Here is a 57,671-nt window from a genome sequence, read left to right as displayed (position 1 = left end):
ATGCCGATGGTCAGCACGCCGAGCAGCGTGCCTGGCAGACCGCCCTTGCCTTTCTCGAACGACGTGCCGCCGACGATCACCGCCGCGATCGCGTCGAACTCGAGTCCGAGTGAAGCCGTCGGATGCGCCGTGCTCATACGGGCCGTGAGCAGCACCGCGGCAATGCCGAACATCGCGCCAGCAAACGTGTAGATACCGATCTGCCACGCACGGGCGGAAACACCGGCAAAACGCAACGCCTCCGGATTGCCGCCAATCGCACGTGCATAGATACCGACCCGGCAGCGATACATCAACACGTGATTCAACGCATAGGCGAGCACGGCGACGATCAGCGGAGCGGGCACGCCGAGTACGGCGCCGTTGTAAAGGACAGGTATTGCCGTTCCAATCCCGGTGATGCTCTGACCGCCGCTCAGCAGCAGCGCGATGCCCTGCGCCATCCCCATCGTGCCAAGCGTCACGACGAACGGCGGCAGCCTGAGCCACGCAATCAGCGAACCATTGACGAGACCAAACAGCGCGCCGGTTCCGATGGCCACTACGATGCCAAGCCACGTATGGGCCCCTGCCTGCATCACGCAACCGAGCGCGACGCTCGAAGCCGCGGCCACCGCACCGGCCGACACATCGATCCCTTCAGTCAGGATGACGAAGGTCATCGGCAGCGCAATCAGCAACAGAATCGACGACTGCGAGCCGATGTTGACGAGATTCGCAACATCGACGAACTGCCGATTCAGTGCCGTGAACCCCACGAGCATCGCCACCATCATCCACGCGACGCCCGGCACGTTGGCAGGTACCGCCATCCAGCGGTGCGGCGCGTCCATCACCTGTACGTTACGCATCATGCATCCCCAAGGCGAGAAGGTTTTCTTCCGATAACTGATCGCGGTTCAGGTGACCGGCCACCGTGCCCTCGCGCATCACATACGCGCGGTCGCACACATGCACGATCTCCGGCAGCTCGGAGCTGATCAGCAGCACCGCCGCGCCCTCTTCGACCAGCTTGCCGATTAGCGCAAAGATTTCCGCCTTTGCGCCGACGTCGATGCCACGCGTCGGTTCGTCGAAGATGAACAGACGAGCGCCAGTTGCCAGCCATTTGCCGATCACGATCTTCTGTTGATTGCCGCCGCTGAGAAATGCCGTGCGGCGTCCGACGGTTGGCGTGGCAATGCGCAATTCGGTGATCATGTCGCGAGCAAGTTGGCGTGCCTCACGCGGACGGAACCAGCCGCCGGGAAACAGCTTGCCCAGCCCCGACAGCATCAGGTTGTCGCCAACCGAGCGCGTCACGGCGAGCCCTTCGTGCTTGCGGCTCTCCGGAATCAGCGCCATGCCGAGCTTGACCGAGTGGTGCGGCTCGCCACGGCGCCGCTGGCCGTATACTTCGACGTCGCCGGCGCTGACCGGGTCGATGCCGAATGCCGCGCGCGCCACCTCCGAGCGTCCCGAGCCCACCAAACCCGCCAGTCCGACGATTTCACCCGCGCGCACTTCCAGGTTCACGTCATGGATGCCGTTCGGCGAATGAACGCCGCGCATCACCAGCGCAGGTACCCCAGGCGTTTCGCAGAAGCGTCGCGCATAGGTTAGGTCGACATCGCGGCCCACCATCATGCGCACGAGTTCAGCGGGCGTCGTGTCAGCTGGGCGCGTCGCGCCGACCATGCGGCCGTCGCGCAGCACCGTGATGCGCTCGCCGAGTGCAAACACTTCGCTCATGCGGTGCGAGATATAGACGATCGCGACGCCGTCCTGCTTCAGCATGCGGATGACGCGGAACAGGTTCTCCGTTTCGCGCTCCGAGAGAGGCGCGGTGGGCTCGTCCATCACGAGAATGCGTGCGCGTTGCGACAGGGCCTTGGCGATTTCGACCATCTGCTGCTGCGCGACGCCCAGCCGGTCGACCGGCGTGTGCGTGTCGCAATCGAAACCCAGCAGGTCGAGCACCTTCTTCGCTTCGACGTGGGCACGTGCGTTGTCGATGGTTCCGGGCAGCCGCCCCGGATACTCGCGGCCAATGAAGATGTTCTGCGCGATGTCGAGGTGCGGCACCAGTGAGAACTCCTGATAGATCACCGCCACGCCGAGCGCCTGCGCGTCTTTCGGGGACTGGATCTGCACCGGCTGGCCGAGATGCAGGAATTCGCCCTCGTCCGCGCGGTAGACGCCGCTCATGACTTTCATCAGCGTCGACTTGCCGGCGCCGTTTTCGCCGAGCAGCATATGCACTTCGCCCGCATGGACGGCGAAGCTCACACCGTCGAGCGCGCGCACGCCGGGAAACTGCTTGGCGATACCGCGTAGTTCGAGCAGCGGCTTGTCTTCGTGACGCGGGAGGACGCTACCGGCATCAGCGCCCGCGGACGTATTCACTGGCGCGTCGTCAGGGTGCGTGCCGCCGCTGCCGAACGGCAGCGCGCTGCGCATCGACGCTAGAGGACCTGTGTGCGCGTTCATGATGCCTCCCGCTGGGCCGCCCCGAGGGAGGCATCCGCCCCCTCGGGGGGCAGCGAACGATAGTGAGCGTGGGGGCTGTTCATACCACCCCCGACAGCGCTTCGACATGCCGCACGAGCGCAATGTAGTCATCCTCACCACCGCCCGTCGAGATCAACCCCTGGAACAACCCACGCACCGCCGACGTAAGATGCAGCGGTACATGGCTTGCCGCCGCGCAGTCGAGAATCAGGTCGACGTCCTTGGTCTGCGTGATCGCCGACATCGTCGAACTGAAGTCGCGCTCTTTGAGCGGCGGCACCTTATACAGCACCATCGGCGAGGCGACGTGGCTCGACGCCAGGACTTCGAGCATCTGCGACCAGTCGAGTCCGCTCTTGCGCCCGAGCGTCAGCGCCTCACCGATCATGCCCGACGACACCGAGATCATCAGATTGACCGCTAGCTTCATCAGCCGTGCTTCTTCGGCCTCGCCGAGATAGAACGCTCGGCGTCCGATCGCATGGATCAACGGCAGCACCGCGTCGTACGCTTCGCGTGGCCCGGATGCCATCACCGTAAGTGCGGCCGCGGCTGCGACGACGCCGTTTCCGGACACAGTTGTACGCAGATAGCGCACACCGTGTTCGCGGGCGCCCTCCGCCACCTCGGCAGAGACGGTGGGCGACACGGTACTCGTGTCCATGAAGATCGTGCCTGGGCCGGCATTCGCGACGACGCCGTCATCGCCGAGCGCGACGCTGCGGAAGATTGCATCGTTCGGCAAGGACGTGAACACCACGTCCGCCTCGCGCGCCACCTGCGCGACCGACTCCGCGCGCCTCGCGCCGCGCGACACGATGGTGCCGAGCCGATCCTCGGAGCGATCAAATGCGATGACCGGATAGCCCGCTTTGAGCAGATTCGTTCCCATCGGCAATCCCATGTTGCCGATTCCGATGAATCCGACCCGCATGGCCGGCTTCGCTTCATTCATGATGTGACTCCTGAAATGACAAAAGACGAAAGCGCCGGCACATCAATGCGCGGCAAGCAGGTCGTTCAGCCCGGCCGCGATGCGCTGCCCCGAAGCGTCGAGCTCGTCGAGACGGCGCGCGAGCGACGTATACAGCAGCTTGCCGTGCCGCTTTCTGAACTCGCCGTTCACGAGTACCGTGTCGACGTTCGCGGGGGCGCCCTGCATGATTACGGCGGCTACAGGGTCGTGCAGCGGACGCATGTTGAGAGTATCCGCGCGGAGCAGCACCACATCGGCCTGCTTGCCCGGCGTGAGCGAGCCGATCCGGTCGGCAAGCCCAAGCGCCTCGGCGCCGCGCAGCGTGATCCAGTTAAGCGCGTCGTTGCAGGACAGCGTCGAAGTGGCCGGCAACTGGCCTTGCGTCTGACGCGATGCCGCATTGTCGAGAGCACGCTGCGAGGCCAGCGCGACACGCGCGACCGTGAACATGTCGCCGGCAATCGACGATTCCAGATCGACGCCAAGCGAAGGCGCATGACCCGCATCGCGCAGGCGTCCGGTGATGGGATGCCCATGGCCTTGCTGCATTTCGGTTTCCGGCGCGAGCGAGAACGTGACGCCGCAGTCGAGCATACGGTGCAGTTGCGCGTCGGTGAGGTTGTTGCCGTGCACGACATTGGTATGCGCGTCGAGCAAGCCTTCATCCGCGAGACGCTCCCAGCCGTCGGGCGTTTTGGCTTCGAGACCGGCGCAATGCATGCTGGCGATGAGGCCATATTCACGCGCCAGCTGGAAGTCGTGCTCGGAGACGTCATAGGTCGAGTAATGCGGACCGAGAATCGCCATGCCCAGCGTGACCAGCGCATCGCGGCTTGCGAAGCGCTGCTTCAGCAGCCGTTCGATCTCGGCGCGCGGATGCGGAATTTCGCTGAAATGCTTCTGACCAGGCTTCGGATCGGGTTTCGGCGAACCATGCAGGAATACGCTGCGAATCCCCGCTTCGGTGAGTCCGTCGATCGCGCGATCGGTATGGGCCGGTGTGGGATTGTTGTGGCACCAGTCGCCGAGCGTCGTGGTGCCGCAGTCGAGCTGGTTCAGTGCGCCTGCCAGCGTGCCGATATACAGATCGTCCGGCGTGAACAGCGCGGCGAGCCCCGCATGCACGCTACGGAAGTATTGCGGCAGCGTCCAGTTCGCGGCGAGCCCGCGTAACGCAGTCTGCCAGGTATGCATATGGGCGTTGACGAGGCCCGGCAGCACGATGCAACCGCGCGCGTCGACAGGCTCCGCATCGTCCACAGCGAGGTCGTGCGCGACGTCGGCAATGCGGCTGCCGTCGATCAGCACGTCCAGCTCGCCCGAGCCGATACGCGCGTCCATCGAGACGACGTAACCGCCCTTGATCAGCTTGCGTGTCATCAAATGTCTCCTCCAGCAGGCGGCCGGTTATTCCGGCTCGCGTTCAGGCCAGTTCAGGCCACGGCGCGCATCGATACCGGCGCGCTCTGGTAATCCACCTGGTAGCGGCCGATCCGCAGGTCACCGAGTTCCGCCTTCACCCGCAAATGTTCGGCATGCACCGCATACGCCGCCAGCGATTCGTGCGAGTCGAATTCCGAGTACAGCACGACGTCGCACGCGTAATCGACGCCGCTCGTGTCCACGCCGATTTCCATATGCAAAAGGCCGGGTATCTTGCCCACCAGTCCTTCGAATGCCGCCTTGAGGCGGCTGATGGACGTTGCCTTTTCGTCGGGTGTGTCGCCCTTCAGGTTCCACATCACGATGTGCTTGATCATGAGTTCACTCTGCTTCTGTCTATGGGCGTGTTGCCGGTCCGTGCGCGGCTTCGGCAACTAGGCGCGACGGTTGCCTGCGCCGTCCACGCGGTTGAGAACGAAAGTAAAGTCGAGCGTGCTGAACGGCGTGTCGATCCGGGTGCCGTCCGGCGCATTGCCCGGCTCGTGACGCTGCCAGTTCGCAATCAGCGACGAACGCACGCCGAAGACCGCATCGGAGTCGAGGTACTCGTCTCCCGAGCGAAACACGTGGGTAATCAGGCGCTCGTAGCCAGGCGCCTCGATCATGAAGTGCAGATGCGCCGGTCGCCACGGATGGCGGCCGAGGGCTTTCAGCATCCGGCCCACCGGGCCGTCGTGCGGAATCGGATAGGACTCCGCGGTAATCGAGCGGAAGTGGAATGAACCGTCCGCGAGGCTCTTCAGCGCGCCGCGGCCCTGGCTTTCCGTTGCGCCCTCGATCTGCACGTCGTAAAAGCCATCGGAGTCGGCCTGCCACACCTCGATGTGTGCGTTCGGCACCGGTTCGCCCGCCAGTCCCGTGATGCGTCCCGTGACAAAACAGGGCTCGCCCTTGGCGCCATTGGCGACGTCGTCGCCGTTCTCGTACTCGGGTGCGTTCTCGACGAAGAACGGCCCGAATACGGTCGATTCGGTGCAGCCAACCGGCTTGCGGTTGTTGAGCGCGGTGACGAGCATCGACAGGCCTAGGGTGTCCGACAGCAGAATGAACTCTTGCCGTTTGTCGTCGGTGATATGGCCGACGTCGGTCAGAAACTGGATGCCCTGGAACCACTCTTCCTCGGTCAGTTCGACGTCACGGGCAAAGGCGTGCAGATGCTGGACGACGCTCGTCATGATCTGCTTCAGACGCGGATTGCGGGCCTCCGCGTGGCGCGCCAGGACGATCTGCGTGATCGTGTCTTCATCGACGTTTCGCATGCTGTCTCCAATTTGTGTGTCCTTTGAGTGAGAATATAGTCTGCCGCCGGCCGGTGAAAAAGCATGGCTACGGGAAACACAATCCCGCTCATCGGGAAACACGAGACCGCGTTGGATAAGAGGAGACAACCTTGGACAAGTGGGTGGAGGTACAGCTTTTCATCGAAACGGCGGAGCGCGGCAGCATTTCGCGCGCGGCTGAAGCGCTCGGCCTGTCGACGTCCGCCGCGGGCCGGCACCTCGCCAATCTCGAGCAACGGCTCGGCGCACGGCTGGTTGAGCGCAACACCCGGCGTCTGTTCCTGACCGAGGTCGGTGACGAGTTCTACCGGCGCTGCCGCAATATCGCGTCCGAAATGCAGGAAGCCGAAGCGCTGGTGAGTTCGGCCCTGTTAAGTCCGGCCGGCACGCTGCGGGTCACGGGGTCGGTTTCGTTCTGCACCCAGATCATTGCGCCGCTGCTGCCCGAATTCACCGCGCGGCATCCAAAACTCGATGTCGCGATCACGGCCGCCAATCGCTACTTCGACCTGATCGAGAGCGGCATCGATCTCGCGATCCGCACCCGCGAACACGAAAGCGATTCGGGGCTGGTGATCCGGCGCCTGGCCGAAACACGGCGCATCCTCGCCGCCTCGCCCGAATATCTGGAGCGCCACGGTGTGCCTAAAACGCTGGAGGACCTCGCGGGACACCGGTTCCTGATCTATACGCTGGCGAATAACCCGCATGAGCTGACGTTCTCGAAAGGTAGCGAGATGCATACGGTCAAGATCACGGGGCTGCTTGAGTCGAACGAAGGACAGGTGATCTGCAGTGCGGGCCTGAACGGCCTCGGGATCGTCATCCAGCCGGTGTACATCATCCACGACGACGTGGTGGCCGGGCGGCTTGTGCCGGTCATCGACGACTGGGATCTGCCGAGACTGAAGGTGAATGTTGCCTATCCGAACCGCAAATATGTGCCGTCGAAAGTGCGCGCGTTTATCGACTTTCTCGTCGAGCACTTCGATGCAATGGAATATGAGCGTCGGTGGACGCAGAGGTGGCCGTAAGAGACGGCTTTAGCCTCGTGTGCGCTGCCGCAACCTAAAGCGCAACCGTGCTCCGGCTGACCACGGCCCTGTTGATCTGGTTGTAGACCGCCCCGCCAGCCATCAATACACAGGTCCCAAGAAACACTGCCCGCATGCCGAAGTGCCCCCCAACGAAGCCGCCCAACAAAGGCCCGAGCACCTGTCCGGCGTACTGGGCCGAGGTGGAATAGCCGAGCATCTTCCCGGCGATGGTTTGCGGCACGCTGTGCCTGATGACACTGGCCACGCACGGCAAGAGACCGCCCAATGCCATGCCCATCAGAAACCTCAGCGCGACGAGTTGCCAACCTGCCGTCACGAACGCCTGTGGAATCAGGAGCACTGCCGAAACCGCCAGACAGCCGACGATGACATTCCAATGGCCGATGCGGTCGGCCAGCCTTCCGAGACGCGACGCCGACAGGATGCTGCCGAGCGCCGCGGCGGACATGACCAGCCCCGCGACGAACGTCACCTGGCGCACCTCGACGATCTGCGCGACGAACACGGTGATGATGGGTTCAATGGACATGTTCGCCACCATCAGCAACGTCCCCGTGATGAGCATGGCGACCACCGGGCGTCTGTCCGGAATAGCTTGCCAATTGACGTGCTGCGTTTCGCTTTTCTTCATGGCGCGGCGCGGATCTTCCTTGAGGAGGAACGCCGTGGCGAGAAAGGCGATGAAAATAAACGCGCCGGCCGCAAAAAAAGTAGCCCGCACGCCAATGAGGGGCGGTAGCGAGCCGCCGATCAAGGGCCCCGCGAGATTGCCGGCCATGATCCCCGACGACAGGATGCCGAGCGCCCAGCCGCAGCGCGCTTTCGGCGTCTGGGTGGCAACCAGCACGGTGGAACCCGATGCGTAGCCGCCGAGCAGCCCTGCAAGCAGGCGCAACGCGACCAGTTGCCAGACGTTGTGCGCCATACCGATCAGCGACATGGCAATCGCCATGCCCAGACTGGCACGGATCAGCATCAGCTTGCGGCCGTAGCGGTCACCCAGCTTGCCCCACAACGGGGCCGTGAATGCCGCGGACAGAAAGGTCGCGCCGTATGCGACACCGGACCACTGCACGATTGCCGCATGGCTCTTGACGCCCAGTTCTTCCACGTAGAGCGGCAGAAACGGCAGCAGCAAGGTCATCGCCACGATGGTGGTAAATGAACCGAAGACGCAGACGAACAGGTTTCGCCGCCAATGGGTAGCACCGTCTTGCGCCGGCGGCGCGGAGGCTTGCGTGACGCTTTCTTGCTGGTTCGCCATGTTTCGATCCGGAGTAGACGTGGCCGTGGATCAATGGACCACGCCGACATTCACGTGGAGATTGCCGCTGCATTGCCCGGCGCAACGGCTTCTGTTGCGCCAGGACGGCCATTGGCAATCCTACGGGGTACCGGGATCGACATCCAGTCCAGCAGTCATACTAGTATTGGCAATACTGGTCTGCTCGGGACTGGGTTAAAGCGAGCCGCTCGAGACTTCACGGCTGCGGGCGCATTACTGCTGGGCGTGCTTCGCTGCGTCTTCGATCACCGCCGCTACTTCCTTAGGACGCGATTCGTAGACTGAGTGACTCGCGCCGGCCAGCACCGTCGTGTGGCTATGCGCGCGCTGATAGTAGAAGCGTTCGAGATCCGGATTGATGATCTTGTCGTCAGCGGCCACAATGCCCCAGCTCGGCTTGGTGGTCCATGCGGCCACCGTCATCGGCTGCGAGAAAACCTTCGCGGCCGTCAGGATCTGCGACTGCGCTTCGAACTGGGCTTGCTTCAGCGGCAGGTCAGCGGCGAAATCCTTCGGGAAATCCGCCGGATTCAGGTACGTATAGCCGTCGTCGGTCTTCTTGATGGCGCCCGGCTGCTTCGACGTGTAGCTTGGGTATTGCTTGCCCAGATCAGACTCATCTTCGCCGACAGCCGGCGCATGCGCGGCCACATACACCAGGCCGGCCACCTTCGGATCGACACCGGCTTCGGTGATGATCGAGCCACCGTAGCTGTGCGCGACGAGAATGGTCGGGCCATCCTGCAGGTCGAGCACGCGTTTGGTGGCGGCAACGTCGTCGTCCAGCGAGGTCAGCGGTTCCTGCACCATGGTGACGTGGTAGCCGTCTTTGGTGAGGATGTCATAGACCGGCTTCCAACCTGAACCATCCACCCACGCGCCGTGGACCAGAACAATGTTCTTGATTGGCGCGGTAGCGGGTTGCGTGTCCTGCGCCATGGCACCGGTCGATGCAAACAGGCAAGCGGACAAGGAAAGAACCGATGCGGCGAGAGGCAAAATCTTCACGGCGAAACTCCATCAATATAAGGGTGATTTTTGAAATTTTGAAAAATAGTTGGCTTGACTGATCACTACGCATGACTGCGCGACACACTCGTCTATCAAGCCACCTATCTCTGCAACTGGAACGGCTGGGGATCCTGCACCGGACAACGCACGGTGCAGGATCCGCACTGCATCACTTAGCTACCGAAAAACACGTTGCAGAAGCTGACCGGACCGACGCAACTGGCACTGGTATGCATCGCCGTATGGGATTTCGTACCCGATGCCGAGCTGCCGTTCTGGGTGACACCGCCGACAGCCTGGTTGGTCAATTGCTGATCGTTCTGCGCGGCGATCTTCGCTTCGGCGGCCTGGATGTCAGCCGGGTAGTTGATGTCGTTTGAAGACGGCGTATAACCAGCCTGCTCGACACGAACCAGATCGGCGCGAACTTCTGCACGCGTGAGCGGCGCAGTCGACTGGGCGAAGCTAAGAACCGGAGCGCCAAGCGTGGCAGCAGCGAGAACAAGACCTGCGAGCAACTTCTACATGATTAAGATTCCTTAATAAATTAAAATTAATTTGGCAGTGGAAACTGCCTTCTGGCTTGGGATAAACAGTCCGGTTCCGGCCTATCGGCTCGTACTGCGTGGCTCGTACTGCCCGGGTCGTACTGCGTCTACATAAGGGCGAACACGGGGCCCCAGGGTTTATTCCAGGTTTTTTTCGAAATCGATCGAAATCTGCTGGTGCCCCCGCCGGCAAGCCCTTGCTGGCTGGGGCCGGGCGTCAATTCCTTGCGACAGACGAATATTCGCGCCTACGCGCCCCGCCCTCCAGCAATTTGCGACCAGGCGGCGATATGCGTCGTGAAATGCCGCTGACAAGGCGCGAAACTTTATGCGGCCGATGAATGCCGTTGTTTGAGATGCCGGAGCGGGACCGCGTGGACCTCAGTCGGATTTCACCATGACGAGCGCAAAGAGATGTGAGTGTCCCCAGGCCCGATCGCCGATGTAGCCCACCACCTGGAGGGTCGCGCCAGCGCGCATGGCATTGCCCAGCGCTTCGTCGATCTTGTACTGGTATAGCGAAGCGGCTTTCCCTGGCGCGTCGTAGTCATAAGGCCATCGAGCGATCTCTTTGAAAACCGATGGATCACTGATCGCCTTGTATGGCAGCAGAACCGCAGAATTATTCAGCGTGACAACAGATCCCACAGCCGGGAGACCATATTCGCGCAGCAGCTTGCCCGATGCGTCCAGTTTGTAGCGAACCGCGTTGACCGTCACAAAGCTGGTGTCTTGCTGCAGCGCTATTTGACTGTCGGGGATATAGATGTAGCCGATGTTACCGGCACACCCTACCATCCAGCATCGCTCTGCATAGGCGGAACCCGGCAGAAGAAAGATGAGGACGCTGATCAGGACCACGCGCGGCCAGTTGGGCAAAACGGCTCTCCAGGGAAACAGGGCAAGGAGAAGCATAAACGACGCAGAGGTCCTTGAGTGAACGCCGACGCGTCAACCTGCCGGCACAGCGTTGTCATCGCGGATCGGTTGGCGGGCCATGAACCAGTAGAACAGCGCCGCACATCCGGCGATGACGCCGCCCGAGATGAACGCGAGCGCATAGGAGCCTGTGCGATCGACGACAAAGCCGGCGACAACAGGCGAGAATGCCCCGCCGAAGTAGCCGCCGAAATTCTGGATCGCGCTAACCGATGCCACCATCGATGAGGGTGCAATATCCGCCGCGAGCGCCCACGCCGAGCCGACCACGGCGGCAATAAACGCAAGGCCGACAGTGAACAGCACGAGCGTCACGCTGAGCGCATGGGTGAACGGCAGTGCAATCGCGCACACCGCGGCGCCTGCCGCGCAGCACGCGATCAACAGCCGCTTGGCGTCGATCGGCGACGCCAGATGGCGATCGACCATCTTCTTCGCCAGATAACCGACCGCGATTTCACCAATCGCGCCGCCGGCCCAAGGAATGCCCGCAACCACGCCAAGTTGCGCGAACGAAATGTGAAAGCGGTCAAGCAGATAGAGCGGCAAAAACACGAGGAAAATATTCCACAGCCAGATCGTGCAGAAGTAGCCGAGAATCATGCCCCACACACTGCGTCGCGTGAACAGTGAGCGCCATCTGAGCGAAGAGGTTGCGAGCGAGCGTTCGTGACCGCCGCCGCCCGCTTCGATGTAGGCGAGTTCGTCTTTAGACAGGCGTTTGCTGTCGACCGGATTGCGATAAAGCATCAGGAACAGCAGCGCAAACGCGATGCCGAACGCGCCCGTCACATGAAAGAGCGAGCGCCAGCCGAACGCGATCATCAGGGCGACGAGCATGGCTGGTGCAAGCGCCGGTCCCCACTTCGACGACGAGTCCCACACACCTGTCGCAAAGCCGCGCTCCTTGGCGGGAAACCATGCCGCGGTGATCTTCGCCGAGGTCGGCCAGCACGGTGCCTCCCCCACTGCGAGCAACGCCCGCATCACCAGCAAACCGGAGATCGACCCGACCACACCGGTCAGCCATGTCGCGACGCTCCACCAGATCATGCCAAGCGCATACGCGCGCTTCGCGCCGAAACGGTCGATCACCCAGCCGGCCGGCAATTGCATCACGGCGTAGGTCCATGCGAAGACGCTGCCGAGCAGTCCGATCTGCGTGCGGGTCAGGCCGAGTTCGTGAATCATGCCGGGCGCGGCGATCGACAGGCTGGCCCGGTCCATATAGTTGATGATCCCGCCGACCAGTAGCCAGATCAGCACATGCCAGCGGTAATTGAAGCGAGCGGGCTGCGCCGCCGCAGCCGATACGGGAAGGGTGTGTTTGTCCAACTCGCGTCTCCGTCCAGATGGCCTTAGGCGGCCATTCATCGTTGTCGTGGGTGTCGTGGTGCCTTGCATAGTTGCACTAGTTGCATTGCGCGACACGATGCTTATCTGCAAGCACTGGACCACAAGTGTACGGACGGGGGCGTTGCGGCTCCAATGTCGAAACCGCATGGGCCGATAGCGTTTGCGTTATCGGAGCGCTTGATCGGAGGGCATGCCCGGGGCACAACGGCTCAACGAAAAACGGCCGGTCTTGCGACCGGCCGTTGTACTCGTTCGGCATCAGACCTTCAAAGTCTATTGTCCGTGATCGGGAAGATCGAAGCGATCGAGGTTCATCACCTTGACCCAGGCCGCGACGAAGTCACGGACAAACTTCTCCTGCGCGTCCGAGCTTCCGTAGACTTCGGCAAGTGCCCGCAACTGGGAGTGCGAACCGAAGATCAGATCGACACGCGTGCCGGTCCACTTCACTTCACCCGTGGCGCGATCACGGCCTTCAAACACGTCGTTGGCGTCCGATACCGGCTTCCATTCCGTACCCATGTCCAGCAGGGTGACGAAGAAGTCGTTGGTCAGCGCTTCCGGACGTTTGGTAAAGACACCGTGCTGGGTCTGCCCATAGTTAGCGTTTAGAACCCGCAGGCCGCCGACGAGCGCCGTCATCTCCGGTGCTGTCAGCGTCAGCAGTTGCGCCTTATCCACCAGCAGGGCCTCGGCCGTGACGGGGTATTTGTCCTTCAGGTAGTTGCGGAAGCCGTCTGCGTTCGGTTCGAGCACGGCGAAGGCGTCCATATCAGTTTGCGCCTGCGACGCATCCATGCGTCCCGGCGCGAAAGGAACCGTGACGTCATGACCGGCATTTTTCGCGGCCTTTTCGACACCTGCGCTGCCGGCCAGCACGATCAGGTCGGCCAGCGAGATCTTCTTGCCGCCGGACTGGGCGCTGTTGAACTCACGCTGGATCCCCTCGAGCGTCTCCAGTACCTGCCCTAGCTGGGCCGGCTGGTTGACCTCCCAATCCTTCTGGGGCGCGAGGCGAATGCGCGCACCGTCTGCGCCGCCACGCTTGTCCGAGCCACGGAAGGTGGAGGCTGATGCCCAAGCGGTCGAAACCAGCTGCGAGATCGACAGCCCCGAAGCCAGGATCTTCGCCTTGAGGGAGGCAATGTCCTGCGCATCAACCAGTGGATGATCGAGCGCGGGAATCGGGTCTTGCCAGATCAGTTCTTCGGCCGGCACTTCCGGGCCGAGATAGCGTGCGCGCGGACCCATGTCGCGGTGCGTCAACTTGAACCACGCCCGGGCGAACGCGTCGGCGAACTGGTCCGGATTCTCGAAGAAGCGCCTTGAAATTTTCTCGTAAGCGGGATCGAAGCGTAACGAGAGATCGGTTGTCAGCATGGTCGGCGCACGGCGCTTCGAGGGGTCGTGCGCATCCGGGATGGTCCCTGCCCCTGCGTCGCCCTTCGGCTTCCATTGATGCGCGCCGGCCGGGCTCTTCGTCAGTTCCCATTCGTAGCTGAACAGGTGTTCGAAGAAATCATTGCCCCACTTCGTCGGCGTGGTGGTCCACGTGACTTCCAGGCCGCTGGAGATCGCGTCGCCGCCCGAGCCGCTGCCAAAGCTGCTCTTCCAGCCGAGGCCCTGCTGCTCTATGGGGGCCGCTTCCGGCTCGGGCCCCACGCTGGTCGCAGGACCGGCGCCATGGGTCTTGCCGAAGGTATGACCGCCCGCAATCAGCGCCACGGTCTCTTCGTCGTTCATGGCCATGCGAGCAAAGGTCTCGCGAATGTCCACGGCTGCGGCGAGCGGATCCGGATTGCCGTTCGGGCCCTCCGGATTGACGTAAATCAGGCCCATCTGCACCGCAGCGAGGGGGTTTTCGAGGTCGCGCACGCCGGAGTAGCGTTTGTCACCCTCCAGCCATATTTTTTCCGTCCCCCAGTAGACGTCCTCTTCCGGTTCCCAGACGTCCGGGCGGCCGCCGGCGAAACCGAAGGTCTTGAAGCCCATCGACTCCAGCGCAACGTTACCCGTGAGAACGATGAGGTCGGCCCATGAGATTTTCCGGCCGTATTTCTGCTTGACCGGCCAGATCAGCCGGCGAGCCTTGTCGAGGCTGACGTTGTCAGGCCAGCTGTTGAGCGGCGCGAAGCGCTGCTGGCCGGAGCCGGCACCGCCACGGCCGTCGCCAGTGCGGTACGTGCCCGCGCTGTGCCATGCCATACGGATAAAAAACGGCCCGTAGTGACCGAAGTCCGCCGGCCACCAGGACTGCGAGTCGGTCATCACCGCCAGCAGATCCTTCTTCACAGCCGCGAGATCGAGACTCTTGAATTCTTCGGCGTAGTTGAAGCCCTCGCCCATCGGGTCCGACAGGGATGAATGCTGATGCAGGGTTTTCAGGCTCAGTTGTTTCGGCCACCAATCCCGGTTCGACGTACCGTCGCCAGACGTGTGGTTGAAGGGACATTTCGCTTCAGTCGACATGCGCTTCCTCCGATGATCGTTATCACTCAGCTAGCTGGCTGCGTTTAGAGTTCGTGCAATAGGCTTTAATGGTAGTTTCTGGAAACTCAGGGCGGAAATAGGTTTATTTCATTGCAAGGCAAGAGAAAAGCTAAAGCCGGCGCCGGCGCTGGGTCCCGGCTTTCTCCGGTCTGTCCGGTTTCTCCGGTTGACGGCGCGAGTGACAGCATATACCAATGGACTTTTCGCCGGGTTGACGCTGCACAGGGCTGGAAGACCCGCAACCGGCCTGCGTCCGGGCGCCTGGCGAGTGCTGTCAACCCTGCTCCGATCAGACCGGATCGACATCCAATAGTTAAGGGTCCTGATCACAATGAGAATACACTCGGGGTACGACAAGCAAGGAGCAGTACCATGGTCGACGCTACCCCCCAAAACACCTTTCGTGGTCTTCCCCTGACTCCTGAACAGGACGCCGAAATCAGGCACTACATCAAGCAGAAAAAACAGCATGGCGCGCCGTGGGATACACCGGAGTTAGCTGCCATGATTGGAGACATGCTTGAGCCCCCGGACAACGACGACGAGGGAACGGGCTCCGACGACGAAACTGAGGCGGCCACCGAACGCGCTGCAGCGTCTATCGACGAAGCGATGGAACCGATTGAGGCGAGCGAAGAACGTACCGCTGCAATGGAAGCTGAGGCGATGAAAGGCCCCAGGCGTTGACTTTCCCGCTCGCCGCGCGGAGCGCGGCTGAGCAACTTGTACGATGAATGAAACGACCAGGGTGCCGGTTCAGTCCTGTACCGGTGTCGGGGCTAAACCAGCACGTCCGCGAACACGCGGTTCGCAAAGCGCGTCGAATCTGTGCCGCTGTTCAACACGCCCACGGTTTTCAGGTCATCCGCATAGAGCGAAATTTCCTTCTTGAACGCGTCGCCCACCGGATGATCGTGATCGGTGTGGCTCTTCAGCATTGCCGTCAGTTGGCCAACATCCGCCTGCGGCGCGTGCTCGGAGAAAATCGCCGCCGCCTCGGCCGGATGATTCGCAGTCCACTCGGTGGCATCGAGCAACGCCTGGGTCAGTGCCTGGGCCGTCGCGCGATCCTTGCGGATCAGCGTCCCCCGCACACCTAGTACGCAGCACACGCGGTTCTGGTATTCGCCGCACAGGTTGTTCGACACTTCGACCAGGTGATCCGTTTCCCGGATGCTCCAGATGGTCGGATCACCGTCTGCGATCGCCTGCACTTCGCCCTTTTTGAGCGCTTCGCCCAACAGATTCGCCGGATACTGACGCCATTGCACCTGGCTGTCCGGATCGACGCCGATTTTCTTGAGCGTGATGGCGAAGAAATTTTTCGCTGGACTGGCCATATCGCTGACGCCGATTGTGTGTCCCTTGAGACCCTGCAAATCGACGATCTGCGACGAGCGTGTGGCCAGCAAACGCATGCAGCCGCCGTGGATGCCCGCGGTCAGCTTCACGTCGAAGCCCTGCTCCAGCGGCTTGATCCAGCGCAGCGCCATGCCGACGCCCGCGTCCGATTTGCCGGTCGCGATGGCCTCGAGCAACTGGTCGGTCGAGCCGGCGAAGTTGACCAGCTCCACCTCCAGGCCGCGCTGCTTGAAAAACCCCTGCTTGACCGCAACCGGCACCGGCGCCGTGCAGATCGCGCCCGCGTTCCACGAGAGCTTGAGCGGCGTAAGCGGCCCTTCCGCAAAGGCGAGCGAGCTGGACAGGCTCAGCGAGGCGCCGCCGAGCGCCGTCGCGCCCGCGGCCCACGCGGTCTTGCGCAACCAGGCGCGGCGCGACAGGCTGGCGGGAGAAGTGTCGTCGAAGGATGTCATGGTGTGCGGTTCCTCAAGTCGTTATTGGTTTTGTGCTGCGGGTCTCAAGCATCCCACCTCAAGCTTCGAGCCCGAGTTGCGCGAGCACTTCGCGACGTAACGAGACCAGCTTCGGATTGTCGCGATGCCGCGGATACGGCGCGTCGTTGTCCACAACGGCCACGATCCGCGCCGGACGCTCGCTAAAGACAACGACGCGATTGGCGAGAAACAGGGCTTCTTCCACGTCGTGAGTGACGAGCAGGACCGAGAACCTCGCGTCTTGCCACAAACGCACGAGTTCGCCCTGCATGCGGATGCGCGTGAGCGAATCCAGCTTGCCGAACGGTTCATCCAGCACCAGCAAGGCAGGATCGTTGACGAGAGCCCGCGCGAGTGCCACGCGCTGTGCCATGCCGCCGGACAGTTGATGCGGGAAGGCATCGGCAAACTCGCTCAGCCCGACCAGTTGCAGGGCTGCATCGATACGTTGTTCGGCACTGTCGGTTTCGGGTCTCGCCCACCAGTGTTGCTTGCGACGCTGCGCCTGCGGGCCGAGTCCGACATTGGCCCGCACCGTGCGCCAGGGAAACAGCGTCGGATCCTGGAACACCACCACGCGCGATGGATCCGGCCCTGCGATTGCGGTGCCATCTGCGTGAACGCTCCCCTGTACGGGCGTATCGAGTCCCGCGACCAGCCGCAGCAAGGTCGACTTGCCGCAGCCGCTGGGTCCCAGCAGCGCGACGAATTCGCCCGGCTCGACGGCAAAGTCGACGTCCTGCAGCACCTGCAACGCGGCACCCTGGAAGGTGAAGCGATGACTGACGTTGCGCACGTCGATGCGGGCGCCGCCGCGGCGGATGGGCGTTGACGCGGCGTTTACTGCGGGTACGGCTACCATTTGAGCAATCCTTTCTGCCACGCGAGCAAGCGGTCACGAAAGCGGAACAGCAGCGTAATCAGGCCCGAGCACATCAACGCCATGACCAGCAACGCCGCATACATGTTCGAATAGGCGGCCCAGCCCTGCGCCCATTGCAGATACCAGCCGAGCCCTGCCTTGACGCCCATCATTTCCGCCACGATCAGCACCGAGAACGACACGCCCAGTCCCATGAACAGGCCGACGAACACCGACGGCAGCGCAGCCGGTATCGCGACCCTCAGGATCAGAAAGCTCGGCCGCGCGCCGAGCGTCCGGGCAATGTCGTAGTACGCGGCATTCACGCCCGCGACGCCGGACCAGGTCAGCACCGCCACCGGGAACGCCGTGGCCAGCGCGATCAGGAACACGCTCGCGCTAAAGCTGGAGGGAGAGAAAAAGAACGCGAGCGGCAGCCACGCCGTAGGCGGTAGCGGCCCGATCAGGCGCAGCATCGGATGCAACCAGTAGCTCACCGCACGCGACCAGCCGATGCTCACGCCGATCGCGAACCCCGTCACGGCGCCCAGCACGTAACCGTACGCCAGCAAACCAAGCGAATGAACGACGCTCGAACCGAGGCGCGGAAAATCCTCTACGTATACGGCAATCAGCGCCTGGGGCGGCGCGAAGAACGGCCGCGGCAACCATTCGAGCTTCGCCGTCAGCACTTCCCACGCCGTGACGACGAGCGCTAACGCGAGCAGCCACGGCATCGCGCCGAGCCAGGTGTCGATGCGCGACGGCCTGTCTGAGTCGCTGACGTCGCCAGTGTCGCCTGTGTCACTCGCGCGCTTGCGCCAGCCGGCGATGCCGAGCAATGCGGCAACGACCGCCAACGCGAGCTTGAGCACAATGAACTCGTTCGTATACGGCCAATCGTCGAGATTGGGCCACCATTGCGTGAGCACTGCTCCGCCTAGCCATGCCAATGCAGCGAGACCGGCGATCACAACCCGTGGCGACACGTGGCGCGGCGTTGCGGACCGGTTCACTCGCGCACCGCTCGAGGGAATCGTTTCAGATTGGGTAGACACGGTGATAGCGAGCTCCGTCAGGCCGGCAGACGTCCTCTCGGACAGATTCAGCGCACAGCGTAACGGTCCGAAACCCCGTTGAGAATTATTCGATTTGTATATGTTTATTCGAATTCGACATTTAAGGTTTGCATGTTCTCGCGACTGCACCGCGCGGGTGCGCCATGGCGTTCTGCTGCATGCCGGCGCGCTTATCAGCAAAACAGACAATGGATATCGCAAATGCTTCGTTTGATCCGCTCGAACCGTTAACTACACTGCGTTTCCATCTTGTCATAACAAGTTGCTCATGCCCAAAACCAATCTCGTGCCGCTCTCGCCGCAGCCGCTTTACGCGCAGATCAAGGACACGTTGCGCGGCCGGATCCTCGATGGCACCTATGCACCGCACAGCCAGATGCCCTCCGAGCACGAACTGTGCGCGCTGTTTGGCGTCAGCCGTATCACCGTGCGTCAGGCGCTCGGCGACCTTCAGAAAGAGGGGCTGCTGTTCAAGCTGCATGGCAAGGGCACCTTCGTCTCCAAACCGAAGGCGTTCCAGAACGTGACCTCGCTGCAGGGGTTCGGCGAGGCCATGTCGTCGATGGGCTACGAAATCGTCAACCAGTTGCGCAGTTTTCGTATCGTCGAGGCGAGCCGCCATGTCGCTACCAAGCTCAACCTTCCAGAGGGCGCACCCGTGGCCGAGATCCATCGCGTGCGGTTGCTCAATCGCGAAGCGGTCTCGCTCGAAATCACCTGGCTACCCGAAATTTTCGGCAAACGTCTCTCTAACGCAGACCTCGTCACGCGCGACATTTTCCTGATTCTGGAGAACGACTGCGGCGTACCGCTCGGCCATGCGGATGTTGCCATCGACGCCATTCTGGCCGACGACGAGATCGCCGCTGCGCTGCCGGTCGAGGAAGGCAGCCCGGTGCTGCGCATCGAGCGCCTCACGCACGATGCTACAGGGGCCCCCATTGACTACGAATATCTCTACTTCCGCGGCGACGCATTCCAATACCGGCTGCGCACCGATCGTCGCAAGCCGAGCCGCAACGCGAGGAAAGCACAATGAATACGCATGTTCTGGAGTACGACGTTGTTGTGGTGGGCGGTGGCACAGCCGGACCAATGGCGGCTGTCAAGGCCAAGGAGCGGGATCCCAACCTGAAAGTACTGGTGCTGGAAAAGGCCAACGTCAAACGCAGCGGCGCGATTTCGATGGGCATGGACGGACTGAACAACGCGGTAATCCCGGGCCACGCGACGCCCGAACAGTACACGCGGGAAATCACCATCGCCAACGACGGCATTGTCGATCAGGAAGCCGTCTATGCGTACGCGAAGCACAGTTTCACGACCATCGAGCAGCTCCACCGCTGGGGCGTGAAGTTCGAAAAGGACGGCACCGGCGACTATGCGGTCAAGAAAGTCCATCACATGGGCTCGTATGTGCTGCCGATGCCCGAGGGTCACGACATCAAGAAAGTGCTGTACCGCCAGTTGAAGCGCGCGCGGATTGCCCTCACCAACCGCATTGTCGCCACGCGGCTCCTGACCGATGCACAAGGGCGCGTCTGCGGGGTGCTCGGTTTCGACTGCCGCACGGCGGATTTCTACGTAGTACGAGCAAAAGCGGTGATTCTCTGCTGTGGTGCGGCGGGGCGCCTGGGGCTGCCCGCATCGGGCTATCTGATGGGCACCTACGAGAATCCCACCAATGCCGGCGATGGCTACGCGATGGCCTATCACGCCGGGGCTGCGCTCGCGAACCTCGAGTGCTTCCAGATCAATCCGCTGATCAAGGATTACAACGGCCCGGCCTGCGCCTACGTCACCGGACCGCTAGGCGGCTTCACGGCCAACGGCAAGGGCGAACGCTTCATTGAATGCGATTACTGGAGCGGCCAGATGATGTGGGAGTTCTATCAGGAGCTGCAAAGCGGCAATGGTCCGGTGTTCCTCAAGCTCGACCATCTTGCCGAGGAAACGATCCAGACCATCGAGCAGATCCTGCACACCAACGAACGCCCGAGCCGCGGACGTTTTCACGCGGGGCGCGGCACCGACTACCGGCAGCAGATGGTCGAAATGCACATCTCGGAGATCGGCTTTTGCAGCGGTCACAGCGCCTCCGGTGTCTATGTCAACGCGCGTGCCGAAACTACGGTGCCGGGACTCTACGCGGCGGGCGACATGGCGGCGGTGCCGCATAACTACATGCTCGGCGCCTTCACCTATGGGTGGTTCGCCGGTCAGAACGCAGCGGACTACGTGGCCGGCCGCGAGCATGCAGCGGTAGACGAACAGCAGGTCGCCGCCGAACGTGCACGCGTCTATGCGCCGCTCGAACGCGAGCACGGCCACACGCCGTCGCAGGTCGAATACAAGCTGCGGCGCATGGTGAACGACTATCTGCAACCGCCGAAAGTCACGCGCAAGATGGAGATCGGCTTGCAGCGCTTTGCGGAAATCGGCGAGGACATCGACTCGATCCGTGCGCTCAATCCGCACGAACTGATGCGGGCGGCCGAAGTCCGCGCGATCCGCGACTGCGCGGAAATGGCGGCGCGCGCCTCGCTGTTTCGCACTGAAAGCCGCTGGGGTCTCTACCACCATCGCGTCGACTATCCGCAACGCGACGACGCACAGTGGTTCTGCCACACGCATCTGCGCAAGGACGAGCATGGCCGCATGACGAGCGAAAAGCGTGCGGTAGAGCCTTACGTTGTGCCGCTTGCCGACGACGAGCGAAGCGCTTACCAGAAACTCCGCATCCGCGAGTCTGCGCTCGCCGCAGAGATTTGAGCGCAATTACATTGCATGGGACCAGAGTAAGCGCTAAAGCGCCAACTCTGGTCGACAGGAACCCCAAATGCCCTATACCCCGCACGACATTCTTCAGCGCAGCAGCGCCCCGGTGACGATCGACGAAGACCTCTGCATTGCCGACAAGGGCTGCACGGTCTGCGTGGACGTGTGCCCGCTCGACCTGCTCGCCATCGATTTGAGCAAAGGCAAAGCCTATATGCAGTTCGACGAATGCTGGTACTGCATGCCCTGCGAGCGCGATTGCCCGACCGGGGCAGTCAAGGTAGAGATTCCTTATCTGCTGCGCTAGGCCGTTTTTGTACGGCAACGTGGCCGACTGCCTTGGAGTCCTGATCGCCGCTCGCGTTGCAAGCGCGCCCGCGAACGGCTCCAAAGCCTCGACGTTCAGATCAATCATCCTGTTCGAATCTCATACCCATGACCGTGCCGCCCATCACCGCTCCTCACCTTGACGCCCTTGACCCGGAGAGCGCCGCGCTGCTCGCGCGTCTTACCGATGAAGACGCCGCCGTGCGTCGCATCGCGCTGCTCGATATCGCGGATCTCGAAGAGGTTGAATTGCTCCCGGCGCTCGTTGCCGCCTTGCGCAACGATCCCGCCCCAGAGGTCCGGCTTGAAGCGGCGCGCGTGCTCGCGTCGTGGGAACAGCGGGAGATTGTCGAAGCCCTGTGCGGCGCGCTGCTCGATACAGACGAAGCGGTCCGCACCGCAGCTGCACAAAGTCTCACCGAGTTGAAGGATCCTGCATCGGGCGCGGTGCTTGGTGGCTGGGTCGAGCGTCCGGAGCCTTTCGTGCGAGCCGCGGTACTTCGAGGGTTGCGCGAACTGCGCTTTGGCGAGGCCTTCGACCCCGCCCTGCATGCGCTGGCGGATACCGAGTCTAGCGTCAGGCTGGAAGCGGTCGGCGTGCTTGGGTGGCTGAGGGACGCGCGTGCGTTGCCGCCGCTCGCCGCGCTGGCCACGGAAGATGCAGAAACTGACGTGCGGCGCGCAGCCGTTGGCGCGTTGGGCTTTGCGCCTGCTACCGACTCCGTAGCAACGGCTGCCCTCCTCGGCGCCTTGCGCGACGGTGCCTGGCAGGTACGCGAGGAAGCCGCCACCACGCTCGGCAAATTGCGCGCCCCCACGGCACGCGACCCGCTGATCGCAGCCCTCGCCGACGACTACTGGCAAGTCCGCCTCCGTGCGGTGCGCGCGCTCGGCCAGACCGGCGACGCCAGCGCCGCGCCCCCGGTCGCTGCCCTCCTCACCCACACCGTCAGCAACCTGCGCAAGGAAGCCGCGCTTGCGCTCGGCGAACTGCGCGACCCACAGACCTTGCCCGCGCTGCGCGAGGCCCTGCAGGATCGCGACCCGGATGTGCGCAAAGCGGTCCGGATCGCCTTGCAACAGATCGAAGGCGCAGGCGCGTGAGTACACCACAGCAGATCGCCAGCGACGCCGCTACGCGCACCCTGACGCTGCAGTGGCCCGATGGGCGCGAACAGCAGATCGCTCATGCGGAGCTGCGCCGCGCGTGTGCGTGTGCCGAATGCCGCCGCATCCGGCTTGACGACAGCACGGTACACGCATCGCCCGATGTGACACTGACCGATGTGCAGCCGATGGGCTACGGCGTGCAGCTCGTCTTCAGCGACGACCACGCGCGCGGTATCTATCCATGGCGGTATCTCGAGGAGCTTGCCGAAGCGGCATCGCGCAGCGCTGAACAAAAACTTTGACGGAGTTCACAGCGAACAGTCGCTATGGGCCACGTTTAATGTTACTTTCAAGCAGGTGCCAGCGTCGTTCGTTGGCCTGATTGCTCACCACCGGAGCCCAACCTGGTGAGCGTCGTCGAATACTTCCTCATAGCGCGTACACGGCTACGCCCGTCGACGAGATGTCCATTCTTCTGGTGGCAACTCAATCGCAGTCTCATCCCAACCGAAGGCGGCCACTTCGATCCTGCTCAGCACGAGTGGGCCTACCCAGGAGAGTCATGATGAGCAAGAAACCGTACGCCAGTGATGCCGGCGACTCGAATGAAACCACCGAAGCGACGTTGCTGGCATTGACCACACAAATCCACCAGTTCGTCGTCGCAAGGACGCTCGATAGCCGGTGCGCCACGAAACTCGTGAAGCGCCTGAAAAAGGAAGCTGACGCCGTGTCGGAAAGCGGCAATGCCACGAAATCCGACCGGAAGGCGCTGGAGAAGGCGTTCGAAGCAGTCGATGCCGCATTGCGCGAGCACGATGCGGGCTTACTGGTCACGGCCAACGCGGCGCTTCGGGCGACTGACGCCACCGCCAGGGAATCAAAAGGTCACCGCAGCACGCAATAGCCGGCGATTGCGAACGCATACGGCCACGGGTCGCCAGCGTACAGACACCGTGGCACGATTGATGCAAGGATCTGAGGCATACGGTGCTGCGATGCGCCGTCGCCAGCCGGCCGAACCCACGCTACAGCCGGTCCCTCCAATGTTTCGACAGGAGGACCATCATGATCCGACTTCTCAGTATTTTTGCGCTCGTTGCTGTCCTTTCAGGCTGCGTCGTGGCCCCGCCGTACAGTTCGGGTTACGGCTACGATCCTGGGCCCACCTACCAGTCCGGGCCGGCCTACTACGGATATCCCCCAGGTTATTACGCAGCTCCCGCCGTCAATGTCGGCATCGGCTTTGGCGGATACTACGGTGGTGGGCATGGCGGACACGGACGGTAAAAGTGCGCTCCGCTCACTCATCAGGAATGATCAGACAAGCGCACAGGAGCAACCATGAACAGTAAACACGGCAAAAAGGAACATCTCGAGGCCGCCGCGTCGCATCACGAGCAGGCAGCGCGATTGCACCGCGAAGCGTCCCGGCATTTCGAGGAAGGCAAAGACTTCGCCCATGCCGCGCATCAGGCGATGTTGGCGCACGGTCACGCGTTGCATGCCATCGACCGGGCCAACGAGGCGCTCAAACATCACGGTGCACCGCTGGTCGTGCCGCCAGCCACCGCACCTGCCGACAGCCACGCCGGAGCAGCGCAGCATCATGCCATCGCAACCGAACTTCATCAGCAGGCTGCCCGGCATATGCGCACCGCGGCCAGTCAGTTCGATCAGGACCGTGGCGCGGTCGCTCACGAGACGCAACTGGCGTTTGCGCTGGCGCTACGCGGGCTGTCCCACAGCAACGAGGCAGCGAAGCTGCATGTCTCGGCGATGCGCGATAAAGATCCTGCGAAGAACACGCAGTAAGTCGCGCGGTAAATCGCGCAGTAAATCGCGCAGTAAATCGTTGCGTGGCACGTCAGGCCGCCGTCTTGAGCGGTCTTACCGGCGTGCCGGTGGTGACATCGCTCCCCGCAATGGCGAGCGCCAACGCAGGGTTAAGGCTATCAACCATCGACGTAGGCATGAGAATCGTGGCCCCACGTTCCTTGGTTGTCTCGTAGATGATATTCATCGCCCGCAGTTGCAGGGCTCCCGGCTGTTGCTCGTAGACCCGTGCTGCTTCGACGAAGTTGTATGCAATCGCCGCTTCCGCCGAGCCGAGAATCACACGCGCCTGCTTTTCGCGTTCCGCCTGTGCCTGACGCGACATCGCATCCTGCAACGCCACCGGTATCGCCACGTCGCGGATTTCTACGGAGCCTACCGCGATACCCCATTCAACCGTCTTGCTGGCGATTTCGTCCCGCAGGTGCGTGTCTGCCGCCACCCGATCGGAGAGGAGCGTAGCCAGCAACGACGAACCGATCAGTTCGCGTAAAGTGGTCTGCGCGACGCGGTCGATCGCCTGACGATAGTCGGTGATCGCGAGTGCAGCCTTTTGTGCGTCAAATACATGCCAGAAAATGATAGCGTCGACATTGACGGGTACCGTATCTTTGGTGAGCGCCTGTTCTGCGTTGAACGCTGTTGTCTGAATACGTTCATCGATGATGGCAACCACATTGTCGAAGACCGGGATAATCATAAAGAAGCCCGCGCCTTTGACACTTTGCAGTTTCCCCACTCTCAGGATGACGAACTTCTCCCACACATTGGCCACCCTGACCGACATAGCGACGATAATCGCAATGATGAAAAACGGCACGCCCAGATAGACGTTCAGCAGGCCTCCGGCCGCCACGCCGGCCAATAGAAATACGGCGGAAAGAACTACTGTGATTGGATTCATGGTAAGTCACCTCGCGAAGCATTCAATCATCTGCAATAGAAATTCTGTGTCTAGCCCTCCACCAGCCCCATCTGATCGCGTTTGATGGAAGTGCCGGCAGTTCCGGCGATCATCTGCTCGATATCGTCTAAGGCGCCGATGACGGCGCGGTGTCCTGTGCGTTTGACAAAATCGCACGCAGCCTCGATCTTCGGCGCCATTGAATCAGCCGCGAAATCCAGCCGGTCCAGCGCGTCCGGACTCACGAGCCTGATGAGACGCGCAGACGGTGCGCCCCAATCGAGGTAAACGCCCGCGACGTCGGTCACGATCACGAGCAGGTCGGCTTCGAGTTCGCGGGCCAGCAACGCCGCGCTGCGATCCTTGTCCACGACCGCCTCCACGCCGAGCCGGCGCCGCTCGCCTTCGACGACGAACGGAATGCCGCCGCCACCCGCACAGATCACGATCGTGCTGTGAGCGAGCAACCAGCGCACCGGCTGCATTTCCAGAATACGGACCGGCTTGGGACTCGCGACTACACGCCGGTACGCCGCGCCATCCTGCGTCACGGTCCAACCCTGGTCACGGGTTGCAAGCGCCGCTTCGGCCTCGGTGAAGACCGCGCCGATGGGCTTGTCAGGAGACTTGAAAGCGGGATCGGCGGGATTGACTTCGACCATCGTCAGCAAGGTTGCGCAGGAACGCCCGCTGGGCAGCAGGTTGCCGAGCTCCAGCTCGATCGCGTAGCCGGTCATGTCCTGCGTTTGCGCGTCCGGTGCATCGAGCGGAAGCTGCTCCGCCGCCGGGGCGTTCTTCCCTTGCGAGGCCGGCACACCGACCTGCGGTCCGTTTCCATGCACGATCACCAGACTGTTGCCGTCAGCAACCTTCGCCAGTTGCACGGCGGCAAGGCGGATGTTGTCCTGCTGCGCCTGCGCGCTCGCTGCTTCACCGCGCTTGAGTAGCGCGTTTGCGCCAAGCGCAACGACAATTCGCATCAGGAAACTCCGTTATTCATTCAGGGGTGGCGACGAGAGCACCGATCGCTACCAATGCTTCGGTCTGCGAAATCTGTGCAATATCCGTGAGTTCGCGCATGCTCTCGAAGGCTTTATGCAGCGTCTGCGCCACAAACTCGCGCGGCTGAGAAATGGCCTCCGTCGGCTTGCCGGCGACGTCCGTTTTCTGCATGGTGGTCTGGATCTCGCGCATCGTAGTGATCAAAAACTCCATCTGCTTGCGGACCAGAATCTGCATGCCGTCATGCGCCTGCTTGCTGGCTGTCGCGAGCGCGTCGATATCGTTATGCTGTGCTGCGATCACCGACGGCATATCGACGCCTGGGATATTGATTCTGGCGAACAGTTTGGCGAGATCGGTAAACGGATTGGACGTTACAACCATGGTGAGGCTCCCTCCTGTGCGGCGTTAAGCATTGAACCGCGGCATTGAACCCGCGCCTCGCTCCACGATGAAAGGGGATGCGGCGCACAGTCCATGGTGGCACGCCTAACGCGACGTGTCTGTACGGTATCCGTAAACGGCCTCCATACCGGTACGCGACCGTACCGACTTCAATTCCCACTGCGAGCACGATAGGGATAGACGCTCCGGGCCATGGCAATCCCGGGCGCCGCTTACAGGTAATAAAAGGGAGAACACATATGAAAAACCACCCACGGGTATGGATCATGATCGTGCTATCGCTGATCGTCAGCTTGAGCGCGTGCATTGTGGTCCCGGACGGCGATCATCACGGCGACTATCACGGCGGTGATTATCACGGCGGCGACTATCACGGCGATCACGGTTAATACTATTCACGCGCTGTCACGCCGCGCCAGGCTTCGGAGAGAGCGACACCAGGGTGAATTGGCGTCGCTCCTGTCGTGAAACGCTACACCTTCGGCTGCCCGAGCGTCACGATCACACTGTGACGCGCCCCATCGTCCATCAGTTGCACCGCGTGCTGCCCCGCTTCAAGCTCCCTGCCGTCCACGACCATACCGGTGACGCCGCGGCCCGCTCCATGCGGATTGTTCACGACGATGTCGTAGCGTGCAGCGCCATGGCGAAACACTGCTGCAAAAGCCGGCCAGGCGCGCGGCACACACGGATCGATCAAAAGTTCATTGCCGTGCTTGCGCATGCCAAGCAGACCTTCGATGCCGGCGCGATACATCCACCCTGCCGAGCCCGTGTACCACGTCCACCCGCCGCGCCCGACGTGGGGCGCGACCGAATACACGTCGGCGGCAACCACATAAGGTTCGACCTTGTAGCGCTTCGCGCCGCTGCGCGTGCGGCTGCGATTGACCGGATTGAGCATCGCAAACAGGTCCGCGGCACGATCGCCATCGCCCATTTGCGCGTAAGCCAGCACCGACCACATGGCAGCATGCGTATATTGGCCGCCATTCTCGCGAATGCCGGGCGGATAGCCTTTGATATATCCCGGGTCGAGCGGCGTGCGATTGAACGGCGGCGTGAACAGCAAGGCGAGGCCATCGTCGCGGCGAATCAGCCGGTTTTCCAGTGCCGTCATCGCACTCCTGGCCCGTTCGGCATTCGCCACTCCGGACAACACGCTCCACGACTGGGCAATCGCGTCGATCGAGCATTCATCGTTAGAGGCGGATCCCAGCGGCGTGCCGTCGTCGAAATAGGCGCGCCGATACCATTCGCCATCCCATCCCGCGCTTTCGAGCGCCTTGCGCAGCCCCTCGGCGCGCATCGACCAGCGTTCGGCCGTGGCGCTATCCCCACGATCGCGCACGAGCGGCGCCCATGTCGCTAGCGTGGCGCACAGAAACCAGCCGAGCCAGACGCTCTCGCCAAGGCCCGCCTCGCCTACGCGGTTCATGCCGTCGTTCCAGTCGCCGGTGCCCATCAGCGGCAGGCCGTGCGTGCCGAACAGCGCGAGGCTCTGTTCCAGTGCGCGCACGCAATGCTCGAAGAGCGGCGCGCTGCTCTCCGAAACGGTCGGCACCAGGTAAGCGTCATGCTCGCCTTCGGCCAACGGACGGCCGTCGAGAAACGGCACGTCCACGTCGAAAATCGCCGTGTCGCCGCTCACCTCCACATAGTGAGCCACCGTATAGGCCAGCCACGCGCGGTCGTCGGAAATATGCGTGCGTACGCCCGCGCCGCCTTGTGGCAGCCACCAGTGCTGCACGTCACCCTCCGGAAACTGGCGTGCGGCCGCCCGCAACAGATGCTCGCGGGTCAGCTCGGGACGCGCCACGACGAGCGCCATGCCGTCCTGCAACTGATCGCGAAAGCCGTACGCGCCGCTTGCCTGATAAAAGCCCGCACGCGCCCAGATCCGGCACGCGAGCGTCTGGTACAGCAACCAGCGGTTGAGCATCAGGTCCATCGTCCGATCGGGAGTCACGACCTGAATCGCGCCGAGCGTGTCGTCCCAGAACGCCATCACCGTGGCGAGCACCGCGTTGAGGTCGGCGTCGCGATAGCGTTCGATCAACTTCCGCGCGCCGTCAGTTGAGGCGGCTTCGCCCAGCACGAACACCACCTCGGCGATTCCGCCCGGTTCCAGTTCGAGCGTGGTTTGCAGCGCCGTGCATGGATCGAGGCCTGCGCCGACCTTGCCTGACAGCGGCGCGGCGTCATCGTCAGTGGCTAGTGCTGCCGGAAAGTGCAGGCTGCCATTACGGCCGATGAACTCACACCGGTCCGCACTCCAACTGGTCTGCTTGCCGCCCAGGTCCGCAAAGGCCACACGGCCGCGATACGCCTCGGTCCAGCCGTTGCGGACGAACATGGCCTGCGTCGGCACATCGATCTCGCTGATGGTGTGAGGTGCAGCGATGCTGCGCGACGCCCCCAGTGCCCATTCGACGTAAGCCGTCACCGAAAGCCGGCGCGTGCGGCCGGACAGATTACGCAGCGTCAGACGGGAGATTTTCAGCGGGTCCTCGAGCGGCACGAATTGCAGCAGGTCGAGCGCGACGTCTTCCGCTGTGTGCGTGAAGCGGCTATACCCCTGGCCGTGCCGCGCGATGTACGGTGCGGCACTTGGCGCGGTGTCACGCGCGGGGTTTGCCTGCGGTCCCCACAGCGCACCCGTATCGTCGTCGCGCACGTAAAACGCTTCGGCCGTTGGATCGCTGATTGGGTCGTTCGACCAGGGTGTCAGTTGATGCTCGCGGCTGTTCGACGCCCACGTGTAGCCGCTGCCTTCGGCAGACACGAGAAAACCGCAGGCCGGATTGGCGATTACGTTGACCCACGGCATAGGCGTGCATTGCCCGGCCGCGAGAATGGTGACGTATTCGCGGCCGTCGTTCGCAAAGCCGCCCAGGCCATTGAAGCATTCCAGCCCCGCGCCAGGCGGCGTGGTTCTCACGGAAGCGGACAACGGCGGCGCGCTCAGCAAACGTCTCGCGCGCGGCTGACTGGGTGGTGGCGTGCTCGCGAGCCGTCGTAACTGGTCCAGCAAGCGCCCGTTGCGCGCCGCCAGCACGGCACGCGCCACCACCGGAAATAACGCCCGCGCGTCAGCCGACATCAGGTCGGTGCGCAGCACGAAAATGTTGCCACGCGCAGCGCCGCCCACCTGCTCGCGCGGTTGCGCCTCGCCGGAGCGCACAAGGGTTTCGAGTGCAGCCTGCAGATCCTGCACATACGACGCGGCGCGCTCGTTGATGATGACCAGATCCACCGCGAGCCGCTTCATATGCCAGTACTCGTGCGCGTGCACCAGTTGCCGCACCAGCGCCATGTGTTCGATATCGTCGATCCGCACCAGCAGGATCGGCAGATCGCCCGACACGCCATGCGCCCACAGTGGCGCGGCTCCAACACCGCCCGCCGCGGCAACTGCGGCTGTACCGCGCTGCAGCGCAGCCGAACCCGGCCGCAACGACGGATCGCTGTACAGCATATGGCCGGCCATGCGCTGGAATAGTCCTGCCTCATCGGGACTCACGCCGTTATGGCGCAACTGCACTTGCGCCTGGGTCCAGGCAAGCATGGCGGCGCGTGCAAACGAAGCGCCGTCGCGATGCTTGTCCACCAGATCCAGCAACTGTGCACGCGAATCGGCGACGATGGTCCAGAAGGCGATCCTGGCCGTCGCGCCCGGCTCGATGCGCAGCCGCTGGCGCATCGCGAAGGCCGCGTCGAGCACGACCCCGGCCGAGTTGCCGAGCGCCCGCTCATCCGCGAGACCCAGCGGTGTGCGCACATCACGGCCGCGGCCGATAAAGCGCGCGCGGTCCGTTTCCACTTCGAGTGACCCAACGGTCTTGCCCTCGATGACCGCCAGATGCGCGGCCCAGACCTCGGGTTCGTCCGGTGAGCGGCGCCGCCGGGTCGCGAGGATCACGCCGCTCTGCGCCAGATACTCCGTTTCGACAAACAGTTTGGAAAAGGCCGGATGCGCCTGATCGGCGGCGGGTGGCGCCAGCACGATCTCGGCATACGAGGTGAACTCGATCACGCGCGCGCGCGGACCCGAATTGGCCACCGAGACTCGCCGCACTTCGGCATCGTCTTCGGCGGACACCACCACATCGAGCGAGGTGGTCAGCGTACCGTCGCGCCGCACGAACTCTGCGCGATCTTCCGTGAAGGTCACCTCGTAGCTGTCCGGCACCACACCCGTGGGTTGCCATGCGGCTGACCAGAACTCACCGCTTTCGACGTCGCGCAGATACAGGTAGCTGCCCCAGTTGTCGCAGGTCGCGTCCTCGCGCCAGCGGGTCACCGCCAGATCGCCGCGGCGGCTGTAGCCCGAGCCGGCCGAGGTAATCATCACCGCGTAGCGGCCATTGCAGAGCAGATGGGTCGCAGGCGACGGGTCGTTCGGCGACAACAAACGTCGTGCCACCGCTGGCTCGACGCCGCGCATCTGGCCGGTATCGCGGTTCTCGTCGACCCGCAGATGGGCGACCGCCACCCTGCCCGGCATGCGTTCCTGCAACAGCAGTTCGGTTGCCTGGATGGCCGGCTCGGCGTGGAAGAATTCGCGGATGCAACCGCCCAGAAGCGCGTTGGCGATCGAGACAATCGACATGCCCTGGTGATGCGCCATGAATGCACGTACCACCGCCACCGTCTGGCCTTCGGGCAAGCGGGCGGGCGTGTAATCGAGCGCCTCGTAGAAGCCATGGCGCCCGCAGGCTCCGGCCGCACAGAGACGCGCGAAGTTGTCGGTGGCCGCAGCGGGCTCCACCATGGCAGCCAGCGCGGTCGCATACGGTGCAATCACCGCATCGTGGCCGAGACCGCGCTTCAGGCCGAGGTCCGGAATGCCGAAGCTAGAGTATTGATAGGTAAACTCAAGATCCCGTGCGTTGTAGGCCGACTCGGAGATGCCCCACGGCAAGCCGAGCGCGCGGCCGTAACCCATCTGCCGGTGCACCACCAGCTTGTTGGTCCGCGCGATCAGGCTGCTGGCCGGCGCACGCATCACCAGCGACGGCATCAGGTACTCGAACATCGAGCCGGACCAGGAAACCAGTGCGGCGCCACCCGGCACCGGGGTCGCAATGCGGCCGAGGCGAAACCAATGGCGCGCGGGGATGTCGCCTTTGGCAACCGCCACGAAGCTTGCGAGCCGCGCTTCCGATGCCAGCAAGTCGTAGCTGCTCGGGTCGAGGCGGCCATCGGCGACCGCGTAGCCGATCGAGAGCAGATTGCGCACGGGGTCCAGCAGGAAGCCGAATTCCATCGCGTTGGCCATCGTTAGTGCGGTACTGGTCAAGGCCGTCAGCCGCTCGCGCAAGGTCGCCGGTTCGTCCGTGGCGTTCGTGTGCTGCTCGTGTCCATCATGATCTTTGCTGTGACTATGGATCGCCTGCTCCAGCGCGTCGACCCAGAAGCGCACGTCGGCGCCCGAGTCGCCCTGATCCGTACGGACTTCATCGACGAGGGCACGCGCGATGTCGGCCACTGTGGCGGCAAGTAGCGTGATGGCTGGCCATGCCGGCGCAACGATGGTTGCTTGCGCGCTGCTACTGCCTGCTGCCGCCGCAGAGCTATTCGAATCGTCCGCAGCAACGTCGGCAAGCGCGGCTCGCAGTGCCGTCACGGCCTGATCGAATTCGTCATGCAGTGCGAGGCGCGTACGCTCCGCCCTACCCTGACTCTCGTGCAGCGCCTGGCACAACAAAGCAAGGTTGTCGCGAATGCCTGCCAAGGCCACGTTGCAGAGGGTTTGCGCGGGCTGTGCCGCCCATGCGCGGCAGGCGTTACCCAGCGCGATCAGATGACCGGCGAGATTGCCGCTATCCACCGACGACACGTACTTCGGCTCCAGCGGCCGCAAATCCTGCGTGTCATACCAGTTATAGAAATGGCCGCGAAAGCGCTCGAGGCGCTGCATCGCGGCGAGCGTCGTCTCCAGCCGCGCCACGCTATCCAGCGTGCTGGCCCAGCCGAATTCGCGCGCGCTGACGGTGGCGAGCAGATAGAGCCCGAGGTTGGTCGGCGAGGTCCGATGCGCGACGACCGGCCGCGGATCCTCCTGGAAGTTGTCCGGCGGCAGCATCTGGTCCGCAGGCGTGACGAAGGTTTCAAAGTAACGCCACGTGCGACGGGCATGGAGCCGCAGTTGCTGTGCGTTCTCAGGCGTGACGACGAGATCGCCGGCCGGTCGCGGTGCGCGACTCGACCAGTAAGCGAGCGCGGGCGAACCGAGCCAGCCGAACACGAACGGCACCCCAACCCACGCGCCGTGATGGCCGAAGCGCCACGCCACCGCAGCGCTGGCCGTCATGCCAACCAGTGCAAGCGCAATACCCGCGCGCATGCGCAGGAACGTCGCAGCCAGCGTCAGACGCTCACGGGCACCGGCTTCGGCTGCGGTCGTCCATTCGAGCAGATGCCGGTGGCTCACCAGCACGCGAAACAGCGTGCAGGCGATCGCATCGCTCATCGACCAGGTCTGCTCCGCGAGAAAGGCAATCGACATGCCACATTTGCCGAGCGCGAGCCACAAGTCGTCCAGCCAGACGCGCAGCAGGCTGCGCAAGGTCATCTTCACGTGTGGACGTTGCCAGCGCGGAACCAGCGCGCTGAGCGTGGGCAGCAGCACCGGCAACGCGATCGTCGCCACCACGAAGGCGGTCCACAGGAGCGCGACCGAAAACGGCAAGGCCCAGCCCACCAGCAGCGCGATGAAGGCCGCCGGCGCCGTGAGCGTGCGGCGCAGGTTGTCCAGCATCTTCCAGCGGGCCGTAGCGTGCAACGTCAGGTCGGCGCGCCTGTGCAGCGTCATGAGCCATGGCAGCAGTTGCCAATCGCCGCGCGCCCAGCGATGCTGGCGAGCCGTCGAGACGTCGTAACGGGACGGAAACGCTTCGACCACTTCGATATCCGAAGCAAGTCCTGCGCGTGCAAAAATCCCTTCGAAGAGGTCGTGGCTCAACATGGTGTTGTCGGGCACCCGGCCGGCCAATGCGGTCTCGAACGCATCCACGTCATAGATGCCTTTGCCGGCGTACGATCCCTCGTCGAAAAGATCCTGATAGACGTCCGACACAGCAGCCACATACGGATCGATCCCACTCGGGCTCGATGAGACACGCTGGAACAGCGAGCCCTCTGCGCCCACCGGCAACGACGGCGTCACACGCGGTTGCAAGACCCCGTAGCCCTCGACGATCCGCTGGCTCACCGGATCGAACACCGCGCGATTGAGCGGATGGGCCATCTTGCCGATCAGACGGCGCACGGTGTCGCGCGGCAGACGGGTATCGGAGTCGAGCGTGATGACATAGCGCACCTGTGACGGCACGACGAGCGGCTGGCCGTCGACAACCACGAACGAGGTGTCGAGCGCGCCGCGCAACAGCCGGTTCAGCTCGTGCAGTTTCCCGCGCTTGCGCTCCCAGCCCATCCATTGCGCTTCTTCGTCGTTCCATGTGCGGCGCCGATGCAGCAGGAGGAAACGCTCACCGTCCGCTGCGCCCGGGTAGAGGCGATTCAGCCTGGCGATACCCTGCGCCGCAGCTTCCAGCAGGCTGCTGTCGTCCTCGGCCTCAGCGGTTGGAGAATCCGTCCAGTCGGACAGCAGTACGTAGTAAAGCTCGCCCCCTGGGCTCGCCAGGTGATGGATTTCCAGCCGCTCGATCTGTGCGACCAGCGCAGCTGGCGTGGTCAGCATCGTCGGCACGGCAACGACCGTGCGCAAGGTGGCGGGAATCCCCTTCCTTAGCGCGAGGCCCGGCAACACGATGGCGCCAACGTCGCGCATCACCCCGCGATTGACGATCGCCACCGCCACGTCGAGCGCAGGCAACACGCCTGCCAGGCCCAGCCAGATCAACCACCGTGGGTGAGGTGCAAGCCCGCTCACGAGGACCAGCACGCCTGCCAGCAGCAGCGCCGCCAGCAACACGATGCGACCGACGTATCCGCCGAGACCCGCACGACGCGTAAAGCGATGCACCCATACGCCGACCGGCGGACGATAGCCGATCGCCGCCTCGAGTGCGAGGCGCCCGCCCGCCAGCAGGTGATAGCCGGGATCGCCGGCGCGGCGCAGTCCGGCCTCGGCGGCATCCGGTTCGCGTTGCGAGTCAGTTGGCGCGGCCTGAGATACCCGATTGGGCGTCCGATTGAGCACGTCAGCCGGTACTTCCGCAGTCCGTCGCGCGCGCTCTGCAGCTGCGACGGCGCGGCGCGCGATATCCGTTTCACTCAGCGACGAACCGCGCGCCAACGCTTCGATCGCACCGCGATACAGATTGCGCGTCGAGAAGTCCATATCGACAAAACTGGCGTGCGTGCGCAGGACTTCGTCGACGGGGCTGATTCTCTCGAACAGTTCGGTCCAGTCGACGTCGGAAATCAGACGCATGCTGGTAATCACGTTGCGCACCGTCAGGCTCGCGGCGCCCTGCTGCTGATGCACGGCCGCGACGATCCGGTCCGCTGTCGTGTCCTGGGCAGCGAGCCGCTCGTGCAGCCATTTAACCGCTGGCGTGACGTCCGGATCCTGGTCGTGCAAGCGCTGCAGCAGTTGCACCGCGAAGGTGTCGCGCAAGGCGGAACGTCCATAATGCGCGACCAGCGCGGCAACGGCCTCAGGCGTATGCTCGCCGACGCCGAGCAGGCGATCGGCCATCGCATCGGCGTCGAGGCGCGCCGTTCTGCCATCGGTGATCTGGTCGGCGAGGCGCCGCAGATTCTCGATCAGCACAATGCGCAGCGTGATTGCCACCGCCCACAGTTCGCCGATCGTCAGCGGCTCTACCGTCTGATAATCGCGTACGAAGCGGCACAGCAGATCGGGATCGAAGCGGCTATCCGTATGGGCGACAAACGCCCAGGCGAGACCGAACACGCGCGGATAACCCGCAAATGGTCCGCTGCTGAGTTTGGGTAACTGACGGTAGTAGCTGCGCGGCAGGTCGTCACGGATCTGCCGAACCTGTTCCTCGACCAGATAGTAGTTGTCGAGCAGCCATTCGGCCGCCGGCGTGATCGCTTCATCATGCGCGGCCGCCGTCACTGTTGCTTCGTACGCCAGCAAGAGGTGCTGCGCGTTGTCTTTCAGACGCGTCGCGAGCGCCGGACGGGCTGAAGCGCGATTCGAAATCTGCTGCGCGCGGGCAAGGCTGTGCGCGTGCTGCGCCAGTCGCTCCTCGCCAAAAAGTTCCTCGCGGACCGGCTCGGTGTTGTTCCATGGCGAGGGCGAGTTGCCGCCGCGCAGAACACGCGAGAATTGAATCATTGAAATACCTTCCTGCCAGGGACAGCGTGATCTTCGACGCTCGCCAGGATGGCTGCGCCGAGGCCAGTGGAAAGCGTCCCTTTTGCAACTCTTTATTCCGTAGGCTTCGCTACGCGCGGAGCCGGCTGGTAGCGCCATTTGCTCGCCGCCGGGTCGTTGCGCGTGTCGTCCTGCTGGCGTTTCTCCGCCCGCGCGGCATCGGCGAGGCCGAATTCGGCGCGGCGGTCACGGGTGGGATTGTTGGCATTGGGTGGGAATGACATAGGGCCTTCTGTTTTCGGTTAACGGTTGTCACGCGGGGTGCGGTTCGTTCCGTCCGGTCTGTATCGGGACACTGAGGACGCCCAAGCGTCGACGCGCACCCGAAGCGCAACGTCATCCGGTCAGGATGACCTGCATCAGGGTGCGAGTCTGTACGGTGCAGGACTTTTGGTCTGGAGGCGTCGCCGTGGATGCGCGACGCTTCCTTCGGGAGGATCGTGCGCTTCGTTAGGTCGAAGTGCCGCCGGGCGTTGCCGCCTGTTGTGCAAGCGTGCTGTCCACCATCGCCTGGGCTTCCTCAACGATGCGGGTCAGGTGATCATCGCCCTTGAAACTCTCCGCATAGATCTTGTAGATGTCCTCGGTCCCTGACGGGCGCGCGGCGAACCAGCCGCTCTTCGTGATCACCTTGATGCCGCCAATAGCAGCCTGATTGCCCGGTGCGCGGTCGAGCACCTGCTCGATCTTCTCGCCGGCCAACTCAGTATGCGGAAACTGCGCGGGCGACAGCTTTCCCAGTTTCGCCCGTTGTGGCGCCGTAGCGGCAGCCTGCACGCGGCGCTCGGTCGGCTCGCCCAGGCGTTGCGTCAGGTCGCGGTAGATTTCGGCGGGGTCGCGGCCGATGCGTGTCGTGATCTCGGCCGACAGCAACGCGGGCACGATGCCATCCTTGTCGGTGGTCCAGGCCGTACCATCGAGTCGCAGACAACTCGCTCCCGCGCTCTCCTCGCCGCCGAATCCGAGGGACCCGTCGACCAGACCGTCGACGAACCACTTGAATCCCACCGGCACCTCGTAAAGCGTGCGGCCAAGTTTCCCGGCGACCCGGTCGATCATCTGGCTGCTGACGATGGTTTTGCCCACCGCCGCGCGAGCCGGCCAGTTCGGCCGATGCGCGAACAGATAATCGACCAGCACGGTGAGGTAGTGATTGGGCGGCAACAGACCTGCCCCACGCGTGACGATGCCATGGCGGTCGTGATCGGTATCGCAGGCAAAAGCCACGTCGAAATGGTCCTTCTGCCCTAGCAACGGCTGCATCGCGTAAGGCGATGATGGATCCATGCGGATGCGCCCGTCCCAATCGAGGCTCATGAAGCGAAACGTTGGATCGACTTCGTCATTGAGGATGGTCAGGTTCAGGCCGTAGCGTTCCGCAATAGGCCCCCAGTAGTGCACGCCGGCGCCGCCGAGCGGATCGACGCCGAGGCGGATCGGCGCGCCGCGTATAACGTCCATGTCGATAACGTTGGCGAGGTCGTCGACATAAGCGTTGAGGTAATCGTGCCGGTGCGTGGTCGACGCAGCGAGTGCGCGGGCTAGCGGCACACGCAGCAGGCCATCGAGCCCGGTCTCCAGCAAGGCGTTCGCCGCCTTCTCGATCCAGCCGGTGACGCTGCCGTCGGCCGGTCCACCGTTGGGCGGGTTGTATTTGAAGCCGCCGCTTTCGGGCGGGTTATGCGAAGGCGTGATCACGATGCCATCGGCCAGTCCCGACGTGCGGCCGCGGTTATACACGAGGATCGCGCGAGACAAGGCTGGCGTGGGCGTGTATTCGCCGTCCGGCGCGATCATGACCTCGACGCCGTTAGCGGCCAGCACCTCGAGCGCGCTGGCGTTGGCGGGTTCGGACAGCGCGTGTGTATCGATGCCGAGAAAAAGCGGGCCGTCGATACCCTGCTGCTTTCGATACTGGCAAATGGCCTGCGTGATGGCGAGCACATGCCATTCGTTGAAGCTGCGCTCGAACGGCGAGCCACGGTGCCCCGAGGTGCCGAACGCGACCCGTTGCGCGGCAAGCGACGGGTCCGGCGTTTCGGAGTAGTACGCGGTGACAAGCCGGGGGACATTGACGAGCATGTCGTGTGACGGGAGCTTGCCGGCGAGAGGACTGATGTTCATGGATGCCCTCCAGTTGTGCTTCGCAAAACGTGGAAACCCGTTGGGACCGCTGCCGCCAAAGGCAGCGAGCGCTTATTTCACCATCTTATTTCACCACTTATCTGGCCACTCAGGAGTCCCGGATTACCCGAGCATACTCCGGTAAGGGAGCAGGCAGCCGATATCCGCTGCGACGAACGGCAAGCATGCCGTCATCGTGATCGCCAACCGGCCTGCAGTCTCTCACCGCTCCTTTGGGCCTGGCATCATCCCGGATCAAACCGCTTGAGTTGTACGACAACCAGTCAGTACTACCGCACCAACCCGTGCTGAACCCCACGCGCCGGCACCTCGAAAGTCGCCAGGACCGGCATCGGTCCGGTCTAAATATCTCTTCATTTTCATGAACCCGTTGCGATAGGCCGCGCGTCTTATTCTGCATCCCAGCGGACAACCCAAGCCCTCGCGCCGGTTGTTTCAGGCCACACACGCATGGAGATGAATTGATGAAACGCATGACACTCGCCGCACTTGCCGGAATCCTGGTGAGTAGCGCGGCCTTCGCCCAGTCCAATCCCAGTATGAACGATGCTGCGACGACCGCGCAGCAGCCTCAACAAACCCAGAGTCAGTCGGTGCCGCCGTATGACCAGCCCAGCGCGGGAAAAACCCGCGCCGAGGTTTATCAGGAGCTGGTGCACGCCGAACAGGACGGACAGCTAGCGACCCTGAACCGCACCTTGTATGCGCACCACTGAGGCGGCTTGAACTGTTGCTTTAACCCTTCGTGCGGTGGCGTGCAATCCTGCCTTGCAGCGCTGCGCTGATTCGCTTTCACGTCTTTGTCGAACTATCTGAAATCATGAAACTTCGGACTTTATTCTCGCGAATGGTACGGCTCGCCGCGTGCGTCGCCGTGGGGGCGACGCTGGCCGGATGCGCCTCGTTGCACGGTTCTCCTAACGGCCCTGGCGACTGCGTCGGGCCCCCGGATTTCTGCACACCGTTCTTCGGGTCGTAAGCGGGGCTACCGCAACATGCTGATCGGAGCCCCGCGGGAGACGTCCTGGTACGCCCTACTCTGCGTGCCGCGCCGGTAAATCGAGCAGGTCCGCCCCTTCCAGGATCTCGGCGGTCGAACCGTTCCATTCGGTTTCCCGCATCGGTTCGGCCCGGCCGCCGAGATGCCGTTCGAGAAACGCCTCGGTAATCGCGTTGAACGAGATGCTGTTTTCCGGGCGCGCAAAACCATGCCCTTCGTCCGGATACAGGACGTAGGTCACGGGGATGCCGTTCACCTTCATCGCATCGGCCATCTGATCGCTCTCGGCCCGTTTGACGCGCGGATCGTTCGCGCCCTGACCGATCAGGAGCGGCCGGCGGATACGGTCGGCGAGATGCACGGGCGAGCGCTCGCGCAGCAGGGCCCGTCCCTCCTCGGTCGAGGGATCGCCAATGGCGCGGACGAGTTGCGTACGAAACGACTCCCAGTAAGGCGGAATGCTTGCCAGCAGCGTTTCCAGATTCGACGGTCCGACGATTGCCACCCCGCATGCATAGAGCTCGGGGTTGCGCGTCATACCGGCGAGTACTGCATAGCCGCCGTAGCTGCCGCCCATGATTGCGATCCGCGCTGGGTCCGCGATGCCGTTGTCAACGGCCCAGGCCACGGCGTCGAGCAGGTCGTCGTCCATACGGCGGCCCCATTCGCCGTCGCCGGCATTGACGAACTTCTTGCCGAAGCCCATCGAGCCGCGGAAATTGACGCTCAGCACGCTGTAGCCGCGGTTCGCCAGCCATTGATGGTCGGCATTGAAGCCGAAGCCGTCGCGTCCCCACGGGCCGCCATGAACCGTCAACGCGAGCGGCCCCGGCTGGTTCGCGCCTGCGGGGCGCGTGAGATAAGAGATCAGCTCGAAGCCGTCCCGCGAGCGGATCACCACAGGCTGCATGGGCACGAGCGGCGCCCCGTTCAACTCGGGGCGATGCTCGAACAAGGTGCGCAGCGTTTGCTGCTCGCGATCGTAAAGATAAGTCGTCGCCGGACGCAGATCCGAATCGGCGTTGATGATCCACAGCCGTTCGTCCTCCGTGCGACCTCCAATGTGCCAATCGCCCACTTCCTTGCCGTTCAGGAAATCGAGGTCGCGTTGGATTTCCGTTGTGAGCGCAACATACTCCCGGCGCTCCGCGTCGAGGGAATAGGCAACCGGCTCGAGCGTATCGGCATCCAGAATGAAGTCGAACAGATCGACACGCGGATTCGCCGCCACTAGCTGGGTCGCGCCGCTGGCGAGATCGATCCGCGTCAATGCCGCCGTATCGCGGCCGCGGCTATCGAACATGAATAACGCGGTGCTGTCACCGTTCAGGTGGCGCGGTCCGGACGTCCACGCATCTTCTGGCGTAAAGCTGGTCCATTCGGTCCACGCGCCTTCCGCGTTGCGCTTGAACACCTCGTTCGTGCCGTCACTTGCCGTGCGCGTGGCGAAGTGCGTCCGGTAGTGCCTGTCCGTGATAAAGCCCGCAAAATCCGTGTTCTGTTCAACGAGCACGAGTTCGCCGGTTGCGAGGTTCAGCGTGTGCAGATCGAAATACTTCGGGTCGCGCTGGTTCATGGCCACGAGAATGCGGTCACGCGCGATTTTGCTGACGCGCTCGACGTGCACTGTCACCCCTTTGAAAGGCGTCAGATTGCGCGCGGCGCCTGTGTCCAGGTCGACCACGTAGAGGTGGAAATCTTCGTTGCCGTCGACATCCTGCTGATAGAAAAGCTGGCCTTCGTACGTCCAACCATGAACGAAGATGCCGCGCTTCGTATCGCTCGTGACCGCCCGGGCGCGCGTCAGGTCGTCGATGGGCGTGACCCAGATATTCAATACGCCATTGACGGGCGCAAGCCATGACAGAAACCGGCCATCCGGACTGATATGCACCGACGTGCGTTCCGGATTGCCAAACAGATGCGCGCGAGGAATGAGCGGAATGTCCGCAGCGGTTGATGTCACTTGATGCTCTCCGTCCGTAAGGAAAATCGTGTGGGACAACCCCAAGCAGAATAGCCGGAATTCGGCGCAGAGCAAACTGCCTGAGTGAACGTGAGCCATGCCGATCGCATAGCAAACCAGTCCGGCAAAAGGAGCGGGAGCATCGCCCCAGGTCGCCAAGCCGTATACTTGCAGGCGTGATCCCGAACCGGCTATGCATGACTCCCTCCCCGACTGAAAACGCCGCGCAAGCGCACCAACTTACGCTGCAAGGCGCGACGCTGTTTCAAGCCGGACAGGCCGCGCAGGCGCGCGAAGTCTGCCTTGCGGCATTGCAACTCGCGCCCCAATCCTGCGAAGTGTTGCTATTGCTGGCGTTTATCGCCCTGCGGGCAAAGCAGCCGCACGAATCGATCGAATGGATCAACCGGGCCATCGCGGAGAACGGCGAACTCATGGAAGCGTATTTTCTGCGCGGTGAAGCGCAGCAAATGGTGAAGCAGTACGAGGCTGCCGCAGCGAGCTATGACGAGGTGCTAAGGCACAGGCCTAACCATGCAGATGCCATGAACAACCGGGGCAATGCCTGCCACGCACTGGGTCAGCATGAGCGTGCGCTGAAGGACTACGATAAGGCGCTCGAACTGAATCCGTCCAAAGCCTCGTTTCATAACAACCGGGGTCTCGCTATCAAGGCATTGGGTGATCACCCGCTCGCGATGGCCTGCTTTCAGCGGGCCATTGGACTCCAGCCAGACTATGGGCTCGCTCACTTCAACTTCGGGTTGTCGCTGTTTGCGACGGGCCGCTATCAGGACGCTGTCGCGAGCCACGACGAAGCGATCCGGCTCATGCCGGACCACGGACCTTCGCATTGGGGACGTGCTGACGCATTGCGCGCCACCGGACAGTACGAGGCCTCGCTAGCCTCGTACGACACCGCGATCTCCCTCGAACCGCATCACGCAGACATCTACAACAACCGTGGCTTGTTGCAGCACTTTTGGGGCAAGCATCATGAGGCGTTGGCGGATTTTGCCATTGCGACACGCCTCAATCCCTTGCACGCGGACGCCCACTGCAATCGCGGCATGGCGTTGGAAGCATTGGGGCAGCATACGGATGCGCTTGGCCACTACGACGCGGCTATCGCTCTTTCGCCCCACCACGTGGCTGCCCATTTCAATCATGCGCTCTGTGATCTCACGCTGGGAAACTACGGCGAGGGATGGCCGGAATATGAATGGCGCTGGCAGACGGAGCAACTCAAGTCATCCGAACTGATTTCGGACAAACCTCTGTGGCTGGGCAAAGAATCGCTGCGCGGCAAGCGGATCCTCGTGCACGCCGAACAGGGGCTTGGCGACAGCCTGCAGTTTTGCCGCTTTCTGCCGATGGTTTCAGAACTCGGCGCAACGCTGATCGTGCAGGTCCAGGCGCCGCTGGCGCCGCTACTCAGGACGATGAGCGGCGTCGCTCAGGTCGTCGCGCAAGGCGAGGCCCTGCCCGAGTTCGACGTTCACTGCCCGTTCATGAGCCTGCCGTTGGCGTTCGGAACCACCGTCGATACGGTGCCGTTTGCGCCGCGGTACGTGTGGCCCTCTGCGCACAAGGCGCTGGCGTGGCAACAGCGCCTTGGCGCGAGACAAGCGCCTCGCGTCGGTCTGGCGTGGGCAGGCGCTCCGCACAGTTCGCGCGCGGTCCAGCGACCGGTCGATGTCCGCAGGTCGATTCATCTGGCGCAGTTCGCCGCTTTGAACCTGCCAGGTGCGGCGTTCGTTAGTCTGCAGAAAGGCGAGCCGGCGGTGTCGCAGTTAAGGACGCTCGAAGAAGCGCGCTGGGACGGACCCGCCATCCAGGACCTTACTGCCGATTTGCACGACTTCGAGGACACAGCCGCGTTAGTCGATCAGCTCGACCTGGTGATCTCGGTCGACACCTCCGTGGCGCATCTGGCGGGCGCGCTCGGCAAGCCGGTGTGGCTGCTCAACCGCTTCGATACATGCTGGCGCTGGATGACCGAGCGGGACGACAGTCCGTGGTACCCAACAATGAAGATTTTTCGGCAGCCGGTGGCGGGCGATTGGGACAGCGTACTTGCACAGGTACGTGCAGAACTGCAGAGTTTTCTCTCCCCAGACTCCAGACTTTAAGCTTTGGCGAGGCGAGCGCAGCGCAACGCCAAGCCGCACCACATCACGCCCCAAGCGCCACGCTTCAATAAACATCCCGCACGTAGCGCTTTTCGCGGGCGAGCCGGTTGACATACTCGAGCGCCTTCTCGTCACTCATGCCGCCGTGGCCGGCCACCACCGTCTTCAAGACCGCGTCGACGTCTTTTGCCATCCGGCTGGCATCGCCGCAGACATAGAAATGTGCCCCGGACTCGAGCCACGCCCACAGTTGCGCGCCATGTTCGCGCATCCGGTCCTGCACGTAAATTTTCTCGCTCTGGTCGCGTGAGAAGGCCAGATCGAGCCGGTTCAGCAGCCCCTTCGCGCGCATCGTTTCCAGCTCATCGCCGTAATAGAAGTCCGTTGCGCAATGCTGCTCGCCAAAGAACAGCCAGTTACGGCCTGTATCGCCACGGGCGAGCCGTTCGTGCAGGAAGCCGCGGAACGGCGCGACGCCGGTGCCGGGTCCCACCATGATCATCGGCGTGTCGCCGTTGCGCGGCGGCCGGAAATGCGCGGACTTTTGCACGTATACCGGCACACTGACATCGCCGGCGCGATCCGCTAGGAAGGTGGACGAGACGCCTTTGCGCTGGCGCCGGCCGTTGTTGTAGCGAACGGCAGAAACGGTCAGGTGGACTTCACCCGCGTGCGCCTTCGGGCTCGACGCAATCGAGTAAAGCCGCGGCTGCAGGCGCTTGAGCATGCCGAGCAACTCCGGCGCCGTCAACGCCACCGGAAACTCGTGCAGTACGTCAGCCAATTGTTGGCCCCACAACCATTTCTTCAGATCCGTCTTGCGGTCCTCGGCGAGCAAGGCGCCGAGTGCGCCGCTCCGATCACGCGAGGCAATAAACGCCAGCGCTTCGGGACTGGGACGGGCAATTTCGTAGTGCTTGCCGAGTGCATCGGCGAGGCACATGTCGCCGACGCCATTGACATTCACCGCCGTATCCGCGGCGAGCCCGCTCAAGCCGATCAGTTCATCGACCAGTTCCGGGCAGTTGCTCGGCCATACGCCCAGCGCGTCACCCACCTCGTATTCGAGGCCCGAGTCTCCGGTCGACAAGGAGAAGTAACGCGTATCCTTCGACGCACCCGCCTTGTTGAGCCGCAAGTTCATCACGAGCCTCGAAGCCGCGGGATGCGCTTTGGTCGCCAGCGCACCGGGCAAAACCGACGGGATCATGCCGTCCGCGGGCACGTCATGGAGCGCGGCATCTTCCTCCTTGATACGCGCGACGATCCGCTCGAGCCATGCGTCGGCTGCGGGTTGAAACTCCGCATCGCAGTCGACCCGCGGCAGCAGGCGCAGCGCGCCCTGCTCCGCGAGACGCGTATCCAGTGCGCGGCCGTGACCGCAAAATGCGTCGTAGTTGCGGTCACCAAAGGCCAGCACCGCGTAGCGCAGGTTATCGAGGCGCGGTGCGTTATCCGCCTTCAGCGCGCTCCAGAAGCTCTCTCCATTGTCGGGAGCGTCGCCATCACCAAAGGTGCTCGACATCAGCAGCACGTATTGGGCCTTGGTGAGCGCCCCAACGTCGTAATCCGCCATACAGGTCGTGCGAATCTCAAAGCCCGACTCCATCAATTGCGTGGCATAGCGCTCCGTCAGCGATTCGATGTTGCCGGTTTGCGATGCCCACAGCAGCAGTACTTTCGGCCGCGCCCGTGCAATCCGCACGGCGGATGAAGATGCCGCCGCATCGGACACGGCGAGCGGGCCGCCGCCCAGCGACGGCGCGCCCGTATCGGCACGGCTGTAGAGACCGGCGAGCATCCCGTCGAACCAGAGCCGTGTGGCGGACGGCAGCGGCGCGCTGGCCGGCAGCATGGGTACGCCGTCCGCCTGGCCGCGTTGGCTTGCCCGCAGGCCGCCGATAAAGCCGGATACATAGGCACGTTGAGCGTCGTCGAGCTGCGGCGCGGGCACTTCCGGCAAACCGAGTAACTGGACGAGGGCGTCGATACGGGACATGTCCCTTTCCTTGATCGAACCGGCATCGACCGCGAGCAACGGGGCCGCGGTTTCAGTGCCGGAGGGGATGGCGTCAGAGTGATCAGAGTCGGCCATCGTGGCGAGCGGTTCCGCCGCGACCCGCGTGAGCGTCACGGCGCAGAACTTGAGTTCCGGCTGTTGCGAGATCGGATCGACCGCGTCGTTGGTCACCGCGTTGATGCAGAGGTCTTCGCCAAACACGTCGTTCCAATGCATCGGTGCAAAGCATGAACCGGCGCTTACGCGATCGGTCACCACCGCAGGCAGCACCGCGCGGCCGCGCCGCGAGCGCACCTCTATAGGATCCCTTGCCTCGATGCCGAGCGCGGCCGCATCCTCCGGGTGAATCTCGATGAATGGCTTGGGATTGAGCTTGTTCAGCATCGGGATCTTGCCGGTCTTGGTCATCGTGTGCCATTGATGCTGCAAGCGGCCGGTGTTCAGCACGATCGGAAATTCCGGCGCGGGCATTTCCGCCGGTTCCGTATGCGGCCGCGCGAAGAACACGGCCTTGCCGCTGGCGGTCGGAAAGACCAGCGCCGGTCGGGTGCCGTCGGGCATCTCCTTGAGAGTCTGGCTGACGCCGTCGTTCACATAGCGCAGCGGATTGCGGTCATGCGTTGCGTCTGGCGCGCAAGGCCACTGCAACGGCGTCTCGCGCAGCCTTGCATGGCTCGCGCCGCGCAGGTCGTAGCCGGTCTTTGGATTCGAAGCACGCGTGATCTCCGCGAACACTTCATCCGCCGATGCATAACTGAAGGCGTCCGCAAAGCCCATTTCGCAGGCCACCCGCGCGATGATCTGCCAGTCGGGCAACGCCGCGCCAGGCGGGTCGATGGCCTTTTGCATCAGCGTCATGTTGCGTTCGGAGTTGATCATCACGCCCTCCGCTTCGGCCCACAGCGCGCCGGGCAGCAGGACATCGGCATAGCGATTGGTCTCAGTGTCGAGAAAGGCGTCTTGCGCGATCACCAGTTCGGCGGCTTGCAATCCGGCAATCACGTTTTGCCGGTTGGCGACGCTGGCGACCGGATTGGTGCAGATAATCCAGCACGCCTTGATCTCGCCTGTCGCCATGCGCGAGAACATATCGATGGTGCCCTGCCCGACCGCCGTCTTGAGCGTGCCCGGCGCAACGCGCCACAGGTCCTCGACGAAAACACGGTCCTCCTCCACCTGCACCGAACGCTGGCCAGGCAAGCCCGGTCCCATGTAACCCATCTCGCGGCCACCCATTGCATTCGGCTGGCCCGTCAGCGAAAACGGTCCGCTACCCGGGCGGCAGATCTTGCCCGTTGCAAGATGCAGATTGCAGATGGCGTTGGTGTTCCAGGTGCCGTGCGTGCTCTGATTCAGACCCATGGTCCAGCAGCTCATCCACTCTGGCGCGGCGCCGATCCATTGCGCGGCCTTGCGGATATCCGCCTCGGGGATGCCGGTGATGGCAGCCACCTTTTCTGGCGTGTAATCCGCAAGGAAGGCCGGCATGTCGTCCCAGCCTTCCGTGAATGCAGCGATAAAGTCACTGTTCGTTTGACCGTTCTGATGCAGCAGATGCAGCAGACCGTTCAGGAGTGCCAGGTCCGTACCCGGCTTGATCTGCAGGAAAAGGCTTGCCTTGTCCGCCGTCGTATTGCGGCGCGGATCGACCACGATCAGTTTGGCGCCGGCCTTGACGCGCTCCATCATGCGCAGATACAGGATCGGGTGGCAATCCGCCATGTTGGCGCCGATCACGAAGAACAGATCGGCCTTGTCGAAATCCTGATACGAGCCCGGCGGCCCGTCGGCGCCCAGCGAGAGCTTGTAGCCGCTGCCGGCGCTCGCCATGCACAGCCGCGAGTTCGATTCGATATTGTTGGTACTGACGAAGCCCTTGGCGAGCTTGTTGACGAGGTACTGTGCCTCGATCGACATCTGGCCCGACACGTAGAACGACAACGCATCGGGGCCATGCGTGTCGAGCAGCGTGCGCAAGCGGCGGCCCGTGTCGGCGATCACCTGGTCGAGCGGCAGCGGGATCGGGTCGCCATTGCGGTCGCTGCGCTCGAAAGCGTTCTCGAGACGTCCGGACTTGCGCAGCGCGACGTGGGCCGACGAGCCTTTGGTGCAAAGCCGTCCAAAGTTGGCAGGATGTTCCTTGTCGCCGGAGATTTTGACGACCTGGCCGTCCTCCACCTGCAGGACCATGCCGCAGCCAACGCCGCAGTAGGGGCACACCGTCTTGACGCTTGCGCTGCTCATCACGTGCACGACCTTCTTATACCGCGACCCAGACCTGGCCGTCCTTGACCTGTGCCGCGAACGCGCTGACCGAATGTTCAGGCGCTTCAAGACACTCGCCGGTGCGCAGATCGAAATGCTGCTTGTAGATCGGCGAGGCCACCACGATGCGCTCGCCGAGGCTGCCGATCAATCCGCGCGAAAGCACCGCAGCCTGCGAACAGGGGTCGTAATTGTCGATTGCATATACGCCGCCCTCGCCTTGCGCGACATTGAACACGGCCACCTGTTTGCCTTCGACGAGCGCGCAAACGCCTGTGTTGGGGACGATGTCGTCGAGCGCGCAAATTGGCACCCAGTTAAGCGGATTTCGATCGTGACTCATGATGGGTTTCCTGGAGTGAGTGACAGTGGCTTTGGATCGTGGCTTCGGATCGCGCTTTCAAACAGTCTCAACGACCACCGGAACCGGGAACGGCTTTGCCGCCTCGCGTTCGGCTGGCGTTGCCGGACGAATCTGTCCACGCTCCTCGACGAAGGTGACGTTTTCATCGACCTTGTCGCTGTTGACGAAATGACGGAAGCGCTTGCGGGTCTCGCGATCGGTCACAGCCTTCTTCCACTCGCATTCATAGGTATCGACTACGTTGCGCATTGCCGCTTCCAGCTCCGCGCCGAGTCCCAATTTGTCGTGCACAACAACGTCGATCAGGTAGTCGAGGCCGCCCTCGAGGTTGTCGCGCCAGACGCTGGTGCGTTGCAGTCGGTCGGCCGTGCGGACATAAAACATCAGGAAACGGTCGATGTAGCGCACCAGCGTCTCGCGATCGAGATCCGCCGCGAGCAGTTCGGCGTGGCGCGGCCTCATTCCGCCGTTGCCGCATACATAGAGATTCCAGCCTTTTTCGGTGGCGATAATGCCGACGTCTTTGCCTTGGGCTTCGGCGCATTCGCGAGTGCAGCCCGAAACGCCGAACTTGATCTTGTGCGGCGAGCGCAGACCCTTGTAGCGGTTCTCCATCTCAACAGCGAGCCCAACCGAGTCGCCCACGCCATAGCGGCACCACGTCGAGCCCACGCACGACTTCACCGTGCGCAGCGACTTGCCGTAGGCGTGGCCCGATTCGAAACCGGCCGCGATCAGTTCTTCCCAGATCAGCGGCAACTGGTCGACGCGGGCGCCGAACAGGTCGACACGCTGGCCGCCGGTGATCTTCGTATAGAGGCCGTACTTCTTTGCGACCTGGCCGACGGCAATCAGCCCCTCCGGCGTCACCTCGCCGCCGGGCATGCGCGGCACTACTGAATAGGTGCCGTCACGCTGGATGTTGGCGAGGTAGTAGTCGTTCGAATCCTGCAGGCTGGCGTGCTCCTTTTTCAGCACGAACTCGTTCCAGCACGAGGCGAGGATGTTGGCGACGGTCGGTTTGCAGATGTCACAGCCGAGGCCGTGGCCATGCTTTTCGAGCAGCGCGCCAAAGGTCTTGATACCCTCTACGCGCACCATGTGATGCAGTTCCTGGCGCGAGTACGGGAAGTGTTCGCAGACGTGGTTGTTGACCGCCATGCCCTGCTTCTTCATTTCGGCCTCCATCACCTGGGTGACAAGCGGCACGCAGCCGCCGCACGAGGTGCCGGCGCAGGTTGCCGTCTTCAGCGCCCCGATGCTGGTCGCGCCCGCGCACACCGCTGCGCAGATTTCGCCTTTGGAGACGTTGTTGCACGAGCAGATTTGGGCGCTCTCGGGCAATGCGTCGACGCCGAGTCCCGGTTTAGCCTGGCCGTCGCTCGACGGCAGGATCAGAAACTCCGGCGCTTCAGGCAGTTCGATGCGGTTCAACATCATCTGCAGCAGCGTGCCGTATTCCGCTGCATCGCCCACCATCACTGCGCCGAGCAACTGCTTGCCGCACTCGGAGACCACCAGCTTCTTGTAGACCTGCTTGCGCTCGTCGCTGAACTGGTATGTGCGACTGCCCGGTGTCTTGCCGTGCGCATCGCCGATGCTCGCCACATCCACGCCCATCAGCTTGAGCTTGGTGCTCATGTCGGCGCCGGCAAAACCCGCCTCGTCGCCGAGCAATTGCTTCGCCGTGATCCGCGCCATCTCGTAGCCCGGTGCGACGAGTCCATACACCATGCCGTTCCACGCCGCGCATTCGCCGATCGCGTAGATGTCGGGGTCGCTGGTGCGGCAGGTATCGTCGATCGCAATGCCGCCACGCGGGCCCAGTTCGAGCCCACAGGCACGGGCAATCTCGTCACGCGGCCGGATGCCCGCGGAAAACACGATCATGTCGGTGTCGAGATGCGTGCCGTCGGCGAACTGCATGCGGTGCGTACCCGCCTCGCCATCGACGATTTCGAGCGTCTGTTTGCCGGTGTGAACCTGCACGCCAAGTTCTTCGATCTTGCTGCGCAGAACCCGCCCACCGCCTTCATCGACCTGCACCGCCATCAGGCGCGGCGCAAATTCGACGACATGTGCGGCCAGTCCCATGTCGCGCAGTGCCTTCGCGCATTCGAGCCCCAGCAGCCCGCCGCCTACCACCACGCCGGTTTTCGCGCGCACCCCGCAGGCTTGCATCGCTTCGAGGTCTTCAATCGTGCGGTAGACGAAGCAGTCCTGACGATCGTTGCCTGCGATCGGCGGCACGAATGGCGACGAACCGGTGGCGAGCACCAGCTTGTCGTAGGAAAGGGTCTCGCCGGTCGAGATGCGCACCGTGCGCGCCGCGCGGTCGATCGACAGCGCCTTCGCGTTGAGCTTGAGCAGCACGTTCTCGCGCTCGAAGAAGCCCGGCTTCACGAGCGACAGGTCGTCTGCGGATTTGCCGGAAAAGAATTCGGACAGATGCACGCGGTCATAAGCGGGACGCGGCTCTTCGCACAGCACGGTGATGTGCAACGCCGACTTCGCTTCGTCCACAAGGCATTCGAGGAGCTTGTGACCCACCATCCCATGACCGATGACCACCACGTTCATGGCAGAGGTTTCATCCGTTTCCAGCTCGATTCGCGACATGATTTTCGTCCGGCAAATAAAAAGGCGTCCCGCGGATCCAGTCGCCAAAGCGACTGAATTCGGGGGACGCCGTTGTCCAAAAGCCCGTGATCAAGGATTGACTTTTGCTGCAATACTGGCCGGATCATCGTTGATCCGCCGGGCAGACTTACGCAAAGGCCATGCCATGTGGTGCAATCCAACGCGGCGGCCCTTGCGGCGGGCGTCTCGCCAATTTCCGCGAATGACCCCGCGCACCGCTCAGCGACGCATTTTGATGCGGCTTAGCACAACTGTGGTGCGGTGCAGCACTTCATCCGTGCAGCGCGTTTCGTGGACGCTGCCGGTTTCGTCTGCGATTCACGGCATCGTCGCAGTCCCAACGTGCGCAACTGCAATCTGGCCTGGATATTGCGTTTAATAGAATGCGCGGCAACGATGTCGGCGCACGGAATCAAGCGACCCGAGGGACTTTAAGCTCACGCGTCGCACTCATACAGGCAACATCAGGACAACGGCGTCCCCTCGTTCCACACGACGAGCGGACGCCGTTTGTATTTGGCGAACCGCACGGTCCTGAACACGGCAACAGCTGCATAGCTGATCAAGGACATCATCATCATGGCAACCGGCAAGGTCACCTTACTCAGTGCGGGTCCAGGCGAGCTCGATCTGCTTACCATCCGGGCTGCAAGGCTCTTGGCGACCGCGGACGTCGTGCTGCTCGACGACCTCGTCAACCCCGAGATCTTGACGCTGGCGCCGCAGGCGCATGTCATCCGGGTCGGCAAGCGCGGTGGCTGCAAGTCGACACCGCAAGCATTTATTCAGCGGCTGACTTTGCGCTACGCACGCGCGGGACGGCACGTGGTGCGGGTGAAAGGCGGCGACGCCCTGCTGTTCGGCCGCGCCGGCGAAGAGTTGACCGAGTTGCGGCGCGCGCAGATTCCGTTCGAGATCGTGAACGGTATTTCATCGGGCTTCGCGGCGGCGGCGGGCCTCGGGATTTCGCTCACGCATCGCGACCACTGCCAAGGGGTGACGTTCATCACGGCACACCTGCGTGACCACAGCGAACCCAACTGGGCCGCGCTCGCCGCTACTGGAACAACGCTCGCTATCTATATGGGCATGACCCGCATCGACAGCATTTGCGCTGCACTGCTGGAGTCGCTGCCCGCCGGCACGCCCGCTGCGGTGGTGCAATCCGCCGGCACGTCCGATGAGCGCCGCGTACTGGCGACGCTCGCAACGCTTGCCGTCACTGCGCGTGAGGCCGGCCTTGGCAGCCCTGCGGTGATCCTGGTTGGTAATGCGATTGGCGAGGCGGTGGTGAGTGGGGAACAGACACGTGGCCCGCACCAGCCCGATGCGTCGTCTACCGTTTCTGAGCACGGGCGCCGTTACGCGTAAGTTGAAGGGTCACGCAGCAGCGCTACTTCTGCCTGGTGAGCAACTAAGGCCCGCGTCATCCGACGACGCGGGCCTCTTTCACAAACGAAGCCGTCCTGCGCGCTTGCCGCGCACATCACACCCCGCTGTCCACCCGCACACCCCCAGCCGACATCGGGCTCACAACAACCAGACTCTCAGCCGGCAGCGCCCATTTGAGCCAGCGCGCACGATGCAGCGCGACCAATGCGAAAGCGAGCGCCGACAGCACGCCGAACGTCGCAAAGCCCATCTGATAACTGCCGGTGCTTTCCTTGGCCATGCCCATGATGACGGGCAGATAGAAGCCGCCGATGCCGCCGGCCGCGCCGATGATCCCCGACATCAGGCCGGTTTTGCCTTTCCAGCGTTGCGGCACGAGCTGGAACGTAGCGCCATTGCCGAGTCCAAAGCACAGATAGGTGGCGACCAGCAGCGCAATGCCGGCCGGCAGCGGCGGCATCCACGCGGCGAAGGCGAAGTCGCACAGCGAGATGCCGGCAAGCAGCAACACCAGCGCGCGCACGCCCGAAATGCGGTCGGCGATCAAGCCGCCAACCGGACGCACCAGCGCGCCGGTGAACGCAAGCAGCGACATGAACAGACCCGCTTCGAGCTTGGGCAACTGGTACAGCGACACCAGCAGCGTCGTCACGTACGAGGACATGCCGACAAAGCCGCCGAACGTGATGCTGTAGACGAGCATCACCACCCACGTATCGCTTTCGGCCAGCACGCTGCGGTAGTGCTTCGGCAATACCGCGATGGCAAGCAGCGCGCCCAGCACAGGCAACAACAGCACCCCCGTTTTGCCGCCGCCGAAGACACCCGCATGCACGGCCAGCACCAACACGATCAGTCCGCCTAACGTAATGCAGAAGCTGCGCAAAGCGCGCGGTGCGCTGCCCGATTTGGGTCCGAGGTCCTTCGCCCAGAAGAACAATGCGACTGCGGCCAATGCCAGCAACGGCAGCGCGGCGCCCGCGGCTTTGGCCCAGCCGAACTGGTCCGCGATACTCGGGAACAGGAAGCCGTCGAGCACCGCGCCAATATTGCCGGCAGCGGCGAGGCCGAGCACCAGCCCTTGCACTTTCGGCGGATAGTTGCTGCCGGCCATCGGCAAGGCCACGGCAAAGCTTGCGCCGCCGACGCCGAGGAACACGCCCAGCACCAGCAGCATCACATACGACGGCGGCGTCGGCGACAACAGCATGACAACTGACGGTAGTGCCGACAGCGCCACGCCGAGCAAGGCAATGCGGCGGCCGTCGTAAGCCTGGTACAGATTGCCGAGGGTCACGCGCAGGATCGCCGCACCGAGCACCGGCACCGCGACGAGGAAGCCCAGTTCCGCGGGCGACATCGCGATGTCTTTGTGAATGAACGGGGCGAGCGGGCCGAACATCACCCACACGGTGAACCCGGTATCGAAGTACAGAAAGCACGCTAACAATGCACGCCAGTTGCCGCTTGTCAGCGAATTCAATAGATGTTTCATGGGTCTCTCTCGCAGGATGAAGGCTATTGAAGAGCGCGATCGGCACGGGCGTGCCAACCCGTGGAGCGCTAAACGAAGCGCAAAAAAAAGCGTCCCGAGTACCCAGCACGCGCACCGATTGCTCGGTGGGCTTCTGGATACTCGGGACGCCGTTGTCCCTGTGGGTCGCTCGAACTTCAGACAAGCGGCCCTTCAAGTTTCAATACGCTGAGGCCGCCGTTGGCCCCGGTGCGTTGCAATGCAATAGGTATGCCATGGGGCGGCGGGAGATCGCTTTGAAAGCGTAATGACAGATAGAGCCGCGCGCTGCGACCGAAAGGCAAAGGTCCGCCGGATAAGGCTAAGCGCCCTGAGCGCAAGGGGTTTCGAACGCGGATATAAAACCGGAAAAAGCAGCTTTTCTGCAGCACCGTCAGCACCCGGCCGCTAAATGACCAGGCGCCTTCGCGGCGCGACATGAATTGAGTTGGTGCAACTTTGTGGTGCGTCGCACCATGATATTGCACCGCGCTTATGGCTGAGATCGCTTGTCAGCGGGCAAGCAACGCACTCAATGACGCGGTAACATCCGTACTCGCGCTTAAGCAAATACTGTGTAGCGTGTCAGTCGTGATGGAGCCACCGCCACGGTGTGCGCCTTCCAGAAAGCTGACACCGCTGCCCACATCGTCCCCTGCTGCGCGTTCGAGCGGCCTTCAGAAGCCGCACGGCCTCTCTCCTTCTATATAGACGGCATGTCACAGCACCCCAAGACAGTTCGACCCCTCGTAATCGCCGCGGTCATGGCATCGATGGCGATGGTCGCCATTGAAGCCACCATCGTGTCCACCGCCATGCCGCAGATCGTGACGCAACTCGGCGGCCTGCGTCTCTACAGTTGGGTCTTCTCCTCCTTTCTGCTCGCGCAGACCGCGATGACCGTCGTGTTTGGCAAGCTCGCGGACCTGTATGGTCGCAAGCCCATCGTCCTCATCGGCATTGCGATCTTTCTGGTGGGCTCGGTGCTCGCCGGCTTCGCCTGGTCCATGCCGGCGATGATCGTGTTTCGCCTGATCCAGGGGGTCGGCGCCGGCGCCATCCAGCCGGTCACGCTGACGATCGTCGGCGACCTGTACCCCGCGCGCGAACGCGGCAAGATTCAGGGCTACCTCGCAAGCGTGTGGGCCATCGCGGCCGTGGTCGGCCCGATGGCGGGCGGCCTCTTGATCCGCGACCTGTCGTGGGCGTGGATCTTCTGGATCAACGTTCCCATCGGCCTCGCTTCCGCGGCCGGCTTTATCGCGTTTCTGCACGAACACGAAAAGCGCGAACGCCCGTCAATCGATATCGCCGGCGCGACTCTCTTCACCGTATCGATCGGCGCGCTCATGATGGCGCTCACCGACGCCGGCACCTCCAGTAACGCGCTCGTCGCGTTTGAATTTGCGCTGTTCGTGGCCTGCGCCGTCCTGTTCGTACTGCAGGAGCGCCGCGCCGCCGATCCGATGATTTCGTTCGCGCTGTGGGGCCACCGGCCGATCGCCGCGTGCAACGTCGCTACCGTGCTGTCGGGTATGGCGCTGATGGGCTTGACCAGTTTTCTGCCCATGTATGTCCAGGGCGTGCTGGGCCGCTCGCCGGTGGTGGCCGGCCTCGCGTTGACGATGATGATGGTGGGCTGGCCGAGCGGCGCGACCCTCGCCGCCCGCTCCTTCCATCTGCTCGGACTGCGGCGCACGCTGATCGGCGGCAGCGTGTTCCTGCCGATTGGCGCCGTGTTCTTCGCCATGCTGTCGCCGGAAAGCAGCCCGGTCCTCGCCGGTGTCGGTTCCCTCGTGATGGGCTTCGGCATGGGGATCGTCAGCGTCAGTTCGCTGATCCTGATTCAGGAAATCGTCAAGCCGTCCGAGCGCGGCAGCGCCACCGCATCCAATCTGTTCTCGCGCAATCTGGGCAGCACGCTGGGCGCCGCCATGTTCGGTGCGGTGCTGAACTACGGGCTCGCTCATTCCTCGGGAATCGCTGCGGTGACCGCGGATCAGCTACGACAGATTCTGGATGCGGAGCCAGGGAGCACCGCGAGCGGCGCGGCCGTGCGGCTAGCCCTGCATCAATCGCTGCACCTGACCTTCGCGTCCATCCTGGTGATCTCATTCTTTTCCGTTGTCTCGGTGATGATCGTGCCAGCGATCGAGCTTGGCCAGGCGCGTGCGGCGTCGGCACAGTAATACGCTCCTTCACTGCACAATCTTCGCAGGTCGGATAGACTGCAAACAAATCGCAAAACCATAAGGGCGGCACGGTGCCTGAAGATGCGGAAGGCGACTCATGCCATCCCATCTTGAGGCTGCCTTTGCCTCCTCATTGAATTCAATTCTCTGACAAATATGCGAATGGACCCTCGAGACAGCTCCACCCTGATCGTTGCGGAACCAAGCAAACTCATTTGCCATCAGGCCAACATTGCGCGCGCCTGTATCGCTCTAAAATTCCGTTCGTCATTCAAACACCAAAGCCGTTCCATGTGTGTCCCGCTGCACAGCTAGTGCGAGTGCAGGCTTGTACAGTGGCAAAGCGTGCAATGGTTGCAGCGCGATGCCATAGGGCGCTTGCACGTGTGTCTTAAGAAAAAAAGCTTCCGCAAATAAACAAGTCACTCAAGTGGTCGGAAATCCCATGCGATCAAAACAAACGTCTGTGCAAGGTAATTTTGTCCGCGCCCTGCTGTTTTGCGCGCTAACGATCGGTTCAGCAGCGGCACATGCCGATCAGTTTGGGGTGCAAATTGCCGGCGGTGTCGCCGATCACGATATTAAAAAGGCCGATCTCGGCTTCGTCTGGGACCCAGGTTTAACCTGGTGGGAGATCGACGGATATCACTTTACCGTCGTGGGAGAGGCCCACGCTGCTTACTGGGACATCCGGGAGAGCAACGCCGCCCATCCGAACATCTGGGAATTCGGCGTGACGCCGGTGTTCCGCTTCATCAAGAGCTCGGGCTGGATCCGCCCGTACATCGAAGGCGGTGTCGGCGTGCGCCTGCTTTCGCATGTGAGGGAGACCGAAGACCGCACCTTCTCGTCGTCCTTCCAGTTTGCCGACATGCTCGGCGTCGGCGCCCAGCTCGGCGATCATCAGCAGTATCAGGCAGGGTTCCGCTTCCAGCATCTGTCGAATGCCGGTATCGATCATCCGAACCCCGGCGCCAACTTCAGCGAAATCTATCTGCAATACAACTTCTGAGCGCGCTGGCCGCCCTCCCCGCGGCGGCCGTTGTGTGGCGCCTCGCCCCTACTAGCACAAGATGTTCCAGATTAGGGGCAGCGCGTGCTATCGTTGTGTTGCAGCATAGGACGGTTCACGCACCGTCGGGAACCGAACGCAACTCATCGTAGCGAGTATCGCCATGAGTGATGTACGCCTTCATCTGAGCCCACGTGACCGTGTGGAATTGCTTTGCTGGCTCACCTGCGGGAGCCTCGGTGCCTATTACCTCAATGAGACCTGGCCGGAACCGGCCTTTCACGTGCAGGCGGCCCACAAGTGGCTTGACCGGCACTTACGGGAAGCTGACTGGTTGAGCGTCGCCAAACTCTCCGCCCTCGCGCTGGAGATTGCCGGGCGGCACGCGCGTTTTGTCGAAGCGGAGTGGGCGCGCGACGCCGTCGAAGAAATCCTCGATACGGACGACCTCAATTTCCAGGCGCGGCTCGTGACACAGGTGCTGGCCGACTGCCAGCACGCGCTGGCGGACAAGCGGATAGCGGACTGAGCGCCGGAAGACCCTGCCCGCACGGCAGTTGCGCCAGGGGTTTCCACGTAGCGCGGAGCGTGCACCCGCACTACGGCGCGAGGCAGATTGCCCCGCGCCGCTGCACAACAATTCAACGCCCCTGAATTTTGCTAAGACATCCTGATTAATATCATGACGTCCGTACATCAT

44 protein-coding genes (1 of these 44 only partly in view) are annotated in these 57,671 nt (G+C 62.9%); 17 read left to right on the top strand and 27 right to left on the bottom strand.

Features of this window, described 5'->3' with window-relative positions; all coding sequences use genetic code 11:
• The 6 genes from P3T40_RS30120 to P3T40_RS30095 all read right to left on the bottom strand — a co-directional run.
• On the bottom strand, positions 1-851 hold the 5' portion of the coding sequence (locus tag P3T40_RS30120) for an ABC transporter permease (protein WP_429271358.1). It extends 109 nt beyond the left edge of the window; the window shows 851 of its 960 coding nt (coding positions 1-851); its start codon is at positions 849-851; its stop codon lies beyond the left edge, outside the window.
• Positions 844-2,469 carry a sugar ABC transporter ATP-binding protein gene (locus P3T40_RS30115; protein WP_429271357.1) on the bottom strand — a complete coding sequence of 542 codons (1,626 nt, stop codon included), beginning with the start codon at positions 2,467-2,469 and terminating at the stop codon, positions 844-846. Before P3T40_RS30115 ends, P3T40_RS30120 begins: the two co-directional genes overlap by 8 nt.
• 79 nt (positions 2,470-2,548) lie before the next feature.
• A complete protein-coding gene (locus tag P3T40_RS30110; protein ID WP_429271356.1) occupies positions 2,549-3,445 on the bottom strand; it encodes an NAD(P)-dependent oxidoreductase in 897 nt (298 codons plus the stop codon).
• A gap of 42 nt (positions 3,446-3,487) precedes the next feature.
• A complete protein-coding gene (locus P3T40_RS30105; RefSeq protein ID WP_429271355.1) occupies positions 3,488-4,846 on the bottom strand; it encodes an amidohydrolase family protein in 1,359 nt (452 codons plus the stop codon).
• 53 nt (positions 4,847-4,899) lie between these two features.
• Entirely contained in the window at positions 4,900-5,226 is a 327-nt protein-coding gene (locus P3T40_RS30100; protein ID WP_429271354.1) for a Dabb family protein, read from the bottom strand.
• 57 nt (positions 5,227-5,283) lie between these two features.
• Positions 5,284-6,168 (bottom strand): intradiol ring-cleavage dioxygenase, encoded by an 885-nt coding sequence (locus tag P3T40_RS30095; RefSeq protein ID WP_429271353.1) that lies wholly within the window; start codon positions 6,166-6,168, stop codon positions 5,284-5,286.
• A gap of 131 nt (positions 6,169-6,299) precedes the next feature.
• Here P3T40_RS30095 and P3T40_RS30090 point away from each other — a divergent pair, with 131 nt between their 5' ends.
• The gene (locus tag P3T40_RS30090; RefSeq protein WP_429271352.1) at positions 6,300-7,223 is read left to right on the top strand and encodes a LysR family transcriptional regulator; all 924 of its coding nucleotides are present in this window, start codon (positions 6,300-6,302) and stop codon (positions 7,221-7,223) included.
• Positions 7,224-7,257: 34 nt separating this feature from the next.
• Here the strand turns inward: P3T40_RS30090 and P3T40_RS30085 are convergent, their stop codons facing one another.
• From P3T40_RS30085 to katG, 6 genes are all read right to left on the bottom strand, one after another.
• The gene (locus P3T40_RS30085) at positions 7,258-8,511 is read right to left on the bottom strand and encodes an MFS transporter (RefSeq protein WP_429271351.1); all 1,254 of its coding nucleotides are present in this window, start codon (positions 8,509-8,511) and stop codon (positions 7,258-7,260) included.
• A gap of 234 nt (positions 8,512-8,745) precedes the next feature.
• On the bottom strand, positions 8,746-9,540 hold the full coding sequence (locus P3T40_RS30080; protein WP_429271350.1) for an alpha/beta hydrolase: 795 nt from the start codon (positions 9,538-9,540) through the stop codon (positions 8,746-8,748).
• Between the two features lie 176 nt (positions 9,541-9,716).
• The gene (locus tag P3T40_RS30075) at positions 9,717-10,061 is read right to left on the bottom strand and encodes a DUF4148 domain-containing protein (RefSeq protein ID WP_429271349.1); all 345 of its coding nucleotides are present in this window, start codon (positions 10,059-10,061) and stop codon (positions 9,717-9,719) included.
• A 411-nt stretch (positions 10,062-10,472) separates the two neighbouring features.
• Positions 10,473-10,970, bottom strand: a complete 498-nt coding sequence (locus tag P3T40_RS30070; RefSeq protein WP_429271348.1) for a hypothetical protein — start codon at positions 10,968-10,970, stop codon at positions 10,473-10,475.
• 72 nt (positions 10,971-11,042) lie between these two features.
• Entirely contained in the window at positions 11,043-12,365 is a 1,323-nt protein-coding gene (locus P3T40_RS30065; protein WP_429271347.1) for an MFS transporter, read from the bottom strand.
• A 294-nt stretch (positions 12,366-12,659) separates the two neighbouring features.
• On the bottom strand, positions 12,660-14,855 hold the full coding sequence (gene katG / locus P3T40_RS30060; RefSeq protein ID WP_429271346.1) for a catalase/peroxidase HPI: 2,196 nt from the start codon (positions 14,853-14,855) through the stop codon (positions 12,660-12,662).
• Positions 14,856-15,248: 393 nt separating this feature from the next.
• Between katG and P3T40_RS30055 the strand changes: the two genes are divergently transcribed.
• Entirely contained in the window at positions 15,249-15,563 is a 315-nt protein-coding gene (locus tag P3T40_RS30055; protein WP_429271345.1) for a hypothetical protein, read from the top strand.
• Between the two features lie 92 nt (positions 15,564-15,655).
• Here the strand turns inward: P3T40_RS30055 and P3T40_RS30050 are convergent, their stop codons facing one another.
• From P3T40_RS30050 to P3T40_RS30040, 3 genes are read right to left on the bottom strand one after another with little or no spacing between them, the layout of a single operon-like run.
• Positions 15,656-16,690 (bottom strand): ABC transporter substrate-binding protein, encoded by a 1,035-nt coding sequence (locus tag P3T40_RS30050; protein ID WP_429271344.1) that lies wholly within the window; start codon positions 16,688-16,690, stop codon positions 15,656-15,658.
• A gap of 58 nt (positions 16,691-16,748) precedes the next feature.
• Positions 16,749-17,573: an ABC transporter ATP-binding protein gene (locus P3T40_RS30045; RefSeq protein WP_429271343.1), complete on the bottom strand. Its 825-nt coding sequence runs from the start codon at positions 17,571-17,573 to the stop codon at positions 16,749-16,751.
• The gene (locus P3T40_RS30040; protein WP_429271342.1) at positions 17,567-18,631 is read right to left on the bottom strand and encodes an ABC transporter permease; all 1,065 of its coding nucleotides are present in this window, start codon (positions 18,629-18,631) and stop codon (positions 17,567-17,569) included. The genes P3T40_RS30045 and P3T40_RS30040 overlap by 7 nt, the downstream gene beginning before the upstream one ends.
• 289 nt (positions 18,632-18,920) lie before the next feature.
• Between P3T40_RS30040 and P3T40_RS30035 the strand changes: the two genes are divergently transcribed.
• The 8 genes from P3T40_RS30035 to P3T40_RS30000 all read left to right on the top strand — a co-directional run bounded on the left by P3T40_RS30035 (position 18,921) and on the right by P3T40_RS30000 (position 24,682).
• On the top strand, positions 18,921-19,691 hold the full coding sequence (locus tag P3T40_RS30035) for a GntR family transcriptional regulator (RefSeq protein WP_429271341.1): 771 nt from the start codon (positions 18,921-18,923) through the stop codon (positions 19,689-19,691).
• Positions 19,688-21,424, top strand: a complete 1,737-nt coding sequence (locus tag P3T40_RS30030) for a fumarate reductase/succinate dehydrogenase flavoprotein subunit (RefSeq protein WP_429271340.1) — start codon at positions 19,688-19,690, stop codon at positions 21,422-21,424. Before P3T40_RS30035 ends, P3T40_RS30030 begins: the two co-directional genes overlap by 4 nt.
• Before the next feature lie 67 nt (positions 21,425-21,491).
• Entirely contained in the window at positions 21,492-21,737 is a 246-nt protein-coding gene (locus tag P3T40_RS30025; protein WP_429271339.1) for a 4Fe-4S dicluster domain-containing protein, read from the top strand.
• A 128-nt stretch (positions 21,738-21,865) separates the two neighbouring features.
• Positions 21,866-22,861, top strand: a complete 996-nt coding sequence (locus P3T40_RS30020) for a HEAT repeat domain-containing protein (protein ID WP_429271338.1) — start codon at positions 21,866-21,868, stop codon at positions 22,859-22,861.
• Entirely contained in the window at positions 22,858-23,169 is a 312-nt protein-coding gene (locus P3T40_RS30015) for a gamma-butyrobetaine hydroxylase-like domain-containing protein (RefSeq protein ID WP_429271337.1), read from the top strand. Before P3T40_RS30020 ends, P3T40_RS30015 begins: the two co-directional genes overlap by 4 nt.
• Before the next feature lie 263 nt (positions 23,170-23,432).
• Positions 23,433-23,774 carry a hypothetical protein gene (locus tag P3T40_RS30010; RefSeq protein ID WP_429271336.1) on the top strand — a complete coding sequence of 114 codons (342 nt, stop codon included), beginning with the start codon at positions 23,433-23,435 and terminating at the stop codon, positions 23,772-23,774.
• Positions 23,775-23,935: 161 nt separating this feature from the next.
• Positions 23,936-24,157 carry a hypothetical protein gene (locus tag P3T40_RS30005; protein WP_429271335.1) on the top strand — a complete coding sequence of 74 codons (222 nt, stop codon included), beginning with the start codon at positions 23,936-23,938 and terminating at the stop codon, positions 24,155-24,157.
• A 54-nt stretch (positions 24,158-24,211) separates the two neighbouring features.
• Complete coding sequence (locus P3T40_RS30000; RefSeq protein ID WP_429271334.1) at positions 24,212-24,682, top strand: hypothetical protein; 471 nt, start codon at positions 24,212-24,214, stop codon at positions 24,680-24,682.
• Positions 24,683-24,734: 52 nt separating this feature from the next.
• Here the strand turns inward: P3T40_RS30000 and P3T40_RS29995 are convergent, their stop codons facing one another.
• From P3T40_RS29995 to phaP, 3 genes are read right to left on the bottom strand one after another with little or no spacing between them, the layout of a single operon-like run.
• Positions 24,735-25,607 (bottom strand): slipin family protein, encoded by an 873-nt coding sequence (locus P3T40_RS29995; protein WP_429271333.1) that lies wholly within the window; start codon positions 25,605-25,607, stop codon positions 24,735-24,737.
• A 50-nt stretch (positions 25,608-25,657) separates the two neighbouring features.
• On the bottom strand, positions 25,658-26,587 hold the full coding sequence (locus tag P3T40_RS29990; RefSeq protein WP_429271332.1) for a carbamate kinase: 930 nt from the start codon (positions 26,585-26,587) through the stop codon (positions 25,658-25,660).
• 16 nt (positions 26,588-26,603) lie between these two features.
• Complete coding sequence (phaP, locus tag P3T40_RS29985; protein ID WP_429271331.1) at positions 26,604-26,993, bottom strand: TIGR01841 family phasin; 390 nt, start codon at positions 26,991-26,993, stop codon at positions 26,604-26,606.
• Positions 26,994-27,253: 260 nt separating this feature from the next.
• On the opposite strand from phaP, the gene P3T40_RS29980 reads away from it, so the two are divergent.
• The gene (locus P3T40_RS29980; RefSeq protein ID WP_429271330.1) at positions 27,254-27,403 is read left to right on the top strand and encodes a hypothetical protein; all 150 of its coding nucleotides are present in this window, start codon (positions 27,254-27,256) and stop codon (positions 27,401-27,403) included.
• A gap of 83 nt (positions 27,404-27,486) precedes the next feature.
• Here P3T40_RS29980 and P3T40_RS29975 read toward each other — a convergent pair whose 3' ends face one another.
• From P3T40_RS29975 to pgm, 3 genes are all read right to left on the bottom strand, one after another.
• Positions 27,487-36,291, bottom strand: coding sequence for a GH36-type glycosyl hydrolase domain-containing protein (locus tag P3T40_RS29975; protein ID WP_429271329.1), 8,805 nt, complete (start codon positions 36,289-36,291; stop codon positions 27,487-27,489).
• Positions 36,292-36,383: 92 nt separating this feature from the next.
• Complete coding sequence (locus P3T40_RS29970; RefSeq protein WP_429271328.1) at positions 36,384-36,554, bottom strand: hypothetical protein; 171 nt, start codon at positions 36,552-36,554, stop codon at positions 36,384-36,386.
• A gap of 226 nt (positions 36,555-36,780) precedes the next feature.
• The gene (pgm, locus tag P3T40_RS29965) at positions 36,781-38,454 is read right to left on the bottom strand and encodes a phosphoglucomutase (alpha-D-glucose-1,6-bisphosphate-dependent) (RefSeq protein ID WP_429271327.1); all 1,674 of its coding nucleotides are present in this window, start codon (positions 38,452-38,454) and stop codon (positions 36,781-36,783) included.
• Between the two features lie 485 nt (positions 38,455-38,939).
• Here pgm and P3T40_RS29960 point away from each other — a divergent pair, with 485 nt between their 5' ends.
• Positions 38,940-39,191, top strand: a complete 252-nt coding sequence (locus P3T40_RS29960) for a DUF4148 domain-containing protein (RefSeq protein ID WP_429271326.1) — start codon at positions 38,940-38,942, stop codon at positions 39,189-39,191.
• Positions 39,192-39,509: 318 nt separating this feature from the next.
• On the opposite strand, the gene P3T40_RS29955 is transcribed toward P3T40_RS29960, so the two are convergent.
• Positions 39,510-41,441, bottom strand: a complete 1,932-nt coding sequence (locus P3T40_RS29955) for a S9 family peptidase (protein WP_429271325.1) — start codon at positions 41,439-41,441, stop codon at positions 39,510-39,512.
• Positions 41,442-41,638: 197 nt separating this feature from the next.
• Between P3T40_RS29955 and P3T40_RS29950 the strand changes: the two genes are divergently transcribed.
• Entirely contained in the window at positions 41,639-43,573 is a 1,935-nt protein-coding gene (locus P3T40_RS29950; RefSeq protein ID WP_429271324.1) for a tetratricopeptide repeat protein, read from the top strand.
• A gap of 64 nt (positions 43,574-43,637) precedes the next feature.
• Here the strand turns inward: P3T40_RS29950 and P3T40_RS29945 are convergent, their stop codons facing one another.
• The 3 genes from P3T40_RS29945 to nirB are packed head-to-tail and all read right to left on the bottom strand — an operon-like array spanning position 43,638 to position 50,802.
• On the bottom strand, positions 43,638-47,837 hold the full coding sequence (locus P3T40_RS29945) for a molybdopterin-dependent oxidoreductase (protein WP_429271323.1): 4,200 nt from the start codon (positions 47,835-47,837) through the stop codon (positions 43,638-43,640).
• 16 nt (positions 47,838-47,853) lie between these two features.
• A complete protein-coding gene (nirD, locus tag P3T40_RS29940; protein WP_429271322.1) occupies positions 47,854-48,201 on the bottom strand; it encodes a nitrite reductase small subunit NirD in 348 nt (115 codons plus the stop codon).
• 57 nt (positions 48,202-48,258) lie between these two features.
• Complete coding sequence (gene nirB, locus P3T40_RS29935; RefSeq protein ID WP_429271387.1) at positions 48,259-50,802, bottom strand: nitrite reductase large subunit NirB; 2,544 nt, start codon at positions 50,800-50,802, stop codon at positions 48,259-48,261.
• A 639-nt stretch (positions 50,803-51,441) separates the two neighbouring features.
• Between nirB and cobA the strand changes: the two genes are divergently transcribed.
• Positions 51,442-52,233, top strand: a complete 792-nt coding sequence (gene cobA / locus P3T40_RS29930; RefSeq protein WP_429271321.1) for a uroporphyrinogen-III C-methyltransferase — start codon at positions 51,442-51,444, stop codon at positions 52,231-52,233.
• Between the two features lie 115 nt (positions 52,234-52,348).
• On the opposite strand, the gene P3T40_RS29925 is transcribed toward cobA, so the two are convergent.
• A complete protein-coding gene (locus P3T40_RS29925) occupies positions 52,349-53,749 on the bottom strand; it encodes an MFS transporter (protein WP_429271320.1) in 1,401 nt (466 codons plus the stop codon).
• 176 nt (positions 53,750-53,925) lie between these two features.
• Entirely contained in the window at positions 53,926-54,207 is a 282-nt protein-coding gene (locus P3T40_RS29920; protein WP_429271319.1) for a hypothetical protein, read from the bottom strand.
• Positions 54,208-54,483: 276 nt separating this feature from the next.
• Here P3T40_RS29920 and P3T40_RS29915 point away from each other — a divergent pair, with 276 nt between their 5' ends.
• The 3 genes from P3T40_RS29915 to P3T40_RS29905 all read left to right on the top strand — a co-directional run bounded on the left by P3T40_RS29915 (position 54,484) and on the right by P3T40_RS29905 (position 57,500).
• Complete coding sequence (locus P3T40_RS29915; RefSeq protein WP_429271318.1) at positions 54,484-55,956, top strand: MDR family MFS transporter; 1,473 nt, start codon at positions 54,484-54,486, stop codon at positions 55,954-55,956.
• 448 nt (positions 55,957-56,404) lie between these two features.
• A complete protein-coding gene (locus tag P3T40_RS29910; protein ID WP_429271317.1) occupies positions 56,405-56,971 on the top strand; it encodes an acyloxyacyl hydrolase in 567 nt (188 codons plus the stop codon).
• A gap of 163 nt (positions 56,972-57,134) precedes the next feature.
• Complete coding sequence (locus P3T40_RS29905) at positions 57,135-57,500, top strand: hypothetical protein (RefSeq protein ID WP_429271316.1); 366 nt, start codon at positions 57,135-57,137, stop codon at positions 57,498-57,500.
• The last annotated feature ends 171 nt before the right edge of the window (positions 57,501-57,671 follow it).

Source organism: Paraburkholderia sp. EB58 (genome assembly GCF_050436665.1).
Lineage (GTDB): Bacteria > Pseudomonadota > Gammaproteobacteria > Burkholderiales > Burkholderiaceae > Paraburkholderia.
Note: the sequence above shows the minus strand (reverse complement) of the source record. Positions and strands in the feature narration are given on the sequence as shown.

Coding starts and splice junctions, on each gene's coding strand:
- P3T40_RS30115 (WP_429271357.1), bottom strand. CDS start 2,469: ATGAACGCGCACACAGGTCCTCTAGCGTCGATGCGCAGCGCGCTGCCG.
- P3T40_RS30110 (WP_429271356.1), bottom strand. CDS start 3,445: ATGAATGAAGCGAAGCCGGCCATGCGGGTCGGATTCATCGGAATCGGC.
- P3T40_RS30105 (WP_429271355.1), bottom strand. CDS start 4,846: ATGACACGCAAGCTGATCAAGGGCGGTTACGTCGTCTCGATGGACGCG.
- P3T40_RS30100 (WP_429271354.1), bottom strand. CDS start 5,226: ATGATCAAGCACATCGTGATGTGGAACCTGAAGGGCGACACACCCGAC.
- P3T40_RS30095 (WP_429271353.1), bottom strand. CDS start 6,168: ATGCGAAACGTCGATGAAGACACGATCACGCAGATCGTCCTGGCGCGC.
- P3T40_RS30085 (WP_429271351.1), bottom strand. CDS start 8,511: ATGGCGAACCAGCAAGAAAGCGTCACGCAAGCCTCCGCGCCGCCGGCG.
- katG (WP_429271346.1), bottom strand. CDS start 14,855: ATGTCGACTGAAGCGAAATGTCCCTTCAACCACACGTCTGGCGACGGT.
- P3T40_RS30055 (WP_429271345.1), top strand. CDS start 15,249: ATGGTCGACGCTACCCCCCAAAACACCTTTCGTGGTCTTCCCCTGACT.
- P3T40_RS30050 (WP_429271344.1), bottom strand. CDS start 16,690: ATGACATCCTTCGACGACACTTCTCCCGCCAGCCTGTCGCGCCGCGCC.
- P3T40_RS30045 (WP_429271343.1), bottom strand. CDS start 17,573: ATGGTAGCCGTACCCGCAGTAAACGCCGCGTCAACGCCCATCCGCCGC.
- P3T40_RS30035 (WP_429271341.1), top strand. CDS start 18,921: ATGCCCAAAACCAATCTCGTGCCGCTCTCGCCGCAGCCGCTTTACGCG.
- P3T40_RS30030 (WP_429271340.1), top strand. CDS start 19,688: ATGAATACGCATGTTCTGGAGTACGACGTTGTTGTGGTGGGCGGTGGC.
- P3T40_RS30025 (WP_429271339.1), top strand. CDS start 21,492: ATGCCCTATACCCCGCACGACATTCTTCAGCGCAGCAGCGCCCCGGTG.
- P3T40_RS30020 (WP_429271338.1), top strand. CDS start 21,866: ATGACCGTGCCGCCCATCACCGCTCCTCACCTTGACGCCCTTGACCCG.
- P3T40_RS30010 (WP_429271336.1), top strand. CDS start 23,433: ATGAGCAAGAAACCGTACGCCAGTGATGCCGGCGACTCGAATGAAACC.
- P3T40_RS30005 (WP_429271335.1), top strand. CDS start 23,936: ATGATCCGACTTCTCAGTATTTTTGCGCTCGTTGCTGTCCTTTCAGGC.
- P3T40_RS30000 (WP_429271334.1), top strand. CDS start 24,212: ATGAACAGTAAACACGGCAAAAAGGAACATCTCGAGGCCGCCGCGTCG.
- P3T40_RS29995 (WP_429271333.1), bottom strand. CDS start 25,607: ATGAATCCAATCACAGTAGTTCTTTCCGCCGTATTTCTATTGGCCGGC.
- P3T40_RS29990 (WP_429271332.1), bottom strand. CDS start 26,587: ATGCGAATTGTCGTTGCGCTTGGCGCAAACGCGCTACTCAAGCGCGGT.
- phaP (WP_429271331.1), bottom strand. CDS start 26,993: ATGGTTGTAACGTCCAATCCGTTTACCGATCTCGCCAAACTGTTCGCC.
- P3T40_RS29980 (WP_429271330.1), top strand. CDS start 27,254: ATGAAAAACCACCCACGGGTATGGATCATGATCGTGCTATCGCTGATC.
- P3T40_RS29975 (WP_429271329.1), bottom strand. CDS start 36,291: ATGATTCAATTCTCGCGTGTTCTGCGCGGCGGCAACTCGCCCTCGCCA.
- P3T40_RS29970 (WP_429271328.1), bottom strand. CDS start 36,554: ATGTCATTCCCACCCAATGCCAACAATCCCACCCGTGACCGCCGCGCC.
- pgm (WP_429271327.1), bottom strand. CDS start 38,454: ATGAACATCAGTCCTCTCGCCGGCAAGCTCCCGTCACACGACATGCTC.
- P3T40_RS29960 (WP_429271326.1), top strand. CDS start 38,940: ATGAAACGCATGACACTCGCCGCACTTGCCGGAATCCTGGTGAGTAGC.
- P3T40_RS29950 (WP_429271324.1), top strand. CDS start 41,639: ATGACTCCCTCCCCGACTGAAAACGCCGCGCAAGCGCACCAACTTACG.
- P3T40_RS29945 (WP_429271323.1), bottom strand. CDS start 47,837: ATGAGCAGCGCAAGCGTCAAGACGGTGTGCCCCTACTGCGGCGTTGGC.
- nirD (WP_429271322.1), bottom strand. CDS start 48,201: ATGAGTCACGATCGAAATCCGCTTAACTGGGTGCCAATTTGCGCGCTC.
- nirB (WP_429271387.1), bottom strand. CDS start 50,802: ATGAACGTGGTGGTCATCGGTCATGGGATGGTGGGTCACAAGCTCCTC.
- cobA (WP_429271321.1), top strand. CDS start 51,442: ATGGCAACCGGCAAGGTCACCTTACTCAGTGCGGGTCCAGGCGAGCTC.
- P3T40_RS29925 (WP_429271320.1), bottom strand. CDS start 53,749: ATGAAACATCTATTGAATTCGCTGACAAGCGGCAACTGGCGTGCATTG.
- P3T40_RS29920 (WP_429271319.1), bottom strand. CDS start 54,207: ATGTCGCGCCGCGAAGGCGCCTGGTCATTTAGCGGCCGGGTGCTGACG.
- P3T40_RS29915 (WP_429271318.1), top strand. CDS start 54,484: ATGTCACAGCACCCCAAGACAGTTCGACCCCTCGTAATCGCCGCGGTC.
- P3T40_RS29910 (WP_429271317.1), top strand. CDS start 56,405: ATGCGATCAAAACAAACGTCTGTGCAAGGTAATTTTGTCCGCGCCCTG.
- P3T40_RS29905 (WP_429271316.1), top strand. CDS start 57,135: ATGAGTGATGTACGCCTTCATCTGAGCCCACGTGACCGTGTGGAATTG.